Below are 57,671 nucleotides of genomic sequence, written 5' to 3' on the forward strand. Positions count from 1 at the left end.
GTAGTGACGCATTGGCAATACAAGCAAGAGTAAAGATAAATATTATTCCTTTACAAATTCATAATGCTTCATTATCAGATATTCTTCTTTGTTTTTTGGTTGGCTCGTCCATTTATCATTTCTTAAAAAATAGTGAATTGCCTTTGTCTCAGGGAATTTATTAGAAGAGGAAAGAAAATCAGTTGCTTTATACGATATTTTTGCATATTCCATTATAGCAAGAGTGTCGTTGTTTGTTTGCTTACTATTTGCAGGCACTCGTTCATTGATTCTGTAAAAACCAGAAACCGTTAAAGAATCATTAGGAGCTATATTAAAAATGGTATAACTATATCGCCCTTCTGCTGTATTGCTGCCATTAAAAAACACAAAAGAACAACTTTTGCCTCTATTTTCAAATAAATCATACCAAAATACTATAGGTACACTTAATATTTCAGCATAACTATATAAGGGATAGCGTTGTTTTTTGTACTCTAAATAATAATGAGGGTAGTTGTCATTTACAGTTAGTGTTACTAAATCCTCTTCGCAAGTAGGTCTTCCAGTTGATTTATTGTCATATTCTGAACGCCACGATAAAACTTCACTGATGTAAGTAGTATCTTTTGTTAGTTTTTTGTCCTCATCTTCAAAAACGATAGTATTTGTAGTTTTTCTGTCATTACAAGCTATCGTTAGCAAACATAATAAATATATGAGATGTTTCATCTGAAAAATTGTGTTTATAGTTATTCATATTCAAAAAGTTTTATTCTAAAACTTTTTTCAGGTTTTTAGAATCCATCAGATAAATCATAAACATTATTGATTTCTTCAGCTCCAGCACAAGTGGAATCTATATAGTATTGAACTTTCCTATCTTGTTCTTCATTGAAATAATCTACTTTTATCTCTTCTTCTGAAAAAACATTCCATCTTCCGTTATTATAACAAACATTTATACTCTTGCTATTCATATCATTTTCATTCATTCGCATTATTCGCAAATATTGTCCCTGACTACAACAATCCTCAGGTCTATTGTTAAAACGATCATAAACATATCCTTGTCTAAGGATTATTGTATATTGTAATTCAACATAGCCTATTTGTACAATTTCTTTATAAACATTGTCTTCTTCGATAAAAATAGTATAAAGATAACGCGGACGAAACCTACTTTCCTCTCCATTTGCATAGTAGAAATCCCACGCTCTATCCCTATTTTGTTGTAATCCATTATATCCAAAAATAGAATCACCTGCCATAATTTGGCGTGTTACAAGTAGCTTCTCTTTACTATTGTGATCATCTTCTTTTACATCTAAGAGATAGAAAATAGAATCACGATCATAATCTACTACAAAATTTTCTGTATCAACAAGATTTTTGTGATGATTACAGGCTATTGTTAGCAAGCATAATAAAGATATGAGATGTTTCATCTGAAATGTAGTTTTTAATCAAATCATAACCAGCCGGAATATCTTGAAAGTTATAGATTTTTTTATTATTGCCATTCTTCAATTTCATTAATTCGTAAATCTACATTACAAATCTCTACTTCTCTTTCCCCTACTTTTAAGCGTATATTAGCTCCTGTTTTTGTATCATTTACCTCTATGATCAAATTACCAACTTCATTCTCTTGCCCTTTAAAGGCTTTTTCAAAACTATCCATTACTTCAGCCACATTAAAATTATTCCATAATCGATAAAGTTTACCATCATCTCCAAACCATTTTATAAATATTACAAAAGGTATAGCCCTTGGTATAAGAGAAGTATATTGAAATTTTTCAGGAATTTTATATTTTTCTATTTGGTTTTCTCCCCAAGTACGTTCTCCAAACAATATTTCCCCTTCATGATTAAGTCCCCCATAATAATAGGAATGTATATACTTATTTTTATCTTTAGTAATAAGGGTCATTTTCCAGAGATAACGTTTTCGATAACTATCCCATAATCCATAAGGAATCTTAAAAACATCTTCTATAACAAGAGGTTCAGTAACAGGTGTCCCACACTGTTGATACTGCATTCGTATTTTTTCTTTTGGGAGTCCTAATTTTATAACATAATCTCTTTGTTCTATAGTGTGTTCATCTAAAATAACATCTCCTGTTCTTTTATAATATTCGTCTGCTTCTTTTTTGGTTACAAAATCAATATCTTTTATCTTTTTTGCTTGGTAACGCCCTACTTCTATAACCCTGCCATAGTTGTGTAACCAAACAAAAACTACTCCCCCAGGGGCTAAACCTACTTGTATATTATATTCTTCTATTGTTGGAGCTGTATCATCCGCTATTGAGATTCTGTATACCTTCTCCTCTAAAAGTTGAGCTATCTTCAGAGAATCTAAAGGCTGATTTTCTAAGAGATATTCACATTTTTCTACATACGAAAGCCAAGAAACATCTAAGTGAGTAGGAACCCCTTTAGCTTCCTCCTCCTCTGAGGAACCAAAAACACCCGTAGCTCCCCTCTCTATAGAAAAATGGGGAAAGGGACCTTTATTATCGAATAGGAAAGATTGTCCATTTCCAAATTTACTAGCTCCGTCTTTCCCATATACTACCCCACGATAAGCTCTTATAGGATAGCCTGATACCGGTTTTACATAAGCGACCCAATGATATTTCTTATTTATATTTTCTTTTTCTTTCTCCTTACAAGAAGTTAATGATGAAAATAAAACTAATAGGGTTATGATTATATTTTTCATTGCTGTTTTTCACCTTTTTTATATTTATTATAGTAACATTTCCTTCACGGGCTTGGTGGAAAGTCTCAGCTGTACTCTCTAATAATATTCTTAGGAGCACTTACATTGATATTTCCTTGTCCATCCATAAGGTAAGTATTACCACTGGGGTCTTCTATCTCAGTAGTAATACTCCTGATATTGTTAGAAATTTGTTAGAATGTTACATCTTCAAAAGTTGAACTTTTTTTATAAAAGTAACTGTATTATTTCCCATATTTGTACTTTTTAAATGCGTTTTTTCAAAACTATTATATAAGGATATTGTTTTTTGGGTCTCTTCCATAGATTTAACATTCGCTTCTGTAATTGAAAAAGAGAAACTATTAGGATTTGTAGATAAACGCTCTTTAAAAAAAGATATATCAGCGTAATTTTCGCCTTTTTTGTATGCTTTTTTTGTGATACTTACTATTCCTTTTTCATCATAAATATAGAAAACTAACCACTTTTCAAAGCCGTCGGCTTGTTGTTTTTGTGTAACTAAAACAGCTTTTAATATTTTGTAGTTGAATCTATATTTACTTTTCGAGCTTACTAAAAATAAATCTTCTAAGAGGAAATAATCCCCTAAACAATCATCTAAGAAATCTAATATTTCACTAATATCTTTTTGCTCTAAAATTTTAGTTTTCAGAAAATTATAGTATTGCTTTTCCAAAAAATATACATCTTTTTTGTTTACTTCTATTTTATATTTCGAATCAAAGAATTTTAAATTTAATGTTGAGTCATCAACAAATAATGTGGCATTATTATTTTTGGTTATTAGATGTAATTTACAAGAATTATAACTACTTGCATCAGTATAAGCATCATACAACAACGCCTCTTTCCCCTTTTCATATACAAATTGATGAAAAATGGGGAAAGCTACACTATCTTGAGGAATATTATTTTCCCCTTCTATAGTATATTTATCATAAAGCATCCTAAAACGTAATTCTTCCTTTTGAGAATATGCATAAAAGCAACTCAACAATAGTATAAAATATAATTTCTTCATTCCTTTATTTTTTTGTAGTGTACTAAACCGAATTTATTAAAACTCAATACTGTCATTTTTTTTATATTCCGAGAACTGCTTTATTTTGACTTTTTTGTCTATTAATTTATCATTTTTAAAGGTAAGAAAAATAAGATAGTTAAAATTTCCAATGGTTGTATATGAAAAATTTGACAACCTTACATTTACAAATGTTTTATTCTTTTTCTTTTTATATACGATGAAAGAAGGGTAGCAAGTTCTTTCAAAATCTGATATATGCAATGGAATTATCATTCCGTTAAATTCAATAATAGGATTTTGCTTCTCCAATTTTAAGAAATCCTTTCTGAACTGTTTGAGTTCTTTGTCAGTACTTGGTCTTCCTAAGAACTGTTCTAATACATTATCGCTCTTTATAAATACATTGATACTGTCTTTCCCCATTTTCATATAGGAAACATAATACACTACGCTATCTTGTCTTCCTATAATTCTACAATAATCAATGCGTTTTTCTATTGATGTTTGTGAAAACAAAGAAAACGTACTGATAAAAACTAAAACTAATGTTGTGATTGTTCTCATATTCTTGTTAAAACTTATGTAATTTCAATTCAGAAAAAGGTATTCCTCTATCTTTGAAAGAGATAGTTTATTATTCTTATATTCAAGATAGATATAATACGCATAATTCCCCACAGGTGAATGAGAGAAATTTGTTAGATCTAACTTCAAAAGCGTTTTGTTCTTACGTTTTTGATACTTAATTTGCATAGGAACACATTTTTGAATAGTCCTTAGTGTAGTATCTAAAATGACAAATTGGTCGTTAAACTGAATTTTTACTCTCTTTTTACCTAACTTTAACAGCTCTTCTTTAAGATTTGCATCAAGGAGAGCAAAGGGAGAAGATTTCTCACCGAAATAGTCATTATCTTCTGCCATAAAAAGTTTTATTTTATCTTTAAAGAAAGTTTCTTCAAGCACATAATACCTATTACACAACTTTGTACTATCTTCTCTACAGTCAAAATTACCATTCTCAGAAGGAATTTCTATAAAATAATAATTATCATCCACTCTTCTAATACTATTTTGTGCACAACAAGAGAATGCTATGAGCAGGGAAATAGTTAAAAACAGGTTATTTTTCATATCCAATTAAGTATTTTTGTTTTAAGTGCAAAGATAACAAAAAATAGTAAAGAGCCTAATGAAAAACAAAAAATATTTTGCGTATTGTTTTGTCTATTAGGGTTTAATGGGGGCGTTTGCAAACGCCCGTACACCACGCGCTGTAAAAGCGATTGATTATCATAAATACTCATAAATGATAAAGCGACCTTGGGAGTTGGTGGGGACTTTTATTTTCTTTTCGCCTTTGATGAAGTGGAAATTGCGCCTTGTTTCCCCATTGTCGATGATAGTCCCGTGCTTTTTGTCTATTTTGATATAGTATTCGTACATATCGGCTTCAAAAGGCAGGTCTTTGCCATAGGTGCTGTAGCGTTTGTGAGGGATATAACCTTCTGAACCTCCGCTGTAAAACTCAAGAGCGCTGCCTCGGTAGTTGTATTTGGTTACATATTCGCCATAATATTTTTCACCTTTTAACGTATAGAGTCTACTTGGGGCTAAAGAAATGTTTTGACTGGCGAGCAATACATACTTTGCTTTGATGTACTTCACTTGCTGTAAGGAGTCTAAGGCTTGTGGTGAGAGTTGGGCAAAGGTATTGGCAATACAAGCAATAACGAGTAAGAGTGTTAATTTCATAGAGTATAAGGTTTAATATTTTTATATTTCTATCAAATGACCATCAAATAAAAACTAATTGACTATCAGTGATTTAATTTTTAAAAGGGCTTTTCTATCAAATGACCATCAAATAAAAAATTAGGACTTTATTCAGCCTACAAAGGTATAAAATATTTCTATTTTTCCTATTTCCAAAACTTGGTGATGAAATTTGCGGTGAGTGCCGATACGGGATAGCGGTGTATATCGGTGATGGGTATGCTGTTGTCAAGGCGTTCGGGGGTGGTGATAATCCAAAAAGAAGTGTAGATATGCTGGTGAGTGAGTTTGTGGATTACAGGCATTTCGTTGTACAAACTCACGGTAGCGGAAGGTAAGATAGAGGCTATTTCTTCGGTAGTAGCAGGAGCGTTAGTTTCGAGTAGAGGAAACTCATAGAGTCCGTGCCAGATATCTTTGCCTTTGCGCTTTTGCAAAAGGGTTTGTCCGTAAGGGTTTAACCATACGAGGTAGTTGAAATAGCGCTTTTTGATAGTGATTTTCTTGAGTTTTACGGGTAATTCGTTTACCTTGTTATGGTGGAATGCCCAACAATGGTCGCGCAATACGCAATTAGCGCAATCGGGATTCTGGGGGGTGCATTGTAGTGCGCCAAACTCCATTATTGCTTGGTTGTAACCCCCCGCATTCGCTTTGTCTAAACACTCGTGTGCCAAGACTTTAAACTCTTTTGCTCCTTGAGTGCTGTTGATAGGGGTTGCGATGCCAAACACACGTGAGAGCACGCGGTATACATTGCCATCGACTACGGGGCAGGGTTCGTTATAGCAAAAAGATGCGATGGCACTGGCTGTATAGTCACCTATGCCTTTGAGTTTTACGAGTTCTTTATATGTTTTGGGGAAGATACCACCCAGTTCGGTAGCGATATATTGGGCGGTGTGGTGTAGATTTTTGGCGCGGGAGTAGTAGCCTAAACCCTGCCATAGTTTGAGGACTTCTTCTTCGGGGGCATTTGCCAAATCGGTGATGGTGGGGTAGTTGCTAATAAAGCGCTGGTAGTAGGGCAGCCCTTGTACCACACGTGTTTGTTGGAGGATAATTTCGGAGAGCCACACCTTATAGGGATTAGCGGTGCCACGCCAAGGCAAGTCGCGCTGGGCAGTGGCATACCAATTTTCTAATTTGTCGGAAATAGGTTTCAGGGGTTAGGTTTTAGGTGTTAGAGAGTGTTGCTACTCATTGGTGAATTTGCTAATTAGATAACTACAGCTGTACCGCTAACAGTAACCATTAGCATACCGCCGTTAGCGCCTACGGTTTCATAATCGAGGTCGATACCAACGATCGCATTAGCGCCTTTTTGGGCAGCGCGTTGTTGGAGTTCAGCAAGGGCAGAATCTTTGGCTTCGATAAGGACTTTTTCGTAGGTAGAGGAGCGTCCGCCAAAGAAGTCGGTAAGTCCAGCCATAAAATCTTTAATAGCATTTGCTCCGATGATAGTTTCACCGGTAACGATGCCTAAATACTGTTTGATAGGTTGTCCTTCGATAGTGGGGGTTGTTGTTAAAATCATAGTGTTAAATTGTTAATTTGTCAATTAGCGAGGGTTGTGAATTACTACAGCTCCTTGTGATTGATATTCTGGAAATTTATCATCACAAGTAATAATAGGAACTTTTTGATCTATAGCGTGAGCTATAATCGCAAGGTCGGTAGGGTCGTTATGTTTTGGTACAAATGTAAGAGTTGAAGCTATTAGAGCGTGTTCTTCTTTAAAAGGCAATACTTTTATAATAGGGATCGTATTTAAAATTGCTCTAATAAGTTTATCTCCTGTATCAAGTAAATCATAATCAATATGTTTAAACTTTTTCTTTCTATATAATTGTGCTATTTCTAACAGAGAAATAGAACTTACATAGAAAAGATTTTGAGAATCTTCTAAAATTCTCAATATAGGAGATTTTAATTCGGTATAGCGTCCTTCATATAATATGATGACGATGTTGGTATCTAAAAAATAGTTCATAATTATTCTTCTTGCAACAATCTTGTCATCATATTAGAACCATACACTAAATCTCTATCCTCTTCTGCAATAGTAAAAAGAGGTTTTTTAGCTAATTCTTTAGCATAATCTAAAAGTGATTTTTTCTTGGTAGATTTTATTACTTCACTTTTAGTAACAGACTTATGAACGACTTCATTTTCAGCTATTTGAGTGTCTTCTAAAACAAGTGCTTCCATAATGTTGTTTTAATTTTCTGATTTCTCAGTGTTTTCGGGTTTCTTTTCGTTGGGGTCTTTAGCGGCATCTTTGAACTCGCGGATGCCACTGCCCAAACCGCGCATTAGTTCAGGGATTTTTTTGCCTCCAAAGAGCAATAATATAAGGGCTACAATAATGACGATTTGCCAGGGTCCTACGACCCCTAAAAATATACTTAGCATAGTTTCTATTAGTTAAGAGGTAAGAGATAAGAGGTAAAGTGATACCTATTAGCTGTTACTTGTTTGTGGTGCAAAGGTATAAAACAATTAATAATTAACAATGAATAATGAAGAAATTTTTGGATTTTAGAATTTAGTTTTTTTCGCGAATAGCTCCTGCGTCTATTAGCAAACTTTTACAAGCGTCTAAATTTGTTTTTTCATCTTCGTTTATTTCAATGCCATAGTCACTTAGGATATTGTCTAACGCTGAGGAAATAATGGAGTAGTCACCATCTTCTAAGAAATAATTGATATTAGGATTAGCGCCTTTACTGAGTAGATATTTCATCAGTTTAGGGTTGTGAGTATATGAGGTAACTTGTAGCGCATTGATGCCATCATAACCAAAGAAGTTGATATCAGCACCTAATGAAAGCATTTTGTCGGCTAAAGAGATAGTTTGCTGTACAATTAGATCTTCATTAGCGTTGGGTGTGTTTTCGGCTATTTTGCAAGTAGCAGAATCGAATAATTGGGTAAAGGGAGTACATCCTAAGTGGTTGATGCAGTTGATGTTTGTTCCTTCGGGGACTGTTTTTTCAATATTTTTCCAATCAAAATTATCTACAGCATTAAAGAGTTTATTTTCTTCTTTTGTGAGGGTAGGGGTTGTTTCTTTGGCGTAGAGGAGAGTTAAAAGTTCGGTATCGCAATATACAAAAAAGTCTTTTATCTCATCATAAGAAAACCTACAGTTATATTGATTGAAGAAGTAAGATGTTTTGTTGTTTCGATATTGGTCAGCAATTTTATTTATAATGTTGTTGTTGATTTCGGGTTCATTTACACAAGCGTTCAGTTGTAAGGTCTCGTTATTTTGGGAGAAATAAATGCTTTCAGAAGATATGATTAGCGGGCTGTCGCATAGGGCGATGAGCATTTCTTTAAAATAGTTTTCAGCTTCAGCTCTTTTGTTGTGGGTAAAAACTAATTTTTTTAGAGGGTCTTTAGTTTTTACCCATTCATGATTGAGATGGAAAGGGTACCATTGCTGAGTGAGTTTTTGGGCTACTTCCCATACTTGTAAAGCGAAGTTAAACTTTGCGCTACGTACACAAAGTTCTGTAGGGAGTTCTTTTTTATCAAATTTTGCAAAGAAGTAAGCTTTTTGAAAATCATTTAGGCTTCTCAAAAGATAAGGGGAGTAATTAATTTTTCTATCTAATGAGTGATAAGTGCTTAGGATGTCACTTTTAGTTTGAAATTGTTCGCGGGAGTAACGTTCTGTAAAGTGTTTCATAGTTAGTTACTAACGAGTAAATTCAATTGATTTGACAATCGCTTCGAGTTCAAAGAGCATATCGCGTTTGGCGACTCCTGGAGCATATAGGAAACCTTCCACAACTAAGAGTCGGTTATGGGCTTTATCCTCAATGATGTAGTTGATATAAGGACCTCCAAGAGCGAAGCCTTTTACTTCCCATAAACCTTTGCTTTCAATGGCTTTATGTCCTTTGATCATCACCTCGCTGATGCTGGGAGCAAGGTAGGTTTCGGTAACCATATACATACCTTTTTCGGGGCCTGGGATATATTTTTCGCCTATAGAATCGCGCATTTTCACAATAGTTTTGGCGCGACCTTCCTCATCGGTAGGGATGCTACCAAGAGGCATTTCGTAGAGGATGATGCTTGCTTTACCGCCTTTGATAGGGCGTTCCATCCAAAAGAAGTTGTTGCCGTACTTTTGGATATTAAACACGTTAGGCATAGTGAATTTAACACCTAAGGTATTTTCTACTTGTTTGTCTTTACTAAGGGAATTATCAAAGCGTTTGCGTGTTTCGATAAGTTCATTATTTTTGAACTCATTGACAAACTCTTTGTGGTATTCTTCAACTTTGCAAGCGATGTCGCGTACTTGTTTGCCTTGTACTACACATACTACTTGAGGTTTAGCGAAGAGATTTTCTTTTACAAACGCTTTTTTCTCATCACCGCGTTGAACGATGAGGATATTGCGGCTATTGCGGGTATTGCCTTCAAATACTTGGGGGGGAATTTGATGGAGAGTGAAGGTAGGTTCTTCGGTAGGTAGCCCGTCGACAGGGGCAGCGAAGTAACGGCGAATGGTATCACCTATGGTGCCTTCCCATAAGTCGTTGTCAATCACCACAGCTACGCTGTTGATAGGACCCACTGAAGGGGGCAAGTAGGTATCGTTTTTACCGTTGTTAGTATCGTTGCAAGCTGCAAAAAGGAGAGCGCTCAACACGCTAAAGAATAATAGACGTTTCATAAAAAAGATAATTTTCTGCTTTTCGAAAAAATGTGTAGCTAAAATCGTTCCAAAGTGATATTTTTCTAAGAAAAAAGCTACTAAGCATCTCTGTTTAGTAGCTTTTTTTATATGTTTTAGCTTTAATTTCTTTAGTAGTTACACATATATCATAACCTTTTTCTTTTAAACCATTGGAAAGTTTAGCATCACAAGTCCATATTTTATGTCCTTTTTCCAAGTGAAGAGCTACAAAAGGATAATCATCGGGGTCTATGGATTCAACTATACGTTGTGCTTTTTCAATATTTCTCTGTGGTATATCATCTAATTTAAAAAAAGTGATATTCTGGGTAAAATCTTTTAACAGAGCTTTTGCTTGTTTTTTGGTTAGCTTTGTATTTTTTAATATTTCGGGCAAGTGTTCCTCTATTTCTTCTAAAAGAAAGTCGGGAGCTATAAATTGCAATCTATTCTTTTTTTCCTTTAGAATAGATGCTAAAACTCCATTAGGTGAATAGAAGCAACTAAAAATAATATTACTATCTGAAATAACAATCATACGGTTTGTTTTTTACTTCTTTTAGTAAGAGCTTCATCCCAACGTTTAGCAACAGCTTTGTTTACTTTTTTTGAAATTGCCATAATTTCATCGCGATATTTGATAGGGATACCATCTTCATCTTCTTCAAGTTCTTCAGTAATTGTTGCTGTTTTTTTAGCTTCTTTTGTTTTTGTAACGGTCGTAAAATCAAGACTTTTAGCAAATTTTACAAAGTTCATAGCTGCTGGGCTATTGTCGTTGATAGTTATTGTGTAGGGCATAATAATTCAATTAACAATTAACAATTAACAATTAACAATTAGCAAAAACTGCGCCAAACAAAAAGCTGTTAAAACCTTGTTTTTTTATAATAATCTAATAATTTACTACGATATTGAGACGTTTGGCTAAGAGTTTTTGCAGCTGGATGTAGTTCATCACGTTCTCTAAAAGTTCTTTTTTTTCTTCCTCGTTAGCTTGTGCCATTTGCTGCGTAAGACTTTGGATGAGGTGGTGTACTAACAAACTCCTAATATTGAGAATGATATCGCCTACAATAGTTTCAAGATGCGCATCTTTTGCTTTGGGGACGATGTCGCGTTTGCTCCAATTGTGTAGCTGATTGTTTTCGTCGTCTAACAACATTCCTGATACTTTTTCGCTTAGTTCTATAGGCAACTCGTTGGCGATGCGATTGACGTCATAATTAGGGTTTTCGCTGAGTTTGCCCATCAACAGTTCGTAGATTTGTTTGAAATCGGGGTTGGCGAGTTCTATTTCGTCTTCTTGAAGTTCGAGGAATATCTTTTCGTAGATTTTCAGCGTTTGCTGTACCTGCTGTTCTTTGAGGGTGCCGTCTTCTTCTTCCACGAGTATGGTATCGGTGAATACGCATTCTCTATTGCCGTAGAGCAAAAGGTTTTTGATGAGGTCGTGCTCTAAGACTTCTAAGCGGTTTACGGTGCGTTTCTGTGCTTCTTCTGGCGTTTGCACTACTTGCATCGCGGCTTTTTGCTTGCGCTCTACTTTTTGTCCTTCATAAAAGTCCTTTTTGAGGATTTGCGCCAAAGTAGAGAAAAGCACTTGCTCCGAGATGTCCATAATGGTAGCGCACTCACGCACATATACTTCCCGCTTGATAAGGTCAGGGATTTTAGAGATACTCTCTACCATATCGCGTATGGTTTCGGCTTTTTTGATAGGGTCGTTCTGCACCTCTTGCATTAGGAGGGAGGCTTTGAAGCGAATGAAATCGGTGGCGTTACTTTCGAGGTATAGCACGAGGTCTTCATAGGCGGTTTTGCGAGCAAAGCTATCGGGGTCATCGCCATCAGGGAAGGTGCAGACTTTCACGTTCATACCCTGCTCCAAGATGAGGTCTACCCCGCGAATAGAAGCCCGTAAGCCTGCAGCATCGCCGTCGTACAACACTGTGATGTTGGGTGTAAGGCGGTGAATGAGCCGTATTTGGTCTTGTGTAAGTGCTGTTCCGCTTGAGGCTACTACATTTTCGATACCCTTTTGGTGCATTTGAATCACATCGGTATATCCTTCAACCAGATAGCAGTTATCGGCTTTGGCGATGGCTTGTTTTGCAAAGAAGATTCCATACAGCACTTTGCTTTTATGGTAAATCTCGCTTTCGGGGGAGTTGAGGTATTTAGCTTGTTTCTTGTCGTTGGTAAGGATACGCCCCCCGAAGCCCAGTACGCGTCCGCTCATAGAGTGAATGGGGAACATTACGCGCCCTTTGAAGCGGTCGAACTTACGGTCGCCATTGACGATGGTGAGTCCGGTTTTTTCTAAGAACTCCAACTGATAGCCTTTAGCAAGGGCGGTATCGGTGAAGGCTGTCCACTCGTCGGGGGAGAAGCCTAAGCGGAATTTTTGGATAGTTTCCTCAGTAAAACCGCGCTCTTTGAAATAGGTCATACCGATAGCTTTGCCAGCTTCGGTATTGAAAAGGGTGTCCTGAAAATATTGTTGGGCGTATTCTGAGACGATATAGAGGCTCTCGCGCTCATCGGCTTGTGCTTTTTCTTCCGAAGATTGCTGAGTTTCCTCAATATCGATATGGTATTTTTTAGCCAAATAGCGAATAGCTTCGGGGTAGGTGAAATGCTCGTGCTCCATTAGGAAAGCAATAGCATTCCCGCCTTTGCCACTACTGAAGTCTTTCCATATTTGCTTTACGGGCGAGACCATAAAGCTGGGTGTCCGCTCGTTGGAGAACGGACTCAATCCTTTGTAATTAGAGCCTGCACGCTTGAGTTGGACGAAGTCGCCGATGACTTCCTCCACCCGCATTTGGTCGTATACTTTATCTATGGTATTTTTTGAAATCACTGTTTTTTAGATTAAGGAAGAAAGGATTAATTTGTTAATTGTTTCAGGTCGTCCTCTAATTCTTTAAGGCTGTTCTCACGTTCTATTTGGCGTTGCTTAGCTTGGTATTTTTCATACTCTTGAGCAGATTTCTCTATAGCCATTTGGTGTGAAATCTTACCAGCGTGTTGTAAGAGCTCTCTGCCATTGAGTTGCAGGATAATATCCAAGCGGGCTATCCAGTCTTTCATATACATAGGCGTTTGCTGTTGTGCCATAGTTTCGGCGAAAGCTAAATATTGTTCTACAAGCAAGCCCAAAAGCTTTATTTCCTCTTCATTGAGGTAGTTCTTGGCGATGCTTACTTCACTTTTTTTAATAGTGGCAGCAGCTGTTTTGTCGTAGGATTGCATACCCAGAAGGGGTAAAGAGGCATCAGCACGATTATAGACTATCTCGGCAGCTGTTTGCTGGCTAACCGCCCATAGGAGTTTGTTTTGCACTACCTTAAAGAACATTATGGTTTGCTCATCTTGAGGGTTGTAGTCTATACTGGTTTTGTATATATCTTTAATTTTTTGATAGAAGAACCGTTCAGAGATTCGTATTTTGCGGAGGCGTTCTTGGAGCTGGTCGAAGTAGTTCATCGCAGTACCTTGCTTAAAACGCTCGTCATTTAACACAAAACCTTTGATTAAATACTCTTTGAGTTGCTGAGTTGCCCAAATACGAAAACGCGTTCCTTGTTGTGATTTTACTCGGTAACCTACTGAGATAATCACATCGAGATTGTAATATTTTACCCAATATTCTTTTCCATCAGTAGCAGTTGTCCGGAAATTCCGGATAACTGAATTTTTATCTAATTCTCCTTCTTTAAAGATGTTGGAAATATGTTCGCTTATAGTTCGCTTATCTTTACTAAAAAGAACAGACATTTCGGCTTGTGAAAGCCATATTGTTTCATCTTGGAAGCGTACATCTATCTTAACATCTCCTTCTTGATTTTGGTATATGAGAAACTGTGAGTCCATAGGGTTTATTTGTTTGTCAATCATTTTACCCCTCGATAGTAGCCTCTTCGAGCTTGCCGTTGAGGTTGCCATATACGGTAATGGCGTGCCCCCAGAACATATCGTCGTCATCAAAATAGATACAGAAACGCTGGTCATCAAAGAGGATTATACTAGAGATGTTTATACGATAAGCAAAGCTTTTTTGAGTAATCATAGGGGTAGTAACTCCTGTTTCTTTTAGCCACTTATTAGCTAAGTCGGTAAGTTTTTCGGCAGCAAAGGTTTTCAGGTGTTCTATCCACAGATTAAAATTATCCTTAGTAAGATTTTTAAAAGATTTTAAGAGGTTTTGTAGTGTGCTTAGTTCGGTAGTTTCTACCCCAAATATTATTTGTTTATCGGTATAGAGAATATCACCTTCAAACCAATCTTGTTCTCGGTCGAGATCTAAACTAAAATCTTCATCTTCATAAGTAACTTCGGTGTTGTATTCCTCAATAATAGGGTCGAAACGAGGTTCGGTTATATTCTCTTCCAAGACTGCTACCAACATAAAGCAACGTTGCTCAGGGTGTGAGAATTCCGGCTTTTTAGGGCGTACTTTGATGCGGAAAGCTTCTAACGGAGCGAAATAATACTGCCAATTACTTTCATCAGTTGCTAACCATTCCAAACGGATATTCTCTTCGCAAAGTTCACCTGTTTTTACATCAATATATGCCAAAGGGTTGTTAGAAGGTACCCAAGCTCCATTATAATAAGCTGCTCCATTGGTAGGACTTTCAATGAGCACGATAAGCTCCTTTTCTTCGGGAAGGAACTCATCAGAGAATTTCTGTACAGTTTGTGGGCTCATAGTTGTAAGGTGTTAAATAGCAAAGGCAAAGTTATACAATTATTTTGATAAAGCAATATTTTATTGGGTGAAATAGATTAGTTTTCGCCTATAAATGCTCAGTAATTTTGATTTGGAAACAAATCCTTCGTACTTACCGTCCTTCACTACGGGCAGATTCCACGCGCCGGTGTGCTGAAACTTATCCATTACAGTGCTCATTTTGTCCTTGCCCATTTCTATGATGGCAGGTGGTTTTTGCATTAGTTCTACGGCAGGAATCTTGTCGTAATAATCGGTTTCGAAAATCAAGTGCCGTATGTCGTCAAGCAGGATTACGCCTTGTAGCGTACCCGTTTCGCGGTCGAGTACGGGGTAGATGTTGCGGTTTGATTCGCGCACAGCATTGTACACTACCTCGCGGAGTTTCATATCGGTATATACGGGAGTGAAATTGTGTTCCACCACTTGGTCGAAGTCCATTAGAGTGAGTATAGATTGGTCTTTGTTTTGGGATATGAGCTCTCCTTTTCTGCCTAATTCCATTGTGTAAATAGAATATTTATTGAAATATTTGGCTACCGAAAACGATACCGCGGCGGTGAGCATTGCTGGTACTAACAGCGAATAACCTCCGGTTACTTCGGCAATGAGGAAGACGGCTGTAAGTGGTGCGTGCAATACGCCCGTCATTAGGGCAGTCATTCCCACCAAAGTAAAGTTAGGCAAAGCTGCCTTGTAACCCAAAATAGGAAACTCGTTGATAATCCGCGCGAAGCAGTTGCCCATCACTCCGCCCATAAACAACATAGGTGAAAAGATACCCCCAACACCTCCTGCACCAAAGGTGAGCGAGGTAGCGACGACTTTGGCAAAGGTGAGCGCTGCCAAAAGTAGGATAATCACCCACGCATTGGATAAATCCCAACCAAAAATATTGCTACTCAGTGATAATTCGGGGTGACCCTCTTTCAAGTGATTGATAATCTCGTGTCCTTCGCCGTAAAGTGGTGGCATTATGTAGATAAGCAACCCCAAAAGAGCTCCACCTACCACAATTCGGAGCCAAGGGGAGGAGATTTTTTTGAAAGCAGCGTTGATTTTTTCATAAATATAGGTAAAATAAGCCGACATCAGTCCGCCTACAACCCCTAAAAGAATGTAAAACGGAATGCCTTGCAATGAAAAAGCACGTGTAATCGTCATTGGGATTAGCACTTCACTACCAAAGAAGAAATAAGAGGTGAATACTCCGCAAAGGGAAGCAATAAACAGTGGTATGAGCGATGAAAGCGTTAAATCTAAGCCAAAAACCTCAATAGCAAACAATATGGCTGCAATAGGCACTTTGAAGATAGCTGCCAAAGCTGCTGCACAGGCACACGCTAAGAGCAACATTCGGTTAGATTGGTTGATGTGAAAAAATCTACAGATATTAGAGCTTATGCCTGCTCCTGTTACTACCATAGGCCCTTCGAGCCCTACCGACCCTCCAAAGCCAATAGTGATAGGAGCAGTGAGAATACTGCCATACGCCTGATAACGTTTCATTATCCCTTTTTGATGCGCTACTGCATAGAGAATTGAGGGAATTCCGTGATTTACATCGTGGCGTATTACATATTTTTTTACCAAATACACAATGGCAAAACCTAACATCGGGAGGATAAAATAAAAACCGTAGGTAATTGTTTGTGCGAGTTTACCGTCTAACAGCCACTGAATAAGGTGTGTGAACGAGCGCATTGCCAAAGCCGCTAAGCCTGTAGCAATACCTATTACCCCGCTGAGAATGAGGATGAAATGCCTATCGGAAATATGTTTTACACGCCAAATTAAAAGACGTTTGAGAAGATGTTGTGGGTGGGTAGTCATTGTTTATATTGAAAAATCAGCGGCAAAAGTACGAAATATTTACTTTTTTCACTACCTTTGTGCGAACTAATACAGATAAACAATGGAAATACATCTCAAACGCGTATATGAAGAAAACGACCCTAACGATGGTTTTAGAGTACTTGCCGACCGCCTTTGGCCACGCGGCATTAAAAAAGAAGCACTTGCTTTAGACCTTTGGGCAAAGGAAATCGCCCCAAGCACCGAATTGCGCAAACGCTATCATCAAGATGGTGATTTCGAAACTTTTAAAAAGGATTATACCGAAGAACTAAAACACAATGTGGATTTTCCGGCTTTTTGCGAAAAGCTGAAAGCACACAAAGTGGTAACCTTGCTCACTGCCAGCAAAGAGATTGACAAAAGTGCCTTACCTATCTTGCTATCTCAAATAAGCTGACCTATTTCGTCGTGAATGTAGAGTCGTCCTTCACAGAATTGCGCTAATTCTTCTTCTATAAACCATTTTGCTTCTGTAATAGAAGTTTTAGGGTATAACAAGTGTACATTGGCGCCTGCATCAAGAGTGAAGCAGAGGGGTACTTTGGTGTCTTTTCGGTATTGCCAAATACGCTGAATAACTTCTAAGGTATTGGGACGCATTAAGATAAAGTACGGAATGCTGGTTTGCATCATCGCGTGAAGGGTGAGGGCTTCACTTTCAACAACCTCCATAAAATGGTCTAAATCACCGGAAGCAAAACTGCTAACTAGTTGGTTGATATGCTCGTTGGCTTGTGCAAAACGAGCCTCGGCAAAAGGATGACCGTGCATCAGGTTGTGCCCAACGGTGCTACTCACTTGTTTCTGACCGCGGTCGATGAGTAAAATAGTATCTTGGTAATTTTGAAAAACTTCGTGAACGGGTAGGGGGTAAGTAATGCCATACTCGTCTGAACTGCCTGTAATAGCAGGGTGTTCGCCCCATACAACGATACTGCCTTTTACACTACGGCAAGCACTACCCGAACCTAAGCGCGCTAAGAAAGACGCTTTTTGCCAAAAGGCTTCTTCGGTATAAGTTTCGCCTAATTCTTCAGCTATTTTCATCAAACATACCGAAAGGGCAGCCATAGCACTCGCTGAAGAGGCAATACCACTACTATGTGGGAATGAATTATGAGAGGCAATGTTGAAGTGATAATCCTTTAAAAAAGGTAGATAAGGAAGAATACGCTCGAAAAAAGTGCTGATTTTAGGGTGAAAGGATGGTTTAGGTTGTCCATCAAAGCTAAAGTTAAAAGAAAAAGGATCGCCTGAAGCTATAGAAGATTCAGTTCTACGTTCATAATCGATAGAAGTTTGGGTATAACAATGCGTAAGAGTGAAACTAATAGAGGGGTTTGCGGGGAGTTGTTCTCCCTTTTTGCCCCAATATTTTACGAGGGCAATGTTACTGGGTGCTTTGAATGTTGTCATTTTTATTAGGTAAGAGGTAACAAGTAAAGCCAGCGAGTTGGCGCAGCTGGGTATGTGAGTAAAGTTAGCGAGGACTTTGATTTAAAATAAGGGTTTTTGTTTAGCGCTTCTGAATCTGAGAATTATTACAATATCTTCTTTGACTTCATAGTAAAGTATAAACTTCTTTTTAAAGAAAATGCGTTGATAAACATTTTCTTCTTCTATGTATTGAGCTAAAAAATAAGGATCTTCTTCTATTTCTTTCTGAACTTTTTCTGTTTCAATTGCTATTTTCACAGAATAAGTATCGGATTTATTGTTTTCACTCCAAAAGTCTAAAGTGTTTTCTAATTCTGTTCTTGCCTTACCCGACCATTTTACTCGTATACTTTTTTCTGATAATTTCAAACAATTCTCCTCCATCAATCCAATTACCATTTTTAACATCTTCGCGAGCTAAAGCAATTGCTTCTCTATCCTCATCAGTAATTAGAGAGGGGTATTCATAAGGATTGGTTACCTCAATCCCTATTGTAGCAAAGTAATCAACTATTTGTTGATACTCTTCAAAATTAATATTTTTGTTTAAGACAAGTGTGTTCATATTGTTGTTGGTCTTTTTGGGGTTACCCTTTATCTCACTGGGCGGTTCATCACTAAGTCGATGTAGAGATTTACCTTGTCTTTGAGTTCTTTGCGGTTTACGATGAAGTCTAAGAAACCGTGTTCGAGTAAGAACTCAGCAGTTTGGAAGTCTTCTGGGAGGTCTTGCCCTGTGGTGTCCTTCACTACACGCGGACCTGCAAAGCCTATGAGGGCGCCTGGTTCGGCGATGTTGATGTCGCCTAACATTGCAAATGAAGCGCTAATACCTCCCGTAGTAGGGTCGGTACAGAGGGAGATGTAAGGCAGTTTGGCTTCGTCGAGCTGAGCGAGTTTGATAGAGGTTTTAGCCATTTGCATTAGCGAAAGGGCAGCTTCCATCATTCGGGCGCCTCCTGATTTAGAAATCATTAAGAAGGGGAGTTTGTGTTTGATAGCATAGTCGATAGCGCGGCAGATTTTTTCACCTACTACGCTTCCCATAGAGCCCCCGATGAAAGCGAAATCCATACAGCCTATTACTATAGGTTTGCCTTTGGAGTTACCGACAGCGGTGCGTACGGCATCTTTAAGGTCTGTTTTTTGGGTAGCTTCTTCTAAGCGTTGAGTATAGGCTTTGGTATCCACGAAATTGAGGGGGTCTTTAGAAGTCATTTCGGGGTTGAGTTCTTGAAATTCGTTGTTGTCAAACAATATTTGGAAGTACTCTTTACTGCCTATACGCACGTGGTAACCATCGTCGGGACTTACGTAGAAGTTGGTGGCTAACTCGTCCTGTTCTACGATGTTACCGCTGGGAGATTTATACCATAATCCTTTAGGGATATCTTTTTTTTCCTCAGTTGAGGTTTGTATTCCTTTTGCTGTTCTTTTAAACCAAGACATAATCAATTAGTTTTAGTGAAGTGCAAAAGTACGAAGTTTTTTTTAAATAGCAATTTTTAGCTAACAAATAGTATGATTGCTAAAGGTTAAAAAAACTAAAGATTTGTTCTATTAATAGGGGAAGTTGAAAAAATCACTTGAGGAATTGGCGGTAGATAAAAAAAACTTAAAAAAATTTGCAGATTCAAAAAACTGTTGTACCTTTGCCGCGTCAATCAAACAAAAGTTCATCATTTTGCGGGTGTGGTGAAATTGGTAGACACGCTAGACTTAGGATCTAGTGCTTCACGGCGTGGGGGTTCGAGTCCCTTCACCCGCACTTGCAAAAGGCTGCCTACATCAGGCAGCCTTTTTTGTTATTAATCAATAATAAGTATGAAAGTATCAGTAGAACTTACCTTCAGTCCGTTGCAAGATGATTTCGAGCAACCTATCATTCATTTTATCAAAAAATTGCGCGCCTCTGGGCTTATCGTGCAAGAAAATCCTCTTAGCACTCAAGTGTATGGCGACTACGCCCAAGTAATGAGCGTGCTCACTACCGAAATAGAAGAAGCACTCGAGCTGGTAGAACGCGGATTGATGTACATAAAAATCGTAAAATCCGACCGCCACGAGTATAAACCATTTTTCTAATGACGAATGACAAATTACGAATGACGAATGACTGATTTTTTTGCGCAATATAGAGGAGTAGAGACACATTTGGTAGTGCTCGAAATTATTGGGGTTATCTTTGGATTCCTCAGTGTGTGGTATGCTAAAAAAGGAAATATTTGGGTATACCCTACGGGTATTATCAGCACGGTGCTCTTTGTGTACTTGCTATGGCACTATGTGTTGTGGGGTGATATGCTCATCAATGCTTATTATACAGCAATGAGCATCTACGGCTGGGTGTTGTGGGCAAAGAACGCACAGAATAATGTAATTACCATTTCGGTTACTACGCGCCGTGATTGGCAAATATGTGCGCTTCTGGGGCTGTTTAGTTTGAGTTTTGTAACCATAGTATATTACCTCAAACCTTATATCAAGAACGATTTTTCAATGCAGGACATTTCCTTAGGTTTTCACAACTTCCTCCCTACCGAATATGTTGATGTGTTCACTACTGCCATTTTCTTAGTAGGAATGTGGCTAATGGCAAAACGCAAGATAGAGAATTGGATTTTTTGGATTCTCGGAGATCTTATTTCGGTGCCGCTCTACTTCAAAAAAGGAATGCTTTTTACTTCTTTTCAGTATTTATTATTCACTATCATCGCCATAATGGGCTATATAGAATGGAAAAAACACTTGCGCAACGAGAGAGTGACCTCAAACGTATCGTCTTTATAGGTCCTGAATGTACGGGCAAAACTACGCTGAGTCGTACCCTTGCCGAGCGTTACCAAACCGTATGGGTTGAGGAGTATATGCGCACTTATTTGCAGCACAAGTGGGATACCCAGCACCTCACCTGTACCCCCGATGACCTACTGCCCATCGCCCGCGGACAAATAGCGCTTGAAAACAAACGCATTGAGCAAGCTAATAAAGTGTTATTCTGTGATACTTGTCTGTTAGAACTGATGATTTATTCGTATCTTTACTATGGCTATTGCGACCCATTGATAGAGCACGCTGCTCTTGCCCATCATTACGATGCTATTTTTCTTACCTATATAGATGTACCTTGGCAAGCCGACGACCTACGCGACAAACCTTACGAACGTGAAAGTGTTTTTACTTTCTTTCAAAAACAATTAGACGACCGAGGTATAAAATATCAAATTTTAAAAGGAAGTGTTGAAGAGAGGATACTTTTTGTAGGAGATAGAGGGTTAGGATATAAGGAATAGAAAATAAAAATCCCAAGTATTGTTGAAAACAATACTTGGGATTTTTTATATGAATTACTACACTACTAATCGGCGAGGATGACAGCCTTGTTGTGATTACACTCCAAAGTGCCCCCGCTAATTGTAAAAGATTTCAGTTCTTTTTTACCTTCAAAAAGGGTAACCTCGCCCGCGGTAAGCATTGAAATGATAGGGGCGTGGTGGTCTAATATTACAAAAGGTCCCTTAGCCCCAGGAACATTCACTGCGGTTACTTCACCTTTAAACAAAAGGGCTTCGGGAGAGAGGATTTCTACTGTCATAAGTGCGAGCCGCACGGGCTTTTTTTGTTATTGTTTAAAACTTTGTCAAAGGTGCAAGCCGCACGGGCAATTAAGGACTTTGACAAAGTATATGATATTCTGATTAACTCGCTTCAGCAAGCATTTTTTCACCAGCTTCAATTACTTCTTCAATAGTACCTTTAAGGTTGAAAGCAGCTTCAGGGAGGTGGTCGAGTTCACCGTCGAGAATCATATTAAAGCCTTTGATAGTATCTTTGATATCTACGTAAGCCCCTGGTAATCCGGTAAATTGTTCGGCTACGTGGAAAGGCTGTGACAAGAAACGCTGTACACGGCGCGCACGAGCTACTGCAATCTTGTCGTCTTCGGAAAGTTCTTCCATACCGAGGATAGCGATGATATCTTGCAATTGTTTGTAGTGTTGCAAGAGTTCTTTCACACGTTGCGCACACTCGTAGTGTTCTTTACCGAGAATTTCGGGGGTAAGAATACGTGAAGTAGAGTCGAGTGGGTCTACTGCAGGGTAGATACCGAGCTCAGCGATTTTACGCGAAAGTACGGTAGTGGCATCGAGGTGGGCAAAGGTAGTAGCCGGCGCAGGGTCGGTAAGGTCATCGGCAGGTACATATACCGCTTGTACTGAGGTGATAGAACCGTGTTTGGTAGAGGTGATACGCTCTTGCATTGCCCCCATTTCGGTAGCCAAAGTAGGTTGGTAACCCACCGCTGATGGCATACGCCCTAACAAGGCAGATACTTCAGAACCTGCTTGAGTGAAACGGAAGATATTATCGACGAAGAAAAGCACGTCTTTACCTTGTCCTTCACCAGCGCCATCGCGGAAGTACTCAGCAATGGTAAGTCCAGAAAGAGCTACACGCGCACGTGCTCCAGGGGGTTCGTTCATTTGCCCAAATACGAAAGTTGCTTTGGACTCTTTAAGAGCATTTCTATCTACTTTACTCAAGTCCCAGCCACCTTTTTCCATTGATTCTACAAACGCATCGCCATACTTAATAATGCCTGATTCAATCATTTCGCGGAGGAGGTCATTCCCTTCACGGGTGCGTTCACCTACACCAGCGAATACTGAGAGACCGCCGTGACCTTTGGCGATGTTGTTGATAAGCTCTTGGATGAGCACCGTTTTACCTACACCAGCACCGCCAAACAGACCGATTTTACCTCCTTTGGCATAAGGTTCAATAAGGTCGATGACTTTAATGCCAGTGAAGAGCACTTCGGTAGTAGTAGAAAGTTCTTCAAATTTAGGGGCTTCACGGTGGATAGGCAAACCGTTATCGCCATCTTTGGGCAGGTTGCCAAGGCCATCCACACCGTCGCCAATTACGTTGAAGAGGCGACCATAAATATCGTGTCCTATCGGCATTTTGATAGGGCTACCGGTAGCGATTACTTCGGTATCACGGCTAAGCCCTTCGGTAGAGTCCATAGAGATAGCGCGTACTACATCTTCGCCTATGTGCGATTGTACTTCTAATATAAGTTTAGTGCCGTCGGGTTTGGTGATTTCTAAAGAATCGTAAATGCGAGGCAGTTGTTTATCCGATGCAAACTCTACATCTACCACCGGACCAATAACTTGAGCTACTTTTCCTTTTTGAAACATATTTTTTTCAGTTAAGAGTTAAGAGGTAGGAAGTAAGAAAAAATCCTATTTCCTAATTTCTATTTTCTAATATCGCGCAAATGTAGGAAGTTTTTTGTAAAGTAACAAATAAAAAAAGATTTTTTTATTAAGGAGTGATACTCGTTGTAGTATTACAAAGAAAAAGCGGGGATAAGAGAGAAAAGAGTATCCCCTACTTTTCTTTGTAATTGCCTGATTTTTCTTTACAGAGAATAGATGAAAGGAGATAAAAAAATCAGGACTTTAAAATAAAAGCAAATATTTCGGGGCAAAGATACAAAATTTACCCCCCCATTATGTTAAATTACTGTTAAATCTTATAATCTTTAATGTTAAAATGTTAATTTAAGAGTAATAGGGGTTCATTTTTAAACATTGAGAAATTATGCGAGGTAGTTTTTTTAAGGGCGCTAATTGTTGTTTTATAGGGTTTTCTGCTTTCAATTGCAAAATTATTATTAGCTTTGCAAAATCAAACTTATAGCAAATGAACAAAATACTTACTAAAAACGCTTTTCTTTGGCTCTTGGTAGCAATGGTGCTCCTCGGCTATCTTATTCCTTATCGCGAAAGTTATAATGCTTATTTCAACCTCGGTACTTTTATCGACTGGGGGATTGTGATTATCTTCCTGCTCTACGGACTCAAACTAAATCTTCGTGAGGTATTGAATGACATCAAAAACTGGAAATTACACCTCTTGGTGCAGGCAGCTACTTTTGTACTGTTTCCGCTTTTGGTAATGCCTTTCTACAAGATAGCACAGGGTACTGATTTTTACGTGTTATGGCTCTCGATATACTTCTTGGCGTGCTTGCCTTCTACGGTTTCATCATCGGTGGTGATGGTTTCTATTGCCAAAGGGAATGTGCCTTCAGCGATTTTCAACGCTTCTATTTCGGGACTTATCGGTATTTTTGCTACCCCTATGCTGATGCAGCCTTTTTTGGAAAACAGTAGCGGAGCAGCTGTAGATCAAGGGGCAATCATTCAACAATTGCTACTGAAAGTATTGTTGCCCATTGTGTTAGGTTTGTTGCTCAATCCGCTGTGCAAGAAATTTATAGAACGCTATGGCAAGCTCATCGGTAAGTTTGACAGATTCATTATCTTACTCATCGTTTACGAGAGTTTTTCAACAGCTTTTGTAAATCGCGTGTTTAGCAGTGTGCCGCCTATTACTTTCGCAATTATTGCCTTAGCTGCAGTAGGCTTGTTTTTTATAGTGTATCACCTTTTGGGGTGGACATCAAGGCGTTTGCACTTCAGTCGTGAGGACACGATTACAACCACTTTCTGTGGTTCAAAAAAATCGTTGGTACACGGGAGTCTCTTTATGATGGTTTTGGGTATTCCCGATGACAACAAAGTGATGTTCCTGCTACCAATTATGCTATATCACAGTTTTCAGCTGTTTTACGTAAGTTGGCTGGCAAATAAAATAGGTAACAGGTGTTAGGTGTCAGGTGTCAGGTAAAGCTAGGCAGGTGAGTGACAATTCAGCTAATGCTTAATAGTTTATATTATTCTAAAAATCAATCAATAACAACATAAAAAACAAAGAAGATAAACAAAGGCAATACAAATATCCAAAGTTTATCTGATAACTAACAACTAAATTATGACTATCAAAAACTGGGAAGATACCGATAAGCCTCGTGAAAAGATGATGGCTCAAGGGAAAACAGCTTTGAGCAATGCCGAACTTTTGGCAATTTTATTAGGTTCAGGGTCTGCCAATGAAAGTGCTGTAGCTTTGAGCAGACGTATATTGGCTTCAGTAGGCAACAGTCTCACGGCTTTAGGCAAACAAACATTGGCGCAACTCACTGCCTTCAAAGGAATTGGTGAAGCCAAAGCAATTACGATTCTCGCCGCTACCGAAATGGGTCGCCGTCGCGCTGCCGAAACTCCCGAACCTCAACCTAAAATTGAAGCTCCTCAACACGTTTTTACTTTGATGCAACCCCTTATTGGCGACCTGCCTCACGAAGAATTTTGGGTGCTCTACCTCAACAGTGCCAACCGCGTGATTCACAAATGCCGACTTTCTTCAGGGGGCATCACTCATACTACTGTAGATATACGACTACTCTTCAAAAATGCCTTAGAACAAGGCACTGTCTCACTGATTTTAGTGCATAACCACCCCTCGGGGAGCACCACCCCCAGCAAAGAGGATATAGAACTTACCCAACGCGTGAGAAACGCTGGTGATACTTTGGATATCAAACTCTTAGACCACGTAATTGTTACCGAAAAAGAATACTATTCAATTAACAATTAACAGGTAACAATTAATAGGTAACAATTAATAGGTAACAATTAATAGGTAACAATTAACAAGTAATAGTATCAATTAAGGATTGAAACAACTTGTTGATTATAAATCAAATAATCTTTTTTTTTCAACTCTTAATCCTCATCAATAGATAACCAATAATAAGGGGCACAACTTATTAATTGTTAATTATTATTTGTTATTTGTTAATTGCTATTTATTTCTCATCATTTTCACTGAAAAAACAAAGATGAGTAGGACAACAATCCCCATAATTGCCCATAGAAGTGGCTTAGCCGATACAAAAGTACCATTGGTAGGGCTTTTAGTAACTGAAGTCGTTGCAGTAATAGGCTGAGTCTTTACATATTCTACAGTCTCATTGTAATGAATAGAGGGAAGTTGTTTAGGGATATGCTTTACAAAATGAGTGATATCGTACTGAGGCGCTATGTCATTAGCTTTGCCATACACTAAAAAATAGTGATGAGCTGTATCGGGGAAGCGTGCTGTGAGTTTATAAGTGATAGGAAAGAGGGTAATTTCATCAATGGCAAGAGGGGTATTATCTTGGTTATCAATATCAATTTGCAAATGTTTAAACAGCTGTGACGCAAAAGTATATGTGTTATTCCCCTTAGAGTTGAGCACCCCTTTAGCTACACTGCTCAGATAGGTATCATCGGTGGTTTCGTTTTGCAAAATCTTCACAGAACGATAATAATCATAAGTTGTTGCAGGGTGAATCGCGACTTTGCCAAGGAGCAAAATTTCGGGAAGTTTCACATCGATAATCGTATGTTTAGACGCTTTGTCGTTCTTTACTGCGAAATGCGTAATAGTTTGAGTAGCAACCACTGTATCAGCTATCATATAAGGCACTTCAATAGTATCGGTAACCGAAATACCATAAATGCGCAAATCGTTATAACTCTCCATACGGTCGAAGATAGTAATAGGCAAAGTGAGAGAATGCCAACCGCTTTGGTTGAGATTTTCAAGCGCTTGTTTATAGCGATATGACGAGAGCTGTGCCTGAGCGGTAATACTACAGAAAAACAGCAAAACAAAGAGTTTTTTCATAGTTTGATAGCAACTTTACTAATTTCTACGGCAAAAGTATAAAAGTTTTTCGTTATTCGCAATTATTTAGTACCTTTGTCGCGATATACTAAAGACATTTTTTGAACTTAATACAATTCAAATGGAAAACATAGCATCACAAATCGTTCATTGGATAAAAACTTATGCCGAAAATGCTCGCGTAAAAGGCTTAGTCATAGGCGTATCGGGCGGGGTAGACTCGGCAGTAGTCTCTACCCTTTGTGCACGTACGGGCTTGCCAACACTCTGCCTTGAAATGCCCATTCACCAAGCTGAAAGTCACGTGAGCCGCGCTGAGGAGCACATCACTTTCCTCAAAGCTCACTACCCCAATGTGAGCAACCTGCGCACCGACCTCACTCCTGTATTCGACCAGTTTGTGGCACAAATACCCTCTACCGATAAATCTACTTACGAAATGGCACTTGCCAACACTCGTGCGCGCCTAAGAATGACGACCCTCTACTATTTTGCGGGACTCGAAGGTTATATAGTGGTAGGTACGGGTAATAAGATTGAGGATTTCGGGGTAGGATTCTTCACCAAATACGGCGACGGCGGGGTAGATATCAGTCCTATTGCCGACCTGATGAAAAGCGAAGTGTATAAATTGGGTGAATACCTGCAAATTCCGCAAAGTATTCTCAAAGCAAAACCTTCCGACGGACTCTTTGGCGACGACCGCAGCGATGAAGATCAGCTCAAAGCCTCTTATGACGAGCTGGAATGGGCTATGCTCCAAACCGATCAAGGCAAAAAAGCTGAAGATTTCTGCGGTAGAGAGCGTGAAGTATTTGAAATATACACCCGCCTCAACCGTGCTAACCAGCACAAGATGCAACCGATACCGATTTGCAAAATCGACAAATCAACAAATTGATAAATTGACTAATTAATAGAAATGAACATACTTATCCTTGGCTCTGGCGGTCGTGAACACGCCTTTGCCGTAAAACTACACCAAAGTCCGCTTTGCGACACCTTATACATCGCCCCTGGTAATGGAGGCACCCACACCGTAGCTACCAATGTGGCTATCAGCCCTACCGACTTTCCTGCGCTCAAAGCCTTTGTGCTTGAAAAACAGATTGCAATGGTAGTGGTAGGTCCTGAAGACCCTTTAGTGCAAGGGGTATACGATTTCTTTGCCAATGACAAAGAACTCTCTCACGTGCAAGTGATAGGCCCCTCACAGCAAGGCGCTACCCTCGAAGGCAGTAAAGAGTTCGCCAAAGAGTTTATGGTGCGCCATAACATCCCCACGGCTAAATATGCGAGTTTTACCAAGGAGACAGTAGACGAAGGTTGCGCTTTCCTCAGCACGATGAAAGCCCCTTATGTACTCAAAGCCGATGGTTTGGCTGCTGGCAAGGGAGTAGTAGTACTCGAAGATTTACAAGAAGCCCAAGCCGAATTACGCCGGATGCTCATCAACGAGAAATTTGGCAAAGCAAGTACTAAGGTGGTGATTGAAGAGTTCCTCAAAGGCATTGAACTCAGTTGCTTTGTCCTCACTGATGGAGTAGATTATAAAATATTACCTACCGCCAAAGACTATAAGCGCATAGGTGAAGGTGATACAGGGCTCAACACGGGCGGTATGGGGGCTGTTTCGCCGGTGCCTTTCGCCGATACAGCCTTTATGCAGAAGATTGAAGAGCGCATCGTAAAGCCTACTATTGCAGGATTGCACAAGGAAGGCATTGTATATAAAGGTTTTGTTTTCATCGGACTCATAAAAGTAGACGGTGAACCTTACGTGATAGAATACAATGTGCGTATGGGAGACCCCGAAACCGAAGCCGTTTTGCCACGTATAGAAAGCGACCTCATTCCGCTATTCCAGTCGTTGTACAACGGCACTTTGGCTTCACAAGAGCTGAAAGTAACCCCACAGAGCGCTACTACGGTGGTAATGGTATCAGGAGGTTACCCTGAGGATTATGAGAAAGGAAAAGAGATTACCGGCACTGAAAAAGTAACAGATAGCACTGTATACCACGCTGGTACCACCCTTAAAGACGGCAAACTCCTCACCGCTGGCGGTCGTGTGTTAGCTGTAACTTCTTTAGGTGATGATTTCAAAGAAGCCTTACAACGCTCCTACAACAATATCTCAAAAATACAATTTGAAGGTGCTTACTGGCGAAAAGACATCGGGAAAGACCTTTCCAATTAACAAAAAACCACCTCAAAAATTACTAATCCTTATAAATATGAAAAAGAATATAATCGCAATCCTCACCTATATAACCCTAATTCCACTATCTTTTTCTCAGAACACCCTCTCCAAATACCTTGTGGATAAGGAGACTAAAGCCCCTTTAAAAAGTGCTACCATCCATAATGCAAACGATTATACCGTTACCAATGACGATGGACACTTTGTGTTCTATTCAGCCAACGATAGCGTAACTATCAAAATGTTAGGCTATGAAACCCTCAAAACTACTTTCAAAGCGCTGAGTCGTACAAAAGACACCTTGTACCTTACCCCAAAACCTTTTCAGTTAGACGAAGTAACCCTTTCTAACAAGAACATACTACAAGAAGCCTATAATCACGCTACTATCAATTATCCTATGGAACCTTTTGTTGAAGATTTCTTCTTGCGTTGTGTCCTCAAACGCAATGGTGAACTCGTGAAAATAGAAGATTTTAGTGGGCGTATCAAGCGTGATAAATTATTAGGAGCCAAGAAAAATTTCACCTTTCAATTGCTAAATATGCGTAAGTTTGGTATAGAAAAGAAAGGTTTACGAACTGATGATTTTGAGTTGCCTTCCCTAAATGGTATTTTTGATTGGTATAGTAATTACTTCTTCTTAGATCCAAAGGAGTACCGTTTTTCATTCTTTAAAGTTATAGATGAAACACATCAACAGGTAAGTCATACTCCTAAAAATGAAGAAGATTACAAAAAAGGAATAGGTCATTTTATCATCAGTACTGATGATTATGCTATAAAAGAACGTATTTATAAAATCAATCCTAAAGTGGTAGATAAAATACCTTTTACTAAAAAGTTGTCAGGAAAACATAGGGTTATTGATTACTATTTGAAGGAAAAAAGTGAGAAGGATACTGATAAGAATAAGTATTTTATAACCAATGCTATAATGAGTCAAAAGATAGAGATTTATACACAAGGTGAAAGAATCGTATATGACGTAAGTTTCGAGCTCATTGTTACTCACCCTTTTTCAGACCTCAATACTTTTAAGGCCAATGTAAATGGCAAAAAAGAACTGTTTAAATTAGAAGTACCCTATAACAAAGAATTTTGGGAGACCCAAAACCAACTCCTCCTTACCAATGAAATGCGCGATTTTATCAATAAACCCCACAACCCAAAAGAATACCGCGTGATTTCTAATTTCTAAAGTAATGTAAAAACACAACAATATGAAAACACTATTCCTTATCCTATTATTCACAACTACAGCCTTACCCGCCCAAGTAGCCGAACTCACCCTGCTTGATGCCTCTACAAAGCAGCCTATCCCCAACGTTGAAGCCTATTACACACACTCTCTCAACGGCACTATTACCAATGAGGAAGGCAAATTGCGTATTGCGGTGGAGAATGATACCCTTACCCTAAGCCATATAGGCTATGCAACTAAAAAGATTTTTACAGATAAAACCTTTGCCAAAGCAACCATTTATCTCAATCCTCAGGAAATACAACTTGAGGAAGTAGTACTGTATAATTTTGATTTACAAGGAAAAATAGATTATATTTTCAATAACTACAACAATCTTTATGATACCAAGACTAAAATCTTGGAGTGTACTTATAGAGAGAAATTTATAAGAAATGACACCCTTACAAGGCTTTATCAATTACAATTGGATTGGTGGAGTAAGTTTTATGGTTTGAATTTCAAGCAACCTTTAGATAATAATATGCAAATACATCTCAAAAATACTGATTATGCTAGAGTGTCTGATTATAAAGATATTGCCAACTCTCCTAAAGGTGCTCATCTCACTACTAACTCAACATATCCCTATCTCTTTATTAATACCTACCTCATATTGATACGGGAATGTAAAAACAATATTGATATCACAAAAATAGAGAAAGACAAGGAATTTACAAAAATCACTTTTAATGCTGAAAATGTTGATAAAGATAATAAAGTAACTATGAAGTTAGTAAATTCCGAGATATACTTTGACAAAGCTACTAATGCGATAAAACGCGTGGTATTCAACAATAAAACAAGAGAAAAAAAGGAAGATATTTCTGAAAAATTTAAAATTCCTTACACCTATGAAAACAAAGGTTTTTCTGTAGAGATAAATTTTTCTTCCTATAAAGATAAACTTTTGTTCAGTTCTCTTTTTATAAGAGCTAATGGAGCATTTGAATACCAAGGAAAAACAGATATAGTTCTGATAGAGCAATCTTTCTTGCGTACAGGTTTGCAAGAAGGCAAGCACATCAAAAAATCCGACCGTATAAATATAGAAAAACCTTTCTTTGAATATGTTACCCCTCATAAACAAGGTGAAGCCAAGTTTTTACTTACTAAAGAAGAACAAAATTTTATAAACCAATAGGCTTGTGTTTTACCCTATTTGTAAAGAACCTACAGAATAAAAAAAGCACTACTCTTTAAAATTAGAGCAGTGCTTTTATCTTTATTCATCGAGCTGTTTTTACCTCAATGTTTTAACTGATGGCACAAGCATTCTAACAGCAAAATCTTTCGATTTATCTCTTACAATACTTTTACTCATTTTTTTCAGTTTTGTCAGTTACATATACCCAGCTACGCCTACTCGCTGGCTTTACCTGTTAATTGTTACCTGTTACCTATTACTTGCCCCTCACCCTTGGTGGGTTTTCTTGAGCAGGTCGTTTACTACTTTTACAGGGTTGAAGGTGATGATAGGCACTTCAACGAATAGGGTAATCCAATGTGCCATTGAGCCATTCCACAAACCGGGGAGTTCTAATGCTTTTAGCGGACGACCCATATAGGTTTTGGAGGTGATAAAGGCTTGGTTAGGGTCTACGTATTGTTGTAGGTCGAACTTCTCGCCTTTATAGTCTTTAGTGCCGCAAATCAAATCTACAGGGTTGAAGTGAGTAGACTGTTGAAAGATTTCCTTTTGCTTAGCATCCGCCATATTTACTTGGGCAGATTCGATGATTTGGAGGCTGTAGCCCTCACCGTCTTTCACCCAGAATGGACCTCCACCAGGTTCACCTTCATTCTTCACCATTCCGCACACGCGTATAGGGCGATTGAGCTGTTCTTTGATGAACTCCATAGCGTATTGGCGGCGGAATTTATAGATATAATCAGGAACAGAGATATTGATTTCCCTTAGAAAATCGAGGATGTGTTTCACCTCTTTTTTCTTAATCTTATTATTGTCGATACGGCGTAAGATTCTAAAGATTTCATCCTGTACTTCACATAGTTTACCCGCGAGAGCTTCTTTGTAGAACACCGTTTCATCGGTGTATTTTTTTACTACCACATTGTCGATATTCTTGATAAAAATGATATCAGCATCAATGTCGTTGAGGTTGCTCAACAGGGCGCCGTGACCCGCAGGGCGGAAAAGGAGATTGCCTTCTTCATCGCGGAAAAGCTCGTTATCTTCGGTTACCGAAACTGTGTCGGTGCTTGGTTTTTGGTAAGAGAAATCTACATCAAAAGTGATGTTGTAACGCTCTTCGAGCACCGGTTTAATGAGGTTGAGTTCTTTGTAGAAAGCTTCGGTATGTTGCTCGGTAATAGTGAAGTGCAAGTGAGCTTCTTGCTCGTCGGAAGCGTAGAGCACTGCCTCGCGGAAGTGTTCTTCAAAAGGGGTAGCGATTTTCTCGGAGTGTTTGTGAAAAGGGAGTAGTCCTTTGGGCATATTGCCATAGCCCAAACCATCCTCATTAAGGAGGGTATTGACGATAATGTGTTTTTGGATATCTTCGTTTAGTGAGGAAAAGTCGGGGTGTTGTTTGTCGATAGCTACTTTGAGGAGGGGGTAGAAAGCAAAGCGTTCAAGCCCATCAAAGAAAGTTTTTACTTCCTTATTGCCAGTTCTACCGATATAGGCTACAAACGATTCGCGGTCGGGCTGGAAATCGTCTCTAAAGGCGAAGAGCGATTTGAACATACGCGTTGCCGCTCCTGAGGCAGGTACGAATTTCAGGATAGTGTTACCTTGTTTGCGTTTTTGGTAGATAGCAGCGTATTTGGCAGCTTCTTCTTTACTAAACGGGATGATACCATCGTCTATCACAGCAGCTTTGTAGAGCTGGATAGGGGGTACTCCTTGTTTAAATTGTGCTACTTGGGCATTGAGCATTGCTTCGGTAATACCTTTTTTGATCAGTAGCTGACGGTCTTTTTCTGTTAATTCATTCATAATATAATAGTTTCGTTCAACATTCTAATACTTACGATTGTTTGAGACGTCAAAGGTATAAACAAAAAAAGACAAAAGCAAGAAAAAGTTGAAAAAGTTTTAATTGTTAATTATCAATCGTCAATTGTTAATGGTTAAAATTTCGTCGTAATTGATGTAATTTCTATGAAATGGCTTGCCATTGAAGCGTATTTCGCCTGCCTTTTTACCCTTTTCGATAGTGAAGGTTTTACCGTTTTCTAAGTGAAGGGTAGCTTTATCGAACAAAGGGGTGGTTAGATAATACCTGCCATCGGAAGAGTTGAGAGGGTAGAGGCCTAAGGCTGAGAGCACATACCAACTGCTCATTTGTCCGCAGTCCTCATTGCCACAATGCCCGCTGGGGGTATTTTTGTATTGAGTATTCAATATTTCGGTGACGCGTTGAGATACTTTTTCGGGGTGGTTTGTGAAATGATAGAGGTAAGCCACGTGATGACTCGGTTCGTTACCGTGCACGTATTGTCCTATCATTCCGGTACTGAAAATAGGCAATTTCTCATCGGGAGTAACAGCTAAAGTGAACATCGAATCGAGTTTCTGTTCAAAAGCATCAGTACCCCCCATCGCATCGCGCAAGCCGAGAATGTTATGAGGCACAAACCAGCGGTAATGCCAAGCATTGCTTTCGCAGAAGTATTTGCTGTAATCCTTAGGGTTGAAAGGCTTGATAAACTGTCCTTTACTATCTTTAGGACGAAAGAAAGTTGTTTTTTCGTCAAAGAGGTTGCGCCAATTTTCAGCGCGTTTGGCAAAGTAATCCGCATCTTGTTTCTTGCCGAGTGATTTGGCAAATTGCGCAATACACCAGTCGTCGTAAGCGTACTCTAAGGTTTTAGACACCGACCAATTTTCTCCTGATTTATCTAAATTGTAAGGCACATAACCATATTGCTGATAAAGGTCGATTTCGCGTTCTTTCACCATCGCACTTTGTTTGCAAGCCTCATAAGCTAAGGGGATATCCATCGGGATATTCTTAAAATAAGCATCTACGATAATAGGAACAGCGTGATAGCCTATCATCATATTAGTTTCACCGCCTTGCATACTCCATACCGGTAAAGTGCCATTTTCGCGGTAGTGTGCTAAGAAGCTCTTGATAAAATCGGCGGATGCCTCGCGATGCAACAAGGTATAAAGAGGGTGAGCCGCGCGGAAAGTATCCCAAAGTGAGAAAGTATCGTAACGCTTTTCGGGGGCATCGACATCACTGAAGAGGTTAGGCGCCAACATCGATTGGTAGAGCATTGTATAGAAAATTGTTTTTTGCTCTTCAGTTCCCCCTTCTACTGTAATTTTCTGTAATTGTCGTTCCCAGAGGTTACGAGCCGCCTCGCGATAGTCGTCGAAAGCAAAATGAGGTGCTTCGGCTTCCATATTTTTATAAGCGCCTGCAATGCTGTGCATAGAAAGCGCTGTTTTTACTACTATAGTCTCATTGTCGCCTGTAGCATAGCGAAGTACCATTTTAGAGCGGTTAGCTTTGCCGTTTTCTTTTTCTTCAGTAAATTCCTTATCAAGAAAGGGTTTTGAGAGCTTGATAACGAAATACACCTTTTGGTTACGCGCCCAACCGGTAGAAAAGCGATAACCTTCCAAAGTAGTGTTATCCACCACTTTCAAATAAGTTTCAGTAGGTTTATCCCAGTTGATGCTATAACCTAAATCTACGGTAATTTTGGATTGTTCGTCCTTAGGGAAAGTATAGCGTTGAACGCCTACGCGCGGAGTAGCAGTGAGTTCGGCTTTGATGCCATAACTCAGCAAATCAACACTGTAATAACCCGCAGTGGCGGTTTCGTGTTTGTGAGAGAAATAGGAGAAAGGCAGGTGGTTATTTGCCTCAATGCGCTCGTTAAATCTACTATTGGTGGGCATAATGAGTACATCGTAGAGGTCGCCAGCCCCCGTACCTGAAAGGTGGGTGTGTGAAAAGCCGGTAATGATGCTATCGGGGTAGAAGTAGCCCGAAATTCTATCCCAACCTGGGATACCAATATCCGGACTGAGTTGCACCATCCCAAAGGGCGTCATTGCCCCAGGGTAGGTATTCCCCGTGCCATCGGTACCGATAAAAGGGTTTACATAATTAGTGAGTTGCTCTTTAGCCGACTCTTTTTGCTCTGACGGACTGTGGCAAGCTACAAAGGCAAATGCCAAAAGGTAAAGGTATGGTTTCATTAGTTTGTTATTAGGTATTAGGTTTCAGGATTTTCCAAATTTGCTAATTTCCTACAGCTCCATAATCACTCTGTTAAGAGCGCCAATGGTTTTATCGAGATCTTCGTAAGTAAGCGCATCGTTAAGGAAGTAACTTTCAAAAGCACTTGGTGGCAAATAAACGCCTTCGCGCAACATTCCGTGGAAATACTTGCGGAAACGCGCTGTATCACTCTTAGCCGAAGAAGCGAAATCGGTTACGGGATTTTCGTTAAAGAAAAGGGTAAACATAGAGCCAAAACTGTTGATTTGGTAAGGAATGCCCGCACGTTTTAGCACATTGTCAAATCCTTCGTGCAAGTAAGCTGTTTTTTTCGCTAAACTATCAAACACTTCGGGCTGTTCGTTCAAAGCGGTGAGCATCGCCAAACCAGCACTCATCGCCAAAGGATTACCGCTAAGGGTTCCCGCTTGGTATACAGGCCCTTCAGGTGCTAAGTACCCCATAATTTCTTTATTAGCAGCAAAAGCCCCTACGGGGAGTCCGCCGCCAATCACTTTCCCAAACGTAACAATATCAGCTTTGATGCCAAAGACTTCTTGTGCTCCGCCTTTAGCCAAGCGGAAGCCGGTCATCACCTCATCAAATATCAAAAGCGCCCCATTTTCAGTACAGAGTTGTCTCAATCCTTCTAAAAATCCTTCGGCAGGAGGCACACAGCCCATATTGCCTGCCACAGGTTCGATAATCACACAAGCAATTTGCTGAGGATTGGCTTCAAAAAGGGCTTTTACAGAAGCTAAATCGTTATAGTTTGCTAAAAGTGTATCTTTAGCCGTGCCTTGGGTTACCCCAGGACTATTTGGACTGCCAAAAGTGGCACCACCGCTACCCGCCTCAATGAGGAAAGCATCGGAATGTCCGTGGTAACAACCGGCAAACTTGATAATCTTCTCACGACCGGTATAGCCACGTGCCAAGCGTACGGCGCTCATACAAGCCTCTGTACCGCTATTCACAAAGCGGATTTTATCGATATTGGGCACCATTGCAACCGCCAATTCGGCGATTTGCACTTCTACTTCAGTAGGAATACCAAAAGAGGTGCCTTTTTTAGCGCGCTGGGTTACTGCCTCAATTACAGGGGCGTAGGCGTGGCCTAAGATGAGAGGCCCCCAAGAGGCAATATAATCGATGTACTTGCGGTTGTCCTCATCGGTGAGATAAGCACCTTGGGCTTCTTTTATAAAAATAGGATGTCCCCCTACAGCATTGAAAGCGCGTACGGGAGAGTTCACTCCACCAGGGAGTACTTGTTGTGCAGCTGCGAATAATTCGCTACTTCTTTTGTATATCATTGTTTAAGTGTTAGGTGTTTGTTAATTTAAAATTGCTCCTGTATAACAAAAAGTTAAAGAGAGATAATTCCCTTTCAGTGAAGGGGTATGATTTTTTACAGTGTGATTTTCTATCCAATATTGCACATTCAGCTGAAGCAAATCGCCTCCTTGGCTTACTACAAACGAGTTGCGCAATCCTATACCTAATGGTATTTGCGTTTTTTCGTGTTCAGGTTTGGTGGGCAGTTCTTTTTTAGGTTTTAAACTGAAACTATTGAGCCCTATTGAGAGCAAAGCCCCAAGCTCATAATTATCACCTCTGTCGCACCACAATACTTTTTCCACATCCAAAGTGCCAAAAATATTTAAAAAACTATTATTGTCAGACACTTCCGTTTTGTACACTCTTTCAGGGGCGTAAGGCGGATTAGGGCTCACGATATAATCATCTGTAGGATAAGTATAACTCACCGGAAATTTTGCTCCTCCCATAGCCCCTCCAAATGAAAGACTCACAGCATATTCCATACTTTCGCGCAACTGAAACTGAACCCCCAAAGGCACAATGGTAAGGGTTTCCAACTTATTACTCCCCAACGGAATGCGCCCTCCAGCCATCAGCCCTGTATAGAACTGTGCCAAAGCACTTTGCGCAAAGAGTGTTATAAGCAATAATAAAAACAATCTCATTATCTGTTACCTATTACCTATTACCTGTTACTTAAGCTGAATATCAAACTGTGTAAGGTCTCTAAATTGTTGTAAACGGGCAGTTCGCTCGCTGTGGGTGAGGGTGAGCAGTCGTTCAGCACCGAATTTTTCAATACAGAACGAGGCTATATTAGCCCCTTGAACGATAGCATTTTTCAAGTTGGTGAACGAGTAGTCGCGAGTTTTAGTGAGATAACCCACCATACCACCAGCAAAAGCGTCGCCAGCACCTGTGGGGTCAAATACTTCGGCTAAAGGCAAGGCAGGCGCAAAAAACACTTTATCGTCGTAGAATAAGAGTGCGCCGTGTTCACCTTTCTTAATGACTACATACTTCACGCCCATTGCCATAATGCGTTGGGCAGCTTTCACAAGTGAATACTCTTTGGTAAGCTGGCGTGCTTCTTCATCGTTGATAGTGAGCACATCTACGCGGCCGATTACCTCCATTAGCAAATCCCAAGTGTGGTTCATCCAGTAGTTCATCGTGTCCATTACCACTAATTTGGGGCGCTGAGTCATTTGGTTGAGCACGTCCATTTGTAGGGTAGGGTGGAGGTTGCCGAGCAGAAGTACTTCGGCATCGCGAAAAGCCTCAGGGACTACGGGTTTAAAATCGTTGATAACATTCAACTGAGTGTCGAGGGTATCGCGTTGGTTCATATCGTTGTGATACTTGCCACTCCAGAAGAGTGTTTTTCCACCGTGTACAATCTCAATGCCCGACACATCAATACGGCGCTCAGTTAGTAGATGTAGATACTCTTGTGGATAGTCATCGCCTACTATAGAGACGACCGCAGCAGGAATTTCAAACTGAGCAGCAGCGAATGCAATATAGTTAGCCGAGCCCCCCATAATAGAGTTGCTTTTTCCAAAAGGTGTTTCTATTTGGTCGAAAGCGATGCTTCCGAGAATAAGTAGTTTGCTCATTTATTTTAAGTAAGAGATAAGAAGTAAGAAATATAGTAATCTTACTCTTTGCAAATTTCGGGCAAAAGTACAAAATTATTACGAAATACGGATTATAAACGAAGGGAATTGTAGTATTTTTCTGTTTTTAGAAAAAATAGTAGTGCTTTTTTCTACAAGAATTAATTGTTATAAGATGAATTAAGAAAGCGCAGAAGGTTTTATTTCAAAATTAGCAAAACACCCAATAGTTTTTAGTCTACATTTTTCATCTTCATAATTTGTTCATTTTCTAATTCTTTTATACTTTTGTTACAAATAACAAAAAATACACTTTAATGAAAAGAATATTTTTATTATACCTATTGTCTTGTATTACTTTTAGTCTCAAGGCTCAAGACTATAAAGTAAAAAAGGGAGAGTTGCAAATTGAAGGTACTCCCGTAGCCAAATTAGAAAAGAAAGAGGGCAAGTACGAGTTTAGCGACCTTAGTGGTAATTTTATGTACAAAGCGGTACTCACCGAAAAAACTGCTCAAAACAATCGTGCTCCTCATCGCTGGGTGGAACTCACCGGCAACAATGGTAAAGTGCGAGAAATCCCCTTGCCCAATAAACTAAAATTTACCTTTTCGGGTGAAAAAGGCATTATTGATGCTTTGCTAAAATCAAATACAAGCCTGCTTACTGTCAAAGGCATTGACCCTGAAGTAGTAAAAGCTTTCTTCTCTACCGAAGACCGCCAATTCTCTCAAAAATGGGATCCTATTTTTGAGAAAGTAACTGCTGAAATCAAAGTTGAAGATAGATTAGAAAATACAGATAAGATTTTAGTAAAAGAAGGAAATATTTTTAGAAAAGAAATGAAGATAGGTTCTTACTCTAAAAAAATCACTCCTATGGGTGGAGCTATGACTGTCTATGAATTTGTTTTCTATGACATTACGGGTAGACAAATTGCCTCTTCTAATTTTACCTCAATGGTAGATAAAGAATATTATCTTATCCAAACTTTTGATGGCAAAACACTCCCCGTATTTGTGCCTCTCATCGGTTTTTCAAGTGACTTAGAAAAACGCTTAGTGATGAAGCTCTATGCCAACGGTTATCCTTTTGGCGATATGGCTCCTTACTTCGCCCAATATGAAGAAGATAAAAAAGCAGCTCAAAACGCATTTCAACAACAGCGAATAGCTGAAGCTCGCAAACAGAGTGTAAATTTATACAATGTAGAGGGTTATGTGTTAGACTCCCAAGGCAATAAACTCAATGGACTTATCACTATTGAATTTGAATCAATTGCTCCAATACTCGATAAAGATGTAGTCTTTGCCAATGTAGATAACGATATAGTAAAACTTAAAACTACTGATGGTAAAGAAACTAAATACAATGCCGCCGATAACGTAATTTTCGGGGTAGGTGATAGAACTTTCTTAGGTACTGATAGCGGGCGTGAAGTGGGCTATATCTTTAAGGTAGAAGGTGAAACAAATATTTATTTCTACGAAATTCTCTATGCTAACAACGGTAATTACGTGCTTTCACATCCTAAAATGCCCGAGGCATACCTCATCAAAATAGGTAGCAAACCTGCTCTGTATGTAGGTGATAAAGACTCTTTCCGACGTATTAAAACTCCTGAAGAGGTGCAAAAACTTGTATCAGACTATCTCCAATGCCCTGCAATTAACCCCGCTGACTATAACACCACAAATAAAGAAAGCCTCATAACACTCATCAACGATTACACCGCAAAGTGCAAATAATAAAAAATCAGGCGCGTTAGGAGAACATCTTCAACGCGCCTATTATTTAGCAGATTCTCATCACAGCCTTAAAATGCTCTCGAAGTTCTGCTACTTGGGCATCGTTGATAGCTACCATTTTGCCCATACTTACCCCTTGCACAATAGATTTCGCGCTACATTCGGCTACTTCCAAATAGTCGAAGGCTTTCATTAGTGAAGCACCTACTACTACAGCGGTGGCATTGCGCACCAATACAGCAGTGCTTCCTTTCTTAATAAACTCTCTTATCTCTTTCCCTTCATTTTCTTGCCATAAAGAACTTACGGGCTGTAAGAAAATCCAGCTTTCGGGGATGGTTCTTACATTGAAATACTCATCGGTAATGCCAAAGGACATTAAATACGGTGGTTGCGAGCAAATAATAGCATTCACATCGGGGTTTTCGCTGTATATTTTTTGATGTAACCAAGTGTACTCACTGGGGGTTTTGCCAGCTTCGGCTTTGCCTTCTTTTATCTGCACCAATTGATCAGGAGTGAGTTCCCAACGTGAGGTTTGCGCAGGAGTAATGAGAAAATCGTTACCCTCGGTACGCGCTGAAACTGTGCCTGCACTACTGAACATCAGGTTGTGGTTACAACCTCGGTAGATGAGTTGGCAAATCTCGGTTCTCAAGGCTTTTTCTACAGAAGTATAAGACATAGAGGGATAAGTAGGCATTGTTGTGGGCAATTGCTTATAATAAGCATCTATCTGCTCATCGGTGAGGGGTTGTGCTTTGCCTATCAAGCTACTATAAAGCCCCATAGCTGCACAAAACTCAAAGGTTTCAAATCGTGCATACGCATCTACTATATCACTTCCACCAAGTACAGTACCGTGGTTCTCCATTATAATAGCTTTGACCTTAGGATTGTTGAACTGCTGGGCATTGATAGCCCCTAACGCCTCACTGCCAGGAAGCTCATAAGGAGCATAGCCTATCTCGCCACAAGTTTTTTTAGCTTGCAAGGTGAGATTAGCATTGGGTTTCTGCCGAATAATGCTATACGATACTAAGGCGGGTGGGTGAGCGTGGATAAGCGCTTTCAGGTCGGGGCGCATTTGATAAATCGCACGGTGGAAAGGGTATTCCGATGAAGGTTTGTGTTTACCCACTATCTCGCCGTTCTTTTTTACACACATAATATCATCGGGAGTGAGGTTACCTTTATCGATGCCCGAAGGGGAAATCCATAAGTCGCCAGCCTCATCTATTACCGAAATATTGCCACCAGAGAGAGTTGTGAGCCCGCGTTCATAGATGCGGGTCATTGCGATAACTATTTGTTCTTTAGGGTGTAGCCGTTGGCTATCAAGTATTTTGTGATTCATTGTTGTAAAGGTTTAAATGGTGAAAAGGAGTGATTTGTTTAAGTCCTAAGTTGATAGGAGGCATTGTGTTGCCCATTGCTACTGAGGTGAGCAAAGCCCCTCCAAAGGCAGTAGCGTTGTCTATTTGCGAAACGTACACTTGCTTATCGCTGAAATAAGTTGCCAGCAAACGTGTGTACAAAGGATTGCGCGCAAATCCTCCTGTGATGTATATACACTCAAAATCGCTATTCTCGCTTATGAGTTGCATTTTCTCTACCGAACGTTTCAGCAAGTTGAGCATCAAAGCGTGATAGGCTTCATTGAAGTTGTTAGGCAACTTTTGACTAAGGCAATCTCTAAAAATATCTTCATCGGCTTGTACTGTTTTGTAACTATCAACGGGCAATTGGTATTGCGCTGCTAAGCGTTCAGCTTCTACTTGGTGGATATGCCCCATAAACAAGCGCGACGATTTCACGGCTTTCTGTTTTACCGAAAGGAAAGACAAGGTATCGTTCTTCAGTTGGTTTTCGGTAAGAGGTTTGTGGTTAAAAGGATTCATAAAAATGCTCCACGTACCAGTAGAAATCAGTATAAACTTACTTTCAGAAGCTTCTAAGTAAGGAATCAGCGAGGCAGAACTGTCGTGCAAGCCACTGCCTACTTGCACCTTCTCGCCGTTTAGAATTACGGATTGCAAGTGCAAATTGCTTTCAGGCTCAGGGAGGGTAAGTTGTTCATCGGTGAGCCAACGGTGGTACTGCTGGTGGTCAAAATCCCACATAGCGGTATGGCAACCTATAGAAGTATACTCCGAGGTGATCTTGCCCGTAAAGAGATAACTGAGGTATTGAGGAAAGTGCAGAATATACTTTACACGAGCAAATACTTCGGGCTTTTGCCGTTTGAGCCACAAGACTTGCAATCCCGCATTGAGCATTCCTAAGGCAGGAGAAGCCGTTTGACGGCTAAATTCGTCTATTCCTCCATAACGCTCGTAAAAATTGTTTAACACCTCTTTAGGCATCTCTTTGAGGTAGTTGTACAAAGGGGTAAGTCGTTTTCCATTTTCATCTAAATACACCAAAGTAGCGCCATAAGTAGTGAAATTGAGTGCTTTGATGCGGTATTTACCCTCTTTAGCTACCCTATTGAGTGAGTTGTAAATCCAAGAGGTCATTGCCTCAATATCGTCACAAGGAAAGCCGTCGTCATCAGTAATTTCAGGAAAAACCTTCTCTTGTAATGCTACAAGAGAGAGGTTTTCACTGAAAAGCAACATTTTTTTATTGGTTTTACCAATATCGAATATAGCGATTACATCGGTCATAATCTTTTCTTTAGTTCGGTGTTCTCGTATTGCTGAATTTCAGTGATATAATCTTCGCCTATAGGCACGTTGTTTAACATACACCAATAGTCGTATACAGCGCCAAAAGGTTTGGTTTTGAGGAGTTCGAGAAACGCAAGTCGCTCAAAATACTGCTGCTTTTCCTCCAAAACTTTAAGCTTTTCGGTAGGTTCGAGTAGCGCAAATAGGAAAGCTAATTGGGCTGCTCTCACCCCAGTAACGTAAGCACCTATGCGGTTGATGCTGGCATCGAAATAGTCTAAGCCAATATGTACGCGCTCCAAATAGTGATTGCGCACAATTTCTTGAGCAATAAGCTGAATTTCATCGTTGAAAGTAACCACGTGGTCGCTATCCCAACGCACAGGGCGGGTAACGTGCAAGAGAATTTCATCGACAAATTGCAATACAGCCGAAATTTTGTCGCCTACTTGTTCAGTAGGGTGGAAATGCCCGTTGTCTAAGCACACCATCTTATTGTTTTTTACGGCATACGCTAAATAGAACTCGTTAGAACCTACGGTCATTGCTTCTACTCCTATCCCGAAGAGTTTGCTTTCTACAGCGTCTAAGAGGTGTGCTTTAGGAAATTCTTCGGCAAAGATTTCGTCTAACGACTGTTTTAGGAGGGCACGATGCGCATTTCTATCAATAGGCATATCTTTAGAACCATCGGGAATCCAAATATTGTTCACGCAAGGTGTGCCAAGCTCTTTCCCTATTTCGGCAGCGATACGGCGACTTCTTTTCACGTGTTCTACCCAAAATTGGCGAACAGACTCATCTTTACTCGAAAGAGTAAAGCCTGTAGCCGCTTTAGGGTGAGAGAAACAAGTAGGGTTGAAATCAATGCCAATACCCAACTGTTTAGCCCAGTTGATCCAGCTTTGGAAGTGTTTGAGCTCTATTTGGTCTCTATCGACAATAGCCCCTTGAAAATCACCATAGATAGCGTGGAGGTTCAACCGTTGTTTACCAGGGAGTAAGTGCAATACTTCCTCTATATCGTCGCGCAATTGGGCGATAGTAGTGGCTTTGCCAGGGTAATTACCTGTGGCTTGAATGCCCCCACTGAGAGTTTGTTGTGCTGATTCAAAACCTACTACATCGTCGGCTTGCCAGCAGTGCAAACTGATGTTGAGTTGTTCCATCGATTTGAGGGCAACTTCAGTATCTACGCCTATAGCAGCATAGGCTTCTTTAGCGAGTTCATACGCTTTTTTAATGTTTTCAGTTTTCATATTTCTTTTATCTTTAATATTAGAATTTAATTACAAAAGTTGATAGAATTAGGATGACAATCCCTATAATTAAGACTGTGATAGTACCAATGCGAGTTCCTTTCCACTCGTTGAGAAAAATACCCCATATATTGCTGAAAGCAATATTCATAGCCATCAAGATACTCCAACTGAAAGCTACCATCTCGGCAGGGAGTTTGCTCTCTCCCATCCCCATAAAGAAGAATTGCAAGTACCAAAGTGTTCCGCCAAGAGCAGCAAAAAAGAGATTGTTACACAGGGTAGTAGCAGACACTGAAAGATAGTCTTTACCTGTTTTGTTTTTTATATTTAGGAAAAGACAATACAGCATATTGGTAAGGAAGCCTCCAAAGGTAACAAACATTATTACAGGATTTTTGGCAAACAGCGGATTGCTACCCTGTGCAATAGCGAATTCTTGTATAGGGGTGCCTGCCGAAAGCCCAAAGTTGAAACAAGCACTCATCACCCCTGCTATTATTGCGATGAAGAGTCCTTTTTTAAGAGCAAACTCGGCAACAGCTTTACGGCGTTGTTCAGGAGTCATTTCTTTAGTTTTGAGATGCCCAGCATAGCCTATCACAGCAATACCTACCAAAGAAATTGCTACCCCTGTGAGCATCAATATACCCGACTTGCTCGCTAAGAGATTTTCACCTGCCATTATAGGGGGAATGAGTGTCCCTACCGCAGCACAAAGTCCTAAAGAGATTGATTGCCCTAAAGCGACCCCAAGGTAACGCATACTCAAAGCAAAGGTGAGTCCGCCGATACCCCAAAGCATTCCATAACCTACAGATTGGAGCAACACTTTTAAGGGGATAGTGGCAAAAATTTCACTAAAAAGACCTTGTGGAGTAGTGAGATAGGCAAAGAGTATAGGTACTACAAGCCACGAGAAAATGCCTTGTACAAGCCAATAGGATTCCCACGACCAATTTTTGATTTTCTTAATAGGCACATAAAAGCTGGCAGCGCAAATACTGCCTATTGCCATTAAAAAGATGCTGAGAGTTGTATTCATAAGGTTTCGGTTTTTATTGTATTACAAAAGTATTGTTCCCTGCTTTGAGCTCTTTTGTTGTGTTTTTCCATACAAAAGTACCTTTAAGCCTTTCGGGCAGGGTGATACTCGCGTTGAGTCTTCCTTTTTTATCCAGTTTATAGCTCACTTTGATAGTGCCATAAGGATGAGGCATACTTCCTGAAGCTTCTTTTAAAGTACCTAAGTGAGGCGCTATTTTCACTTCGGCAAAACCTTTGGCTGCTGTATCTATACCTAATAGCATACGGTAGAACTCTATATTAGGGCTAGCTCCCCAAGCGTGACAATCGGATCGGGTGGCTTTGATATTAGAATCTTCGCCCCAAGTGGTCATACCAAGTTTGAGGTAATCGCGCCATGCATCCAATTGTTGTAGGTATTCATCGGCTAAACCTACTTTGGCAAGTGCCTGATTTACATAGTAACGGAAATAGATAGAACCCCGTGTAATATTATTAAAGCTCATCATTCGCTTGAAAAGGTCTTGAGCGGCTTGTCCTTCTACAATACCGGTGAGAATCGCTAAAGTATTGGCGTGTTGAGAGTAGTTCTTTTTGGCAGGGGTATCGGCAAAAAGTTGCTGAGTGTTATCCCAATATTTATTGCGAATACTCTGAGCTAATTGAGAGGCTTTCTGTTGATACATTTGCTGTAATCCTTTGTTGCCAAGCACTTCTTCTAATTGGCTTGCCCATTGGTATGCCCATAGTAATTGAAGGTCTAACACAGCACTACCACCATCGGGATTGAGAGGAGGTTCGCCCATTTTCCAACCTTTGGCATTCTCAGGCCAATCTACAAACTTCCAATAAGGTGCATTTTTGAGGGTACCATCGGGTTGGGTATAACTTTCGTAAAAAGAAAGAATTTGGCGCATTGCAGGCAGGTGTTGTTTTACAAAATCACTATCGGGGCGATAGCGGTAATAGTCGTGCAACATTCCTATCCACATCAGAGAGAAAGTAGAGATGATGTTATCACCCGATGCTGGATAGCGCCCTTGAGTAACGCCTTCGGCAAGGCGGGAGTTACTGATAGCATCAATCGCTTGACGTGCAAGGCGGTCGTCGGTAGTATTGTAGTAAGTAATCATCGCTTGTATACGGGTATCGCCTATGTATTGCAATTGCTCATAGTAAGGGCAATCCATATAAGTTTCCATCGCACACATACGAGCGGTGCGCCAACCGATATTTAGTATTTGAGTGAGCTGTGGATCATCGGAAGAGAAAGTAGTTGCTCTTTGGAAAGGATAGCCCGTTGCGAGACTGTAGAGTTGCTCGATAGTAATTGGTTCGCTATCAGTTTGCACAGAGAGTTGTAAGTAGCGAAAAGTTTTCCAATATAAGGGGGTGAAAGTTTGTTGCTTTTTCCCATTGGCAATCAGGCTATCGATAACCCCGTGTAGCTTTTTGCCTTCTATTTCATCACGGTTGCCTTTATCGTAATTGTTATCGTAAAGAGCTTCGGCATATTTGAGCGCGATAGTCGCATTTTTGCCACCGCTATATTGCAATACGGGGTAGGCATTGGTATTGAAAGTTTGGTCTAAAAGTATAGTAGCTTTTGTGTTTGCAGGGACGGTAAAGTTGAGTTTGCCAACAGGCATTTTTTTAGGGAGAGTGAGCCCTTCAGTTTTTCTGACTTTGAGTCCGTATTGAGGAGTGCGTTCCATTTGAGGAATGGCAGAAGGGACGAGCATCCAGTCGTTAGCGCCCATCGTATTGACTCCTTTAGGTAGCCCTGCGCCTATGGTAGCAGCTTTTAGCCAATGAGCATCGTTGTAATCGGAGCTTTCGCTATTGAGCACAGCTTTGTTCATATCTACAAATTCACCATAAGGAGCCACAAAAAAGCCTATAGCTTTGGGGTTTACAAGGGCATAAGCAGTATCTTGTACACACAACCACGAATTGTTAGTATTCAGGACACTTTCGGCTTTGCCATCACCTTGCAGTATAAAAGCTGTCCGTGAGCTGATTTGCGCCAAAGGTTTGTGCTTGCCATCATTCCACACGGTAGCCATTACTATATTGTTTCCTTGCTGTAGGTAAGGGGCAATATCTACTGTTTCGTAATGCCAATGGTAGAGGTCACCACGAGCAGGACCTAAAGATACTAACTGACCGTTTACAAACAATTTATAACGGTTGTCGGCAGAGACGTGCACTACATAAGTAGCGGGTTTAGCCTCGAGCGAGAGCACTTTGCGAAAGTGATATACTCCATAGTCATTAGGCTCAGTATTGGGCACGTACACCCAGAAAGCGCGCCAGTTTTTGGTGAGTAACTCAGGGTTTACTGTTTGAGCCACTGCCGAAAGACTGAGAAAAGCAAAAAGAAGGAATAGGTTTTTCATAGCGTTAAATTTGTTATTCATCTAAAATAGAAGCCTCGTATACGTTGTGTTCATCGGGATTGTGAAGGGGAGTCCAAACTTGTGCAAAGAAAGGATTGCGTTTGGCTTCCTCGTCATAGTTCCAAGGCATAGGTAAACACTCAGGACACCAATGCCCGCCGAGCAAAACAAGCGTAGGGCTCGCCTGAAAGTGATGACCGCAGGCGCATTCCCATTCCAATTTTGTCTTGAGGTCTCCCTTTTGCATTTCGGTAGAGAGGCATTTACCTCCGCGGAAGGCTGCTGCTTGTTGCATATCGCTGAGGTCTAATTCGCTTTTAGGTTTGCTCTCGTCGTAGCCGTGGTCTAATTTTTGGGGTTCTTTAGACGCCTGCTCAAAAGTAAAGTGTTCCCAAGAGGGGATTTGTTCCCATTGTTCTTTAGAGCCAAAGAAAGCAGTGATACGGTTTTTGAGATGGTGTTTGAACCAATACAAAGTGCCAAAAGGCTTATTAGCAACAGGCTTGAAAACGAAATTTTTAATCAACCACGAGGGAACATATTTTGCTAATTTAGCAGCTTTAGGTGCGTGCTCTTTCATTTCGGCAACAAATTCTTCTAATGAACCAGAGCGAAAGTGTAGGTATTTTTCGAGTTCATCGGAATCGAGATACCACTGTCCGTGGAAATTGCGGGTAGCAAACCAATTAGGTTCCCATATCTTGCGAAAGTCCTTTACGCCTACTAAACTACAAGTCATTTGCATATATTCCCAATTCATAGAGCGGTATTTTTCACCTCCTCCAATGTTGTAGATACGACACCAAAAATCCTCAGGCACACTGTCTTCACAAACATTAGCGAGCATTCTACCTGAGTCGCGCGCAGTTACCCACTCAAATACGCCATTCAAAGGTTCGTGAAATAATATAGGGTCACCTGTATTTTTCATCATATCAAAATAAAGCACCCCTGTTTGGCGAAGCGACACCCAATATTTGAGTCCAGATTCAATCACCTCGCGTTCGGCGATGGTTTTAGTAAGAGCATAGTTGTCGTAAATACTTATTTTGATAGGGTCGCCTGTGCGCCCCCAATGGATAGGAGGATTGCGGTCGCCTGTTTGAGCTACAGTGCCTATATAAACGAGTTTTATGGCATCTTTATTAGACTGATTTTGAATTGCTTTCACAATATTTTTTGCCGCCCCAATATTCACTTTGGTGGTAAGGGCTGGGTGATAATCAGCCATAGGAGATACCATTCCTCCCACGTGCAACACATAGTCGGCACCTGTAACGCATTGGAGCACATCATCGTAATTAGTAAGGTCGCCATAGACAACAGTCACATTGGGGTTTTGCTCCCATTCTTGCACTAAAGGTTTGTTCTTTTCGTGAGGGAGTACTAATATTTTTATTTGAAAACGGTCGCTACGGCTGAGGAGTTCTTTCATTGCTTCTCTGCCCATATTGCCTGTAGCACCTGTGAGAAATACGGTTTTCATATTAGATTCTATTTTTTAGTAAGTTGTAAAGGTTGCACACAAAGCTAACCATTCGTAAAATCTATTGATCCAAGTGTTTGTAGGAAATAGAGCCTCATCTACCCCAAAACCGTGTCCTCCACGAGCATAGAGGTGCACTTCTACCAAACTACCACTATCTCGCCAACGGTTATAGAGTGAGCTCATCTTTTTGTCATTACCTAAAGCATCATTGGCAGCAGCAGCCATAAACAGATGAGGAGCGTTAGCAGGCACAGAAAGATGTTCAAACTCTTTAGTGTGAGGGTATATAGCGGCTACAAAATCAGGTTTTGTTTTCTCGGTATAGTTGAAAGCAGTACCCAAGGCTACACCACCTCCTGCTGAAAAACCCATAATTCCAATCTTATGAGGGTCAATTTTGTATTTCTGAGCATTTTCTCTTACATAAGCTAAGGCTCTCTTCCCGTCGGAAATAGCTAAAGGAATAATAGATTTTATCTGTGCTTCATATCGTGTTGTATCACTCATATTGAGAGCTGTTTCTCTAAAAGGATTTTTAGTAGACAAGTGTGCTAAACGATAGGAAAGTAAAAATACAGTAAAACCTTTGCTTTGCAATTCTTTTGCGACTTCTTCACCTTCTTTGGTTATTGAAAGCATCAAGAAACCACCTCCAGGACACACCACTACACCATAACCATTGGTTTTTTCAGGTCTAAAAACTCTTAACTTAGGAGAGGTCACATTGTAAAGAATAGTTCCATTCTGTCGTGACACAAAAACACTTTCCTCCCAATTCCAATTTTCTGACCCTATGGCTTTTTCTTTATATAATTGTATAATTTCTGAAGATGTTTGAGAAAACATTACTTGTGAGAAGACAAACAGCCATAATATGAACAGATTCTTTTTCATAACACATTATCTCTTTAGTTCATCGAACGCTTTGTTAGGTTTAAGCACATCAGCTACTTTTTGTACTACAATTTCTTTAGGTACGGTGAATGTTGCTGTTTGCAAAATATTTTCAGCTGAATTGCCTACTTTCACGGTGTAAGTACCTGCCTCTACTACCCAAGCCGAGCGCGCGGCATCAAAAGAAGCAAGGCTTTCGGGGGTGAGGGTAAAACTGAGTGTTTGTGATTGCTTAGAGTTGAGCAACTCAGTTTTTGCAAAAGCTTTGAGTTCTAAGGCTGGTTTATCCATAGACTTAGCTGGGGCTGAAAGGTATACTTGCACTACTTCCTTACCTGCTACTTCACCTACATTGGTTACTTCTACACTTAGATTGAGTTTTTTGTTGAATTTAGCAGGTGATTTTAGCTTTTTCATTTCAAACTGAGTATAAGAGAGTCCGTAACCAAATGGATAAGCTACAGGTTTGCCAAAAGAACTAAAATAGCGATACCCCACGTAAATACCTTCGTTATAAACACTTTCAGTAGGGGTGCGTTTTGGCAGTCCAGGGAAAGCAGTAGCCGAAGGGATATCACTATAAGAAAGTGCCATTGTTTGGGGTAGTTTACCTGAAGGATTGGTTTTGCCAGCGATGATATTAGCAAAAGCATACCCCGCTTCTTGACCAGGCAACCAAGTAATGAGCAGCGCATCAGCGAGGTCTTGCCACTTAGTAACCTCTACTACAGCATCGATATTAAGGGCAATAATGAGCTTTTTACCTTGAGCGTGGAAAGCGCTAGCAGTAGCTTTAACAAGAGCGAGTTCTTTGTCGTTGAGCACATAATCAGTTTCGAGACTGCGATCGGAGCCCTCACCGGCACTTCGTCCAATAGTGATGATAGCTGCCTCACAATTGCGTGACATCTGTTGAAGTTGTTCTTCGCTTATAGGAAACTCTTCTACAGGTTTGATAACATCTAAGATACTCATGCGTTTAGGGCGTTTTTCCTTTTCTTCGGTGATGTAACTGAGGTAAGCTTTTTTGAGGTTTTCGTCTAACGAAAAACCTGCTTTTTTAAGTCCGTCGTAAAAAGAAATAGTATAGGCTGATTGTACTTCACCACTACCTGTTCCTCCTACAAAAGTATCATAAGAAGCGTTACCTAAGAGAGCTATTTTGCCGGCTGATAAGGGAAGAGCAGCATTGTTTTTCAAAAGAATCATCCCTTCTTCAGCTACTTGTTGAGCTATGGCTCTGTTAGTAGTAAAATCGGGTTTTTGGCTGTACGGATATTGCTTGAAAGTAGGTGTTTTGACTACTAATTCTAATATGCGTTGTACATTGCGATTAAGTTCAGCTTCTTGCAGGCTACCGTTTTCAATAGCTTCTTTTATTTTTTTTGTTTCTTGCTTGCGCCCTGGCATTAGCAGGTCGTTACCTGCTTTCACTTGGTCAGCGTATTTGCGTCCCGCGAGCCAATCGGTAGTAACCATTCCTTTGTATTGCCAATCATTGCGAAGAATCGCAGTGAGCAGGTCGGAATTTTCGGAGGTATAAGTACCATTGATTTTATTATAGGAGCTCATTATCGTCCAAGGATTGGACTTTTTGATAGCGATTTCAAAACCGCGCAAATAGAGTTCACGCAAAGCACGCTGGCTTACCAAAGCACTCACACCATTGCGATTAGACTCCTGATTATTAGCTACAAAGTGTTTTACTGAGGCACCCACTCCTTGGCTTTGAATGCCGTTTACCATAGCGGCAGCCATTTCACCTGTGAGTACAGGATCTTCGGCGTAATACTCGTAGTTACGACCGCATAGAGGATTGCGAATAAGATTCATACCAGGAGCAAGGAGTACATCTACACCCATTTCTTTTACCTCGTTGCCCATCGCTTTGCCTACTGAATGTGAAAGAGTAGGATTCCAAGTACTCGCTATCAAACTGCCTATAGGAAAGGCAGTAGTATAAGTTTTTTCACCGTTGATAACCGTAGGTTCTATACGCAATCCTGCAGGACCGTCTGCCATTATTATAGAGGGAATACCCAAACGAGGCATAGCAACTGTAGCACCTGCTGCTCCAGGCACTTTACCTCCAATACTACCCGCAACGGGACCATCGCTACTTTGCGAAACACTCATACCAATACCGCTCACGAATTGTATTTTTTCATCGAGAGTCATTGCTTTTACCACTTCTTTGACATTGTTCTTGTTGAGTTGAGGGGGTTGTTGCGAAAAGCTTAGCGAAAAAGCTAAGATTGCTGTAAGGGTTGTTATCTTGTTCATAGCTGTTATATTTTAAAATTATTGTTCCATTATTTGTACGGGGCCTATAAGTCCAGCACTCATAGTATCACTGCCTTTGAGCTTTTTGAATACTTTTTCTCCTTTTTCGGCTTGACCTACAAAATCGTTGTAAGCGGCATTAGTGATAGTAATTTCAAGAGTGTTGTTACCTTGCTGGAGATAAGGGGTAATATCGGTTACAAAAGGCATAAACACTTCCGAGCTCACTTTTTTGCCATTCACTACTACATCGGCAGCATAATACACTTTGCCTAAGCTGAGATAATAGCGTTTGGAAGGGCTGAGTGAGTTGATTACAAACTCAGTAGTATAAACAGCAGGAGCGCTGTTGTACTTCAGCTGTGGATGTGTTTTCCAATCGAAAAGAGTGGTGTTTTCCACTTTTATAGTCCCTGCTTGTATATGCCACTTTTCAGGAGTAGCTACAGCTTTAGCAACCGATGGATTGTAAAGCACTTTTGAGGTGAGTGGCATCTCGGTCATCTGCTTGGAGACCATAAAGAAAATACTGCTATAAGGCGGCAACTGATAGCGATAAGCACCTTTTTCGAGATTGGCAACGCGGATACTGCCATCGGTAGCATCGAGCCAATAAGCGTATTCCAACCCCTTTTCGGTTTGAATAGGCACTTCTTGCCAACTGTCGCTTTCGTTCCAGATGAATTGTGCATAACTACCTTCTGAGAGCTTACGGCGCTGCTGACGCAAGGTGGGGTTAGGCTGCATATAGGTAATAGGCAATTGGATAGAAGGATACCAATTATTTAGCATTTCTGCTTGCTCTTTGATATGATGGCTACCAATAGTTTTAGCGAGTGCCTGCATTGCTTTTTGGGTTTTTATATCGTTTTTCTGATAATTGAAATAGTTAGGTTGCTGGGTAGGTACATCGCCTATCAACAATATATTTGCACCTTTTTTAGCTAACTTTTGTAAGTTTTCAGCACTCTTGAGTTGGATATAAGGCAACTGAAACAATATGAGCGATTGGTATTCATTGCCTCGTATGCTGAGGCGTTTGTTGTGTAACAAGGATAGTTCTTGTAAAGAAGCATCGTTGATCCAATCCCAAGTGATGCCAAGCTGGTTGAGTTCATCAATAAGGGGCATTATCTGTTTTAACCATTCAGTATCGATAGCACGATTGTAGGCTACATTTTTGTTTTCGGCGGGGAGTGAAGGCTCGGTGTCTTTCAACTCACCTGCTATCATTACCTCGCGCGGATTGGCAACTTCTTCGCTATAGTTTAAGAAAGGATAGTATATCAGCACATCGGCGTGAGGTTTGCCAGAACGCAATACGTATTGAGCGCGCTGTGCGTATTGGTTGATTTGGCTAATATATTTCCAGAAAGGATTGTTTTCATTGATATTCGATGAAAAATCAATGCCTAAAGCTGAATTGTAGAATGGATACCACCCTTCTTTGGGGTAGCCCTCAGGGAAATATCGATAGGGAGTACCGTGATAGATAATTTGGTTTACCCCACTACTGAAGAGCTTATCGAAAGTGAGCTTGAGTTTGTGAGGGGTGGTCATATAAGCGCGTTTAAAATAAACGGCTGTTTCACAACTAATGATAGGGCGATTGTACAGGTGTGCTCCTGAAGTAATGAGTTTGTAACCATTTTCAGAACCTTTGGAGAAAAGCATCGTTTCTACTTCGGGGATAGAAGCCGCACCTGCCGCTGCCATTATATCCATATTAAATCCGTAAGTTTGAGTGCGGTGCAAGAGGTTGCGAGCATTTGCCCAATGTTTAGAGCTATTTAAAAAGTGCTTTTGCAATAAGTCGCTAAGGGTAAGATCGTAGTCGTAGCGCAAGCGCCAATCGTCGGCTCCTAAACTAAAATAGGGAGCATTAGCTGGGTGTGCCATACGTTCGTACATATTGTTATAACCACGCCACATATTAGCAGGCAGGTAAGGGGTAGGGTCGTAACCGCGTTGTTGTTTGAAAAAGCGGATAAAATCATCAGAGAAATGTCTGTTGGCTTTGAACTCGTAACTATCGTTGAAAATCGCACGTACGGGTTTGCCAAAATAAGGAGCTAAGCCTGTGCGTTCACCAAAGAGATAGTCGTAATTTTTCTTTCGATATCAAACATATCGTTCATACTACCTTCTACATTTTTGTCACCCTTTTTCTCTATATAAAGAGGAACGTTGTAACCATTGCCAATGAAATTGGCATAGAAGGTATTGCCCTCAATCTCAGCCTTAGTGAGTTTGTTAGCATTGGCATCGTCACCACCGATAGTGCCACCAAGAGTACCATCGCTATTTTTGGTGATATTGAGAACCATCTCGCTGTCGCCGTTAGGAAGTCCATAGACCATCAGTTTCCATTTGCCTACAAAGAATTTTTCGGCTTCAGATTGTGCTTGTGCAGCTGCAAATCCTGCAAAAAAGAGGACTGCTACGATTAAAAGTTTTTGAATGTTTTTCATAATGATAAAATATTAAAAATGTTACTGTTTTAGAATTTGAAATTAAGAGTGAGTTCGTAAGTACGCGGGCGAATAGCGCCTGCTACGATTTTGCGACCTTTGTAATTAGTATCGTCGAGAATTTGATTAGCCCCTACGAGAGCGCCTTTGATACCTGTTTCGTTCAAAATGTTTACTACTTGGAATTTGAGGTCGATGTTGCGGTTCAGTTTGTAATCCACCCCTCCAAAGCTTTCCCACCATCCGTTGTACGAAATCGCATTGGTAGGGTTACCGTACTGCTTACCAAAGTAACGGAAACTGAGCCACAAGCGGAGGTCGCCTTTGAGCATAAAATAGCTGGGGTCTATTTCTATAAGAGTTTTTGAAAGCTCAGGAATGATTTTATCGTTATAGCTATAGCTTACCCCGTAGGCACTGTACTCATAGTCTTTATACTCTGGTTTTTGGAGTGTGAGCAGAAAGTGCAAGTTGAAATTCTTAAACGGCTTAGAAACGATATCGGTAGTCCAACCAAGGGTAGCAATATCGTAAAACAAAGGGTAGAAAGTTTTTTGTTCGCGGGGATTAGCTGGATTTACAATCGACTCAGAAGCGATATTATTCTTTTTATAGATACGAGTTACTTTAGATACCAAACTAATGAGCTCTCCGTGATTCCAATACACACCCCCACCGTAGTTCAGTACGCTTTGGGTAGTAGTATGAGGAGTTGCAAATATATCCTTGCCATTAGCATCTTTCTCGTTATTAGCATTATCCCAATAGCGACCTGCCCAGTCGTTGTAAGTAATATCACCCAAGAAACCAAACTCGTTAGACACTTTGGCTACGAAGTTAAAATAGCCTACTTTATTCCAGTCAGCAAATTTTTGATCTATAAGAGCTCGGTTTTGAACGTATTGATTGGTGTAAGGATTGCGGACTCCACGGTCGTAATATCTTTCAATACGAGCACCGAAACCAATGTCAAAACGATCGTTCAGTTTGATATCATCAGAAGCGTAGAAAGCTACTTTATGGTCTTTGGTAAGTCTATAGCCTCCGTAAGAGATGCCTAAAATACCATATTGAGGGGTAATATTAACGGGACCTCCCCCCATATCTACATAAGCATCTAAGCGTTTAGGATTCGCTTCTACCGTTTGATAGAACATACCGTTGTGTTGTATTTCAGGAGCGCGGTAATATTGATAAGTAGTGCCTAATCTAAGGCTGTGTTTGTCAAATTTTTTAGTAGCCTCTAAACGAGTAATCCAAGTGTTGATTTCTACCTGAGGGTAGTATTGCACTGAGTTTAGTTGTACAGCACCTTTGTACTCTTTGTTAGTACCCACGTATTTGAAAGTCATACCTGTTTGTTGGTCGGGGTCAGTAATAAACATACTTAAAGGATATAGAATGGTAAAGGCAGCTTTGGAGTTCATATACATATTGGCGTAGTTGAGTTTCCAACCATTATTAAAGCGGTGTTCACCAGTGAGGTAGATAGCATTGGTGATATTTTTAGAGGCTTCATCTGAATTGAGGTTGCCAAGTTTGGTTTCACCTGTATTATAGTCTTGATAAGGGAAAAGTCCATCATTAGGCATATACACATCTCTACCTAAATCAAAACCATCTATCGCTTTAGTTTTACCATTGCCTTCATACACAAAAGGGCTATAAGCACCCAGCATAGGCACATCAGTTGCGTGTTTGTAGTAAGCGCGCACAAAACCTTTGCTGTACTTTTTAGAGACTCCTATTTTAAACATTTCAAAACGGTCTTGGAAAGGAGTGAATTGGTAATTACCACCACTACCACGTTCAAAAGTTTCGTTGAAGCCTGCCATAAAGCCCCAACCTTTTTTGCCGATAGGTGCTGTTACCGAAGCGTCGAGATGGCTACTGCCATAATTGGTAAAATAAGTAGAAGCATAACCTTGCAACTTGCGACCAGGTTCTCTGTCCCAAGAGGTAACGATATAACCCACTTTGCCATAAGTAAGAGCACCATCTTGGAACGACATCATCCCGATGCGCCCTACGGTGCTATCATAGCGCCACGCGGTGGTAGGTATTTGTGTCCAAAAGGTGTATACTACAGGAATGTCGTTCTCAAGGATAAGAATATCACCGTTAAAAGGCAAGCCAATGTTCAACTGACGAGGAGTGGTAGCACTACTGGCGTTGAGCATCACGTTGCGGTTTTCGGTATCGCGTTCTTTCACATCTTTACCTAAAACATCTTTTTTAGGTGCAACAGGAGAAGTAGAAGGTAAAGAATCTACTTTAGGCGCGGGAGGCACGGTATCCATAGTAACTATAGGTACTATAGTATCCGTTGGCTGAGTGACGGGCTCTTGCGCAAATGCTGAGGAAACAGCCAAAAGGCAAAGCGAAGTAAAGTTTGTTATGAGCGTTTTCATATCGGTAATGTATTAATTCGTTATGAGATTTTTCGTGTGATAAATAAAATAACTTTTTGTTTGTTTATATTTATTATTGTTTAATTTCGATGCAAAGGTATAAAAGAATTTATTACGTACAATATACGCAATGTATTTATTTGTTAAATCTATAACATGTGTAACTTAATAAATTACATATCAATTATTTACAATGAAATTATTTTACGTAAAAAATACGTAATATATAGTTTCTTTTTATTTTTTTTATAGAATTATAATGTGTTAAAATTAATTTTTCAACAGAAACAAATAAAAACTTATCTGAATAACACAGCGCTTATTGGCTAATCTACAAATTAGCAAATTAGCAAATTATTTATACCTTTGCAACCTAAAAAAATAAACAATGGATAGAAAAGAACGCATTATCTTAGATGATATCCTCAACGGCGATAAGATTTTTTATAGAAATATAAGCGTAGACAACGTAATATTTGGTTACCACGAAAGAGAATTAAAAGTACTCCTTTTTAAAAACACCTCTCAAGAAAAATGGTTATTACCTGGGGGATATGTAAAAAA

General features: G+C 39.9%; 55 protein-coding genes, 1 tRNA gene and 2 pseudogenes (1 of these 58 running past the window's edge). 13 read left to right on the forward strand and 45 right to left on the reverse strand.

The window, feature by feature from the left end:
* Nucleotides 1–42 precede the first annotated feature (42 nt).
* From I7X29_RS04155 to I7X29_RS04250, 21 genes and pseudogenes are all read right to left on the reverse strand, one after another.
* Nucleotides 43–711 (reverse strand): hypothetical protein, encoded by a 669-nt coding sequence (locus I7X29_RS04155; RefSeq protein WP_198472951.1) that lies wholly within the window; start codon nt 709–711, stop codon nt 43–45.
* Nucleotides 712–776: 65 nt separating this feature from the next.
* Nucleotides 777–1,427, reverse strand: coding sequence for a hypothetical protein (locus tag I7X29_RS04160; RefSeq protein ID WP_198472952.1), 651 nt, complete (start codon nt 1,425–1,427; stop codon nt 777–779).
* Between the two features lie 65 nt (nt 1,428–1,492).
* On the reverse strand, nt 1,493–2,713 hold the full coding sequence (locus I7X29_RS04165; RefSeq protein ID WP_198472953.1) for a DUF2931 family protein: 1,221 nt from the start codon (nt 2,711–2,713) through the stop codon (nt 1,493–1,495).
* 83 nt (nt 2,714–2,796) lie between these two features.
* A pseudogene (locus I7X29_RS15735) lies at nt 2,797–2,871 on the reverse strand (bacteriophage T4 gp5 trimerisation domain-containing protein); the annotation flags it as partial.
* Between the two features lie 44 nt (nt 2,872–2,915).
* Nucleotides 2,916–3,758, reverse strand: coding sequence for a hypothetical protein (locus tag I7X29_RS04170; protein ID WP_198472954.1), 843 nt, complete (start codon nt 3,756–3,758; stop codon nt 2,916–2,918).
* 36 nt (nt 3,759–3,794) lie between these two features.
* Nucleotides 3,795–4,325: a hypothetical protein gene (locus I7X29_RS04175; protein WP_198472955.1), complete on the reverse strand. Its 531-nt coding sequence runs from the start codon at nt 4,323–4,325 to the stop codon at nt 3,795–3,797.
* A 24-nt stretch (nt 4,326–4,349) separates the two neighbouring features.
* Nucleotides 4,350–4,895 carry a hypothetical protein gene (locus I7X29_RS04180; RefSeq protein ID WP_198472956.1) on the reverse strand — a complete coding sequence of 182 codons (546 nt, stop codon included), beginning with the start codon at nt 4,893–4,895 and terminating at the stop codon, nt 4,350–4,352.
* A 159-nt stretch (nt 4,896–5,054) separates the two neighbouring features.
* Nucleotides 5,055–5,516: a hypothetical protein gene (locus I7X29_RS04185; protein ID WP_198472957.1), complete on the reverse strand. Its 462-nt coding sequence runs from the start codon at nt 5,514–5,516 to the stop codon at nt 5,055–5,057.
* A gap of 167 nt (nt 5,517–5,683) precedes the next feature.
* Nucleotides 5,684–6,703, reverse strand: coding sequence for an A/G-specific adenine glycosylase (mutY, locus tag I7X29_RS04190; protein WP_198473343.1), 1,020 nt, complete (start codon nt 6,701–6,703; stop codon nt 5,684–5,686).
* A 53-nt stretch (nt 6,704–6,756) separates the two neighbouring features.
* Nucleotides 6,757–7,074 (reverse strand): heavy metal-binding domain-containing protein, encoded by a 318-nt coding sequence (locus I7X29_RS04195; RefSeq protein WP_106096080.1) that lies wholly within the window; start codon nt 7,072–7,074, stop codon nt 6,757–6,759.
* Between the two features lie 24 nt (nt 7,075–7,098).
* The gene (locus I7X29_RS04200) at nt 7,099–7,530 is read right to left on the reverse strand and encodes a type II toxin-antitoxin system VapC family toxin (RefSeq protein ID WP_198472958.1); all 432 of its coding nucleotides are present in this window, start codon (nt 7,528–7,530) and stop codon (nt 7,099–7,101) included.
* 2 nt (nt 7,531–7,532) lie between these two features.
* Nucleotides 7,533–7,748, reverse strand: a complete 216-nt coding sequence (locus tag I7X29_RS04205; protein ID WP_198472959.1) for a hypothetical protein — start codon at nt 7,746–7,748, stop codon at nt 7,533–7,535.
* Nucleotides 7,749–7,757: 9 nt separating this feature from the next.
* The gene (locus tag I7X29_RS04210; RefSeq protein ID WP_198472960.1) at nt 7,758–7,952 is read right to left on the reverse strand and encodes a Sec-independent protein translocase subunit TatA/TatB; all 195 of its coding nucleotides are present in this window, start codon (nt 7,950–7,952) and stop codon (nt 7,758–7,760) included.
* A gap of 133 nt (nt 7,953–8,085) precedes the next feature.
* On the reverse strand, nt 8,086–9,234 hold the full coding sequence (locus I7X29_RS04215) for an ankyrin repeat domain-containing protein (RefSeq protein WP_198472961.1): 1,149 nt from the start codon (nt 9,232–9,234) through the stop codon (nt 8,086–8,088).
* A 9-nt stretch (nt 9,235–9,243) separates the two neighbouring features.
* Nucleotides 9,244–10,233, reverse strand: a complete 990-nt coding sequence (locus I7X29_RS04220) for a DUF4837 family protein (RefSeq protein ID WP_198472962.1) — start codon at nt 10,231–10,233, stop codon at nt 9,244–9,246.
* Between the two features lie 94 nt (nt 10,234–10,327).
* A complete protein-coding gene (locus I7X29_RS04225; RefSeq protein ID WP_198465837.1) occupies nt 10,328–10,774 on the reverse strand; it encodes a PIN domain-containing protein in 447 nt (148 codons plus the stop codon).
* On the reverse strand, nt 10,771–11,037 hold the full coding sequence (locus I7X29_RS04230; protein WP_198472963.1) for a glutaredoxin-2 domain protein: 267 nt from the start codon (nt 11,035–11,037) through the stop codon (nt 10,771–10,773). Before I7X29_RS04230 ends, I7X29_RS04225 begins: the two co-directional genes overlap by 4 nt.
* A gap of 94 nt (nt 11,038–11,131) precedes the next feature.
* Nucleotides 11,132–13,102, reverse strand: a complete 1,971-nt coding sequence (dnaG, locus tag I7X29_RS04235; RefSeq protein WP_198472964.1) for a DNA primase — start codon at nt 13,100–13,102, stop codon at nt 11,132–11,134.
* A 26-nt stretch (nt 13,103–13,128) separates the two neighbouring features.
* The gene (locus I7X29_RS04240) at nt 13,129–14,139 is read right to left on the reverse strand and encodes a virulence RhuM family protein (RefSeq protein WP_198472965.1); all 1,011 of its coding nucleotides are present in this window, start codon (nt 14,137–14,139) and stop codon (nt 13,129–13,131) included.
* A gap of 1 nt (nt 14,140) precedes the next feature.
* Nucleotides 14,141–14,953: a DUF2262 domain-containing protein gene (locus tag I7X29_RS04245; protein ID WP_198472966.1), complete on the reverse strand. Its 813-nt coding sequence runs from the start codon at nt 14,951–14,953 to the stop codon at nt 14,141–14,143.
* A 60-nt stretch (nt 14,954–15,013) separates the two neighbouring features.
* On the reverse strand, nt 15,014–16,807 hold the full coding sequence (locus I7X29_RS04250) for a chloride channel protein (RefSeq protein WP_088593143.1): 1,794 nt from the start codon (nt 16,805–16,807) through the stop codon (nt 15,014–15,016).
* Nucleotides 16,808–16,889: 82 nt separating this feature from the next.
* On the opposite strand from I7X29_RS04250, the gene I7X29_RS04255 reads away from it, so the two are divergent.
* Nucleotides 16,890–17,228: a DUF488 domain-containing protein gene (locus tag I7X29_RS04255; RefSeq protein ID WP_198472967.1), complete on the forward strand. Its 339-nt coding sequence runs from the start codon at nt 16,890–16,892 to the stop codon at nt 17,226–17,228.
* Here the strand turns inward: I7X29_RS04255 and I7X29_RS04260 are convergent.
* The 4 genes from I7X29_RS04260 to accD form a co-directional block, all read right to left on the reverse strand.
* The gene (locus I7X29_RS04260) at nt 17,216–18,247 is read right to left on the reverse strand and encodes a diphosphomevalonate/mevalonate 3,5-bisphosphate decarboxylase family protein (protein ID WP_198472968.1); all 1,032 of its coding nucleotides are present in this window, start codon (nt 18,245–18,247) and stop codon (nt 17,216–17,218) included. The two genes, I7X29_RS04255 and I7X29_RS04260, sit on opposite strands and share 13 nt — an antisense overlap.
* An 81-nt stretch (nt 18,248–18,328) precedes the next feature.
* Nucleotides 18,329–18,616, reverse strand: coding sequence for a type II toxin-antitoxin system RelE/ParE family toxin (locus I7X29_RS04265; protein WP_009414285.1), 288 nt, complete (start codon nt 18,614–18,616; stop codon nt 18,329–18,331).
* On the reverse strand, nt 18,594–18,833 hold the full coding sequence (locus I7X29_RS04270; RefSeq protein ID WP_198472969.1) for a hypothetical protein: 240 nt from the start codon (nt 18,831–18,833) through the stop codon (nt 18,594–18,596). Before I7X29_RS04270 ends, I7X29_RS04265 begins: the two co-directional genes overlap by 23 nt.
* 29 nt (nt 18,834–18,862) lie before the next feature.
* Nucleotides 18,863–19,717, reverse strand: coding sequence for an acetyl-CoA carboxylase, carboxyltransferase subunit beta (gene accD / locus I7X29_RS04275; RefSeq protein WP_009414283.1), 855 nt, complete (start codon nt 19,715–19,717; stop codon nt 18,863–18,865).
* Nucleotides 19,718–19,954: 237 nt separating this feature from the next.
* On the opposite strand from accD, the gene I7X29_RS04280 reads away from it, so the two are divergent.
* From I7X29_RS04280 to I7X29_RS04295, 4 genes are all read left to right on the forward strand, one after another.
* A tRNA-Leu gene (locus tag I7X29_RS04280) sits at nt 19,955–20,036 on the forward strand.
* A gap of 56 nt (nt 20,037–20,092) precedes the next feature.
* Nucleotides 20,093–20,353 (forward strand): thiamine-binding protein, encoded by a 261-nt coding sequence (locus I7X29_RS04285; RefSeq protein ID WP_088593139.1) that lies wholly within the window; start codon nt 20,093–20,095, stop codon nt 20,351–20,353.
* Nucleotides 20,354–20,380: 27 nt separating this feature from the next.
* Nucleotides 20,381–21,058 (forward strand): nicotinamide riboside transporter PnuC, encoded by a 678-nt coding sequence (gene pnuC / locus I7X29_RS04290; RefSeq protein ID WP_198472970.1) that lies wholly within the window; start codon nt 20,381–20,383, stop codon nt 21,056–21,058.
* Entirely contained in the window at nt 21,004–21,561 is a 558-nt protein-coding gene (locus I7X29_RS04295; protein WP_198472971.1) for an AAA family ATPase, read from the forward strand. The genes pnuC and I7X29_RS04295 overlap by 55 nt, the downstream gene beginning before the upstream one ends.
* 65 nt (nt 21,562–21,626) lie before the next feature.
* Here I7X29_RS04295 and I7X29_RS04300 read toward each other — a convergent pair whose 3' ends face one another.
* Both I7X29_RS04300 and atpD read right to left on the reverse strand, forming a co-directional pair.
* Nucleotides 21,627–21,863, reverse strand: a complete 237-nt coding sequence (locus I7X29_RS04300; RefSeq protein WP_009414279.1) for a F0F1 ATP synthase subunit epsilon — start codon at nt 21,861–21,863, stop codon at nt 21,627–21,629.
* A 103-nt stretch (nt 21,864–21,966) separates the two neighbouring features.
* The gene (gene atpD, locus I7X29_RS04305; RefSeq protein ID WP_009414278.1) at nt 21,967–23,475 is read right to left on the reverse strand and encodes a F0F1 ATP synthase subunit beta; all 1,509 of its coding nucleotides are present in this window, start codon (nt 23,473–23,475) and stop codon (nt 21,967–21,969) included.
* A gap of 508 nt (nt 23,476–23,983) precedes the next feature.
* Here atpD and I7X29_RS04310 point away from each other — a divergent pair.
* Together I7X29_RS04310 and radC are read left to right on the forward strand one after the other, a co-directional pair.
* Nucleotides 23,984–24,955, forward strand: coding sequence for a bile acid:sodium symporter family protein (locus tag I7X29_RS04310; RefSeq protein WP_198472972.1), 972 nt, complete (start codon nt 23,984–23,986; stop codon nt 24,953–24,955).
* Nucleotides 24,956–25,117: 162 nt separating this feature from the next.
* Entirely contained in the window at nt 25,118–25,783 is a 666-nt protein-coding gene (radC, locus tag I7X29_RS04315) for a RadC family protein (RefSeq protein ID WP_198472973.1), read from the forward strand.
* A 207-nt stretch (nt 25,784–25,990) separates the two neighbouring features.
* Here radC and I7X29_RS04320 read toward each other — a convergent pair whose 3' ends face one another.
* On the reverse strand, nt 25,991–26,860 hold the full coding sequence (locus I7X29_RS04320; RefSeq protein WP_198472974.1) for a hypothetical protein: 870 nt from the start codon (nt 26,858–26,860) through the stop codon (nt 25,991–25,993).
* Nucleotides 26,861–26,981: 121 nt separating this feature from the next.
* Here I7X29_RS04320 and nadE point away from each other — a divergent pair, with 121 nt between their 5' ends.
* The 4 genes from nadE to I7X29_RS04340 are packed head-to-tail and all read left to right on the forward strand — an operon-like array spanning nt 26,982 to nt 31,450.
* Entirely contained in the window at nt 26,982–27,761 is a 780-nt protein-coding gene (gene nadE, locus I7X29_RS04325; protein WP_198472975.1) for an NAD(+) synthase, read from the forward strand.
* A gap of 21 nt (nt 27,762–27,782) precedes the next feature.
* Nucleotides 27,783–29,060: a phosphoribosylamine--glycine ligase gene (gene purD, locus I7X29_RS04330; protein WP_198472976.1), complete on the forward strand. Its 1,278-nt coding sequence runs from the start codon at nt 27,783–27,785 to the stop codon at nt 29,058–29,060.
* A gap of 37 nt (nt 29,061–29,097) precedes the next feature.
* Complete coding sequence (locus tag I7X29_RS04335) at nt 29,098–30,264, forward strand: peptidase associated/transthyretin-like domain-containing protein (protein WP_198472977.1); 1,167 nt, start codon at nt 29,098–29,100, stop codon at nt 30,262–30,264.
* A gap of 22 nt (nt 30,265–30,286) precedes the next feature.
* Nucleotides 30,287–31,450 carry a carboxypeptidase-like regulatory domain-containing protein gene (locus I7X29_RS04340; RefSeq protein WP_198472978.1) on the forward strand — a complete coding sequence of 388 codons (1,164 nt, stop codon included), beginning with the start codon at nt 30,287–30,289 and terminating at the stop codon, nt 31,448–31,450.
* 270 nt (nt 31,451–31,720) lie between these two features.
* On the opposite strand, the gene I7X29_RS04345 is transcribed toward I7X29_RS04340, so the two are convergent.
* From I7X29_RS04345 to I7X29_RS04365, 5 genes are all read right to left on the reverse strand, one after another.
* Nucleotides 31,721–33,268 (reverse strand): DUF4301 family protein, encoded by a 1,548-nt coding sequence (locus I7X29_RS04345; RefSeq protein WP_198472979.1) that lies wholly within the window; start codon nt 33,266–33,268, stop codon nt 31,721–31,723.
* Between the two features lie 120 nt (nt 33,269–33,388).
* A complete protein-coding gene (locus I7X29_RS04350; protein WP_198472980.1) occupies nt 33,389–35,491 on the reverse strand; it encodes a GH92 family glycosyl hydrolase in 2,103 nt (700 codons plus the stop codon).
* 51 nt (nt 35,492–35,542) lie between these two features.
* Nucleotides 35,543–36,829, reverse strand: coding sequence for a glutamate-1-semialdehyde 2,1-aminomutase (gene hemL, locus I7X29_RS04355; RefSeq protein ID WP_198472981.1), 1,287 nt, complete (start codon nt 36,827–36,829; stop codon nt 35,543–35,545).
* Between the two features lie 21 nt (nt 36,830–36,850).
* A complete protein-coding gene (locus I7X29_RS04360) occupies nt 36,851–37,501 on the reverse strand; it encodes a hypothetical protein (protein ID WP_198472982.1) in 651 nt (216 codons plus the stop codon).
* Between the two features lie 27 nt (nt 37,502–37,528).
* Nucleotides 37,529–38,455 (reverse strand): PfkB family carbohydrate kinase, encoded by a 927-nt coding sequence (locus I7X29_RS04365; RefSeq protein ID WP_198472983.1) that lies wholly within the window; start codon nt 38,453–38,455, stop codon nt 37,529–37,531.
* Nucleotides 38,456–38,772: 317 nt separating this feature from the next.
* Between I7X29_RS04365 and I7X29_RS04370 the strand changes: the two genes are divergently transcribed.
* The gene (locus I7X29_RS04370) at nt 38,773–40,203 is read left to right on the forward strand and encodes a hypothetical protein (protein ID WP_198472984.1); all 1,431 of its coding nucleotides are present in this window, start codon (nt 38,773–38,775) and stop codon (nt 40,201–40,203) included.
* A 46-nt stretch (nt 40,204–40,249) separates the two neighbouring features.
* Here the strand turns inward: I7X29_RS04370 and I7X29_RS04375 are convergent, their stop codons facing one another.
* The 12 genes and pseudogenes from I7X29_RS04375 to I7X29_RS04425 all read right to left on the reverse strand — a co-directional run bounded on the left by I7X29_RS04375 (nt 40,250) and on the right by I7X29_RS04425 (nt 57,107).
* The gene (locus I7X29_RS04375) at nt 40,250–41,560 is read right to left on the reverse strand and encodes a class II aldolase/adducin family protein (RefSeq protein WP_198472985.1); all 1,311 of its coding nucleotides are present in this window, start codon (nt 41,558–41,560) and stop codon (nt 40,250–40,252) included.
* Nucleotides 41,541–42,872: an FGGY-family carbohydrate kinase gene (locus I7X29_RS04380; protein WP_198472986.1), complete on the reverse strand. Its 1,332-nt coding sequence runs from the start codon at nt 42,870–42,872 to the stop codon at nt 41,541–41,543. The genes I7X29_RS04375 and I7X29_RS04380 overlap by 20 nt, the downstream gene beginning before the upstream one ends.
* The gene (locus I7X29_RS04385; protein ID WP_198472987.1) at nt 42,869–44,134 is read right to left on the reverse strand and encodes an L-rhamnose isomerase; all 1,266 of its coding nucleotides are present in this window, start codon (nt 44,132–44,134) and stop codon (nt 42,869–42,871) included. Before I7X29_RS04385 ends, I7X29_RS04380 begins: the two co-directional genes overlap by 4 nt.
* 19 nt (nt 44,135–44,153) lie before the next feature.
* Complete coding sequence (rhaT, locus tag I7X29_RS04390) at nt 44,154–45,179, reverse strand: L-rhamnose/proton symporter RhaT (RefSeq protein ID WP_198472988.1); 1,026 nt, start codon at nt 45,177–45,179, stop codon at nt 44,154–44,156.
* Between the two features lie 13 nt (nt 45,180–45,192).
* Complete coding sequence (locus I7X29_RS04395) at nt 45,193–47,559, reverse strand: family 78 glycoside hydrolase catalytic domain (protein WP_198472989.1); 2,367 nt, start codon at nt 47,557–47,559, stop codon at nt 45,193–45,195.
* Between the two features lie 13 nt (nt 47,560–47,572).
* Nucleotides 47,573–49,045: an NAD-dependent epimerase/dehydratase family protein gene (locus I7X29_RS04400; RefSeq protein ID WP_198472990.1), complete on the reverse strand. Its 1,473-nt coding sequence runs from the start codon at nt 49,043–49,045 to the stop codon at nt 47,573–47,575.
* A 15-nt stretch (nt 49,046–49,060) separates the two neighbouring features.
* The gene (locus I7X29_RS04405; RefSeq protein WP_198472991.1) at nt 49,061–49,942 is read right to left on the reverse strand and encodes an alpha/beta hydrolase; all 882 of its coding nucleotides are present in this window, start codon (nt 49,940–49,942) and stop codon (nt 49,061–49,063) included.
* 6 nt (nt 49,943–49,948) lie between these two features.
* Nucleotides 49,949–52,225, reverse strand: coding sequence for a beta-glucosidase (locus I7X29_RS04410; protein WP_198472992.1), 2,277 nt, complete (start codon nt 52,223–52,225; stop codon nt 49,949–49,951).
* 18 nt (nt 52,226–52,243) lie between these two features.
* The gene (locus I7X29_RS15650) at nt 52,244–53,458 is read right to left on the reverse strand and encodes a glycosylhydrolase-like jelly roll fold domain-containing protein (RefSeq protein WP_317191525.1); all 1,215 of its coding nucleotides are present in this window, start codon (nt 53,456–53,458) and stop codon (nt 52,244–52,246) included.
* A 57-nt stretch (nt 53,459–53,515) separates the two neighbouring features.
* Nucleotides 53,516–54,274: pseudogene (locus I7X29_RS15320) on the reverse strand (glycosyl hydrolase); the annotation flags it as partial.
* 23 nt (nt 54,275–54,297) lie between these two features.
* Complete coding sequence (locus tag I7X29_RS04420) at nt 54,298–54,696, reverse strand: hypothetical protein (protein WP_198472994.1); 399 nt, start codon at nt 54,694–54,696, stop codon at nt 54,298–54,300.
* 29 nt (nt 54,697–54,725) lie between these two features.
* The gene (locus tag I7X29_RS04425) at nt 54,726–57,107 is read right to left on the reverse strand and encodes a porin family protein (protein ID WP_198472995.1); all 2,382 of its coding nucleotides are present in this window, start codon (nt 57,105–57,107) and stop codon (nt 54,726–54,728) included.
* Nucleotides 57,108–57,495: 388 nt separating this feature from the next.
* Here I7X29_RS04425 and I7X29_RS04430 point away from each other — a divergent pair, with 388 nt between their 5' ends.
* Nucleotides 57,496–57,671: the 5' end (the start) of an NUDIX hydrolase gene (locus I7X29_RS04430; protein WP_198472996.1), read on the forward strand. 607 nt of this gene lie beyond the right edge of the window; 176 of the gene's 783 nt are visible here — the first part of the coding sequence; its start codon is at nt 57,496–57,498; the stop codon falls past the right edge of the window.

The sequence above is a fragment of the Capnocytophaga periodontitidis genome (assembly GCF_016126015.1).
Classification (GTDB): Bacteria; Bacteroidota; Bacteroidia; order Flavobacteriales; family Flavobacteriaceae; genus Capnocytophaga; species Capnocytophaga periodontitidis.

Bases quoted from the DNA above. Each gene is read 5' to 3' on its own strand.
- I7X29_RS04215 (WP_198472961.1), bottom strand. From the start codon at position 9,234: ATGAAACACTTTACAGAACGTTACTCCCGCGAACAATTTCAAACTAAA.
- I7X29_RS04395 (WP_198472989.1), bottom strand. From the start codon at position 47,559: ATGAAAAACCTATTCCTTCTTTTTGCTTTTCTCAGTCTTTCGGCAGTG.
- I7X29_RS04185 (WP_198472957.1), bottom strand. From the start codon at position 5,516: ATGAAATTAACACTCTTACTCGTTATTGCTTGTATTGCCAATACCTTT.
- I7X29_RS04160 (WP_198472952.1), bottom strand. From the start codon at position 1,427: ATGAAACATCTCATATCTTTATTATGCTTGCTAACAATAGCCTGTAAT.
- I7X29_RS04335 (WP_198472977.1), top strand. From the start codon at position 29,098: ATGAAAAAGAATATAATCGCAATCCTCACCTATATAACCCTAATTCCA.
- I7X29_RS04230 (WP_198472963.1), bottom strand. From the start codon at position 11,037: ATGCCCTACACAATAACTATCAACGACAATAGCCCAGCAGCTATGAAC.
- I7X29_RS04365 (WP_198472983.1), bottom strand. From the start codon at position 38,455: ATGAGCAAACTACTTATTCTCGGAAGCATCGCTTTCGACCAAATAGAA.
- I7X29_RS04270 (WP_198472969.1), bottom strand. From the start codon at position 18,833: ATGAACACACTTGTCTTAAACAAAAATATTAATTTTGAAGAGTATCAA.
- I7X29_RS04310 (WP_198472972.1), top strand. From the start codon at position 23,984: ATGAACAAAATACTTACTAAAAACGCTTTTCTTTGGCTCTTGGTAGCA.
- rhaT (WP_198472988.1), bottom strand. From the start codon at position 45,179: ATGAATACAACTCTCAGCATCTTTTTAATGGCAATAGGCAGTATTTGC.
- I7X29_RS04165 (WP_198472953.1), bottom strand. From the start codon at position 2,713: ATGAAAAATATAATCATAACCCTATTAGTTTTATTTTCATCATTAACT.
- I7X29_RS04225 (WP_198465837.1), bottom strand. From the start codon at position 10,774: ATGATTGTTATTTCAGATAGTAATATTATTTTTAGTTGCTTCTATTCA.
- hemL (WP_198472981.1), bottom strand. From the start codon at position 36,829: ATGATATACAAAAGAAGTAGCGAATTATTCGCAGCTGCACAACAAGTA.
- I7X29_RS04250 (WP_088593143.1), bottom strand. From the start codon at position 16,807: ATGACTACCCACCCACAACATCTTCTCAAACGTCTTTTAATTTGGCGT.
- I7X29_RS04370 (WP_198472984.1), top strand. From the start codon at position 38,773: ATGAAAAGAATATTTTTATTATACCTATTGTCTTGTATTACTTTTAGT.
- I7X29_RS15650 (WP_317191525.1), bottom strand. From the start codon at position 53,458: ATGATAGCAGGTGAGTTGAAAGACACCGAGCCTTCACTCCCCGCCGAA.
- I7X29_RS04175 (WP_198472955.1), bottom strand. From the start codon at position 4,325: ATGAGAACAATCACAACATTAGTTTTAGTTTTTATCAGTACGTTTTCT.
- I7X29_RS04400 (WP_198472990.1), bottom strand. From the start codon at position 49,045: ATGAAAACCGTATTTCTCACAGGTGCTACAGGCAATATGGGCAGAGAA.
- I7X29_RS04420 (WP_198472994.1), bottom strand. From the start codon at position 54,696: ATGAAAAACATTCAAAAACTTTTAATCGTAGCAGTCCTCTTTTTTGCA.
- I7X29_RS04220 (WP_198472962.1), bottom strand. From the start codon at position 10,233: ATGAAACGTCTATTATTCTTTAGCGTGTTGAGCGCTCTCCTTTTTGCA.
- I7X29_RS04240 (WP_198472965.1), bottom strand. From the start codon at position 14,139: ATGATTGACAAACAAATAAACCCTATGGACTCACAGTTTCTCATATAC.
- I7X29_RS04360 (WP_198472982.1), bottom strand. From the start codon at position 37,501: ATGAGATTGTTTTTATTATTGCTTATAACACTCTTTGCGCAAAGTGCT.
- I7X29_RS04180 (WP_198472956.1), bottom strand. From the start codon at position 4,895: ATGAAAAATAACCTGTTTTTAACTATTTCCCTGCTCATAGCATTCTCT.
- I7X29_RS04300 (WP_009414279.1), bottom strand. From the start codon at position 21,863: ATGACAGTAGAAATCCTCTCTCCCGAAGCCCTTTTGTTTAAAGGTGAA.
- I7X29_RS04385 (WP_198472987.1), bottom strand. From the start codon at position 44,134: ATGAAAACTGAAAACATTAAAAAAGCGTATGAACTCGCTAAAGAAGCC.
- I7X29_RS04210 (WP_198472960.1), bottom strand. From the start codon at position 7,952: ATGCTAAGTATATTTTTAGGGGTCGTAGGACCCTGGCAAATCGTCATT.
- I7X29_RS04255 (WP_198472967.1), top strand. From the start codon at position 16,890: ATGGAAATACATCTCAAACGCGTATATGAAGAAAACGACCCTAACGAT.
- I7X29_RS04380 (WP_198472986.1), bottom strand. From the start codon at position 42,872: ATGACCGATGTAATCGCTATATTCGATATTGGTAAAACCAATAAAAAA.
- I7X29_RS04285 (WP_088593139.1), top strand. From the start codon at position 20,093: ATGAAAGTATCAGTAGAACTTACCTTCAGTCCGTTGCAAGATGATTTC.
- I7X29_RS04195 (WP_106096080.1), bottom strand. From the start codon at position 7,074: ATGATTTTAACAACAACCCCCACTATCGAAGGACAACCTATCAAACAG.
- I7X29_RS04170 (WP_198472954.1), bottom strand. From the start codon at position 3,758: ATGAAGAAATTATATTTTATACTATTGTTGAGTTGCTTTTATGCATAT.
- I7X29_RS04345 (WP_198472979.1), bottom strand. From the start codon at position 33,268: ATGAATGAATTAACAGAAAAAGACCGTCAGCTACTGATCAAAAAAGGT.
- I7X29_RS04425 (WP_198472995.1), bottom strand. From the start codon at position 57,107: ATGAAAACGCTCATAACAAACTTTACTTCGCTTTGCCTTTTGGCTGTT.
- I7X29_RS04245 (WP_198472966.1), bottom strand. From the start codon at position 14,953: ATGAGCCCACAAACTGTACAGAAATTCTCTGATGAGTTCCTTCCCGAA.
- I7X29_RS04375 (WP_198472985.1), bottom strand. From the start codon at position 41,560: ATGAATCACAAAATACTTGATAGCCAACGGCTACACCCTAAAGAACAA.
- atpD (WP_009414278.1), bottom strand. From the start codon at position 23,475: ATGTTTCAAAAAGGAAAAGTAGCTCAAGTTATTGGTCCGGTGGTAGAT.
- I7X29_RS04350 (WP_198472980.1), bottom strand. From the start codon at position 35,491: ATGAAACCATACCTTTACCTTTTGGCATTTGCCTTTGTAGCTTGCCAC.
- I7X29_RS04405 (WP_198472991.1), bottom strand. From the start codon at position 49,942: ATGAAAAAGAATCTGTTCATATTATGGCTGTTTGTCTTCTCACAAGTA.
- I7X29_RS04410 (WP_198472992.1), bottom strand. From the start codon at position 52,225: ATGAACAAGATAACAACCCTTACAGCAATCTTAGCTTTTTCGCTAAGC.
- I7X29_RS04155 (WP_198472951.1), bottom strand. From the start codon at position 711: ATGAAACATCTCATATATTTATTATGTTTGCTAACGATAGCTTGTAAT.
- purD (WP_198472976.1), top strand. From the start codon at position 27,783: ATGAACATACTTATCCTTGGCTCTGGCGGTCGTGAACACGCCTTTGCC.
- I7X29_RS04295 (WP_198472971.1), top strand. From the start codon at position 21,004: ATGGAAAAAACACTTGCGCAACGAGAGAGTGACCTCAAACGTATCGTC.
- I7X29_RS04205 (WP_198472959.1), bottom strand. From the start codon at position 7,748: ATGGAAGCACTTGTTTTAGAAGACACTCAAATAGCTGAAAATGAAGTC.
- I7X29_RS04200 (WP_198472958.1), bottom strand. From the start codon at position 7,530: ATGAACTATTTTTTAGATACCAACATCGTCATCATATTATATGAAGGA.
- I7X29_RS04260 (WP_198472968.1), bottom strand. From the start codon at position 18,247: ATGACAACATTCAAAGCACCCAGTAACATTGCCCTCGTAAAATATTGG.
- accD (WP_009414283.1), bottom strand. From the start codon at position 19,717: ATGTCTTGGTTTAAAAGAACAGCAAAAGGAATACAAACCTCAACTGAG.
- nadE (WP_198472975.1), top strand. From the start codon at position 26,982: ATGGAAAACATAGCATCACAAATCGTTCATTGGATAAAAACTTATGCC.
- radC (WP_198472973.1), top strand. From the start codon at position 25,118: ATGACTATCAAAAACTGGGAAGATACCGATAAGCCTCGTGAAAAGATG.
- I7X29_RS04320 (WP_198472974.1), bottom strand. From the start codon at position 26,860: ATGAAAAAACTCTTTGTTTTGCTGTTTTTCTGTAGTATTACCGCTCAG.
- I7X29_RS04340 (WP_198472978.1), top strand. From the start codon at position 30,287: ATGAAAACACTATTCCTTATCCTATTATTCACAACTACAGCCTTACCC.
- pnuC (WP_198472970.1), top strand. From the start codon at position 20,381: ATGACTGATTTTTTTGCGCAATATAGAGGAGTAGAGACACATTTGGTA.